The organism is Pantoea sp. B566 (assembly GCF_024793925.1).
Taxonomy (GTDB): Bacteria; Pseudomonadota; Gammaproteobacteria; order Enterobacterales; family Enterobacteriaceae; genus Pantoea; species Pantoea ananatis.
In genome coordinates, this window is the sequence record NZ_JANUQL010000003.1 from 1,496,831 (window position 1) to 1,554,501 (window position 57,671).

The window sequence follows — 57,671 nt, forward strand, 5'->3', positions numbered from 1 at the left end:
TTATGTGTTACAACAGAAAAAAGCGGCTCGGCCTGCTTCTGCAGGCTGAAAACAGCGTGATGCATGGCGCCGCGGATTTTCGTCATTACTTGGTGCCGAAGATTTTATCACCGGCATCACCCAGGCCTGGGATGATATAACCCTTGTCGTTAAGCCCCTGATCCACAGAAGCGGTGTAAAGCTCCACATCCGGATGCGCTTTTTCCAGCGCGGCAATCCCTTCAGGTGCCGCAACCAGCACCAGCACTTTGATACTGCTGCAGCCCGCTTTCTTTAACAGGTCTATCGTGGCAATCATTGAGCCGCCCGTGGCCAGCATGGGGTCAACCACCAGTGCCAGGCGCTCTTCGATATTCGAAACCAGTTTCTGGAAGTAAGGCACCGGCTCCAGCGTTTCTTCATCACGGTAGACGCCAACAACGCTGATGCGCGCGCTGGGTACGTGCTCCAGTACGCCTTCCATCATGCCCAGACCGGCACGCAGAATAGGCACGACGGTGATTTTTTTACCTTTGATTTGATCAACCTGAACCGGGCCATTCCAGCCCTCAATGGTGACCTTTTCGGTTTCCAGATCGGCGGTCGCTTCATACGTCAGCAGACTGCCGACTTCAGAGGCCAGCTCGCGGAAACGCTTTGTACTGATATCATGCTCACGCATCAGTCCCAGTTTATGTTTGACCAGCGGGTGTTTGACTTCCACGATCTTCATTGTTGTTCTCCCGGAGTGAGTTGAGCTAAAAAAAAATCGCGGGATTATACCGCCTTTTCGCCGCAGTGCCACATGTGCTTGCGCAATCAGAGGCATTTTGTCATGGCAAAGTAAGGATTGATGAAAATCGCCGGGGACGCAATCTGAGACTCGCAAACGTTTGCCTGCGCTGGTAGAATTGCCGCGCTTTATATTAAACCACCAACCGCAACTCGCGTGGGGACCTCGCAGTGACCGACAAGACCTCTCTCAGTTACAAAGACGCCGGTGTTGATATTGATGCTGGTAACGCTCTGGTTGACCGTATTAAAGGCGTAGTGAAAAAGACGCGTCGCCCGGAAGTCATGGGTGGACTAGGCGGCTTCGGTGCGCTTTGTGCGCTGCCGCAAAAATACCGTGAACCCGTGCTGGTCTCCGGCACCGACGGCGTAGGCACCAAACTGCGTCTGGCGATGGATCTTAAGCGCCACGATGCTATCGGCATTGATCTGGTCGCGATGTGTGTCAACGATCTGGTGGTACAAGGCGCTGAACCGCTCTTCTTCCTGGATTACTACGCCACCGGCAAACTGGATGTGGATACCGCGTCGGCGGTCATCACCGGTATCGCCGAGGGTTGCCTGCAGTCAGGCTGTGCACTGGTGGGCGGCGAAACGGCCGAAATGCCGGGCATGTATCATGGCGAAGACTACGACGTGGCCGGCTTCTGCGTTGGCGTCGTTGAGAAATCAGAAATCATTGACGGCAGCAAAGTGCAGGACGGCGATGTCCTGATCGCATTAGGCTCCAGCGGCCCGCACTCCAATGGTTATTCTCTGGTGCGCAAAATTCTGGAAGTCAGCGGGACCGATCCGCAGGTTGAGCAGCTCGAAGGCAAACCGCTGGCCGATCATTTGCTGGAACCTACCCGCATTTATGTCAAAAACATTCTGAGCCTGATCGAACAGGTCGATGTGCATGCTATCGCGCATCTCACCGGCGGCGGCTTCTGGGAAAACATTCCACGCGTGCTGCCCGATAACACCCAGGCCGTGATTGACGAAAAAAGCTGGGAATGGCCGGCTGTGTTTAGCTGGATGCAGCAGGCTGGTAACGTCAGCCGTCACGAAATGTACCGTACGTTCAACTGTGGCGTGGGTATGCTGATTGCTCTGAGCCCTGCCGACGCGGATAAAGCCGTTGAACTAATGCGCGCCGCCGGTGAAAATGCCTGGAAAATCGGCGTGATTAAGGCATCAGAAGCGGAAGAGCGTGTGGTCATCACGTCATGAAAAAGCTGGTTGTGCTGATCTCCGGCAACGGAAGTAATCTTCAGTCCATCCTTGACGCCTGTGCAAACGGGCGTATTCACGGCAGCGTCGCTGCCGTGTTCAGTAATAAAGCCTCCGCCTATGGCTTAGTCCGCGCAGAGCGGGCAGGCATTCCGGCTATTGCCCTGGACGCCCGTGACTTTAGCGACCGTGAAAGTTTTGATCGCCAGCTTATGCGTGAGATCGACGCCTGTGCGCCGGATGTTGTGGTGCTGGCAGGATATATGCGCATTTTAAGCCCGGGTTTTGTGGCGCATTATCACGACCGACTGCTGAATATTCACCCGTCGCTCCTGCCCAAATATCCCGGACTGCATACTCACCGCCAGGCCCTGGAAAATGGCGATGCGGAGCATGGCACGTCAGTGCATTTCGTAACGGATGAACTGGACGGTGGTCCGGTGATTCTGCAGGCCAAGGTGCCCGTTTTTGCCGAAGACAGCGAAGCGGACATTACCGAGCGCGTACAACATCAGGAACATGCCATCTATCCGCTGGTAATTAACTGGTTTGTTGAAGGCCGCCTGGCCATGCGTGAGGGAAAGGCCTGGCTGGATGGTAAGCCGTTACCGCTTCAGGGCTACGCCCACGAGTAACAGGCAGGGAGCCAGGCTCCCTGCCCTTTTCAGCCATAGCGTCCGGTGATGTAATCTTCCGTCCGGCGCACCTTCGGCGTCGTGAAAATCTTGTCTGTTGTGTCGAACTCCACCAGCGATCCCTGATGCATAAAGGCCGTGTAATCCGACACACGTGAGGCCTGCTGCATATTATGGGTGACCAGCACCAGCGTGAAGTGCTGTTTCAGGGTGCTCATCAGTTCTTCGATCACCAGCGTTGAAATCGGGTCCAGCGCCGACGTCGGCTCATCCAGTAACAGCACGTCCGGCTCAATCGCAATGGCGCGGGCGATAACCAGCCTCTGCTGCTGCCCCGTGGAGAGCGTCAGGGCATTCTGTGCCAGCTGATCTTTCACTTCTCCCCATAACGCCGCCGCACGGAGTGCGCGTTCACAGGCCTCATTCAGTACCCGCTTGTCGCGCACGCCCTGCAAGCGCAATCCGTACACCACGTTTTCGTAGACCGACTTCGGAAAAGGATTGGGCCGCTGGAAAACCATACCGACCCGGCGACGCAGCGCAGAGACATCCTGGGCAGGCCGCATGATCGACTGCTGCTCCAGAAGAATCTCGCCGTCGATGCGGCAGTTATCGATCACGTCATTCATACGATTAAAGCAGCGCAGCAACGTTGATTTGCCGCAGCCGGACGGCCCAATCAGGGCGGTAATACGGTTTTTGGGTAGCTGCAGCGAGACATCCTGAAGCACCTGGCGCTCACCATACCAGAGCGAAAGGTGATCAACGGTTAGCGCAATATCAGTTTCGGGCATTGTAGTCATCGTCAGTTATTGAGTCATCAGGCGATAGCGTTCACGCAGACGGTGACGCAGGCCCATGGCTAGCAGGTTCAGCAACAGAATAATGAGCACCAGCAGCAGCGCCGTGGCAAACACCAGCGGCCGGTCGGCTTCGGTATTGGGGCTTTGAAAGGCTAAATCATAAATCTGAAAGCCCAGATGCATAAATTTTCTGTCGAGGTGCAGATAGGGAAACACCGCATCAACCGGTAATTCCGGTACCATTTTTACCACGCCGACCAGCATCAATGGCGCGGTTTCGCCCGCGGCGCGCGCTACCGCCAGAATCAGCCCGGTTAACATCGCCGGAACCGCCATCGGCAGCACCACGTTCCATAAGGTTTCGGCCTGCGTCGCCCCGAGCGCCAGCGATCCCTGTCTCAGGCTGTTCGGTATGCGGGATAAGCCCTCTTCCGTTGCCACGATCACCACCGGCAGGGTCAGCAGGGCCAACGTGAGCGATGCCCAGAGCAAGCCCGGCGTGCCGAAGGTGGGATTCGGCAGCGCGCTGCTGTAGAACAGCCGATCGACCGAACCGCCCACCAGCCAGACAAAGAAGCCCAGTCCGAACACACCATAGACAATGGATGGCACGCCCGCCAGGTTTACCACCGCGATGCGTACCAGTCGGGTCAAGGCATTGCGTCCGGCATATTCATGCAGCCAGACGGCTGCAATCACCCCCAACGGCATGACAACCACGGACATCAGCAGAACCATCAGAACCGTGCCGAAGATGGCGGGGAAAACGCCAAAATCGCTTTCGCCCTCGGCAGGCGAATCACTGACGAAGCGCCACAGTTGGTGGAAAAAGTGCCCTGTTTTTTCTGTCAACTTCATGGCATTGGGTTGCCAGGCCGCCACGATCTGCGACAGCGGGATACTGTGCTCGATACCGTTAACGTCACGCAGAATTAAGGCGTCACGCTGACTTTCATCTTGCAGATTGTTCAGCCTGTCATTGAGTTGAATAAGCCGACGCTCAAGTGCAGCCTGATTGGCGTCATATTCTGACTGCGCCTGCAAATCAAACTGCTTTGCCTCACGCTGCTGTTCAGCCTGATCGTCTAGCTGATCCAGTTGCTGATTCAGCCGGGCCATATCAACACGACGGATTTCGTTGGCCTGACGTACCAGAATCTGCACCTGTTCAAGGCGCTGCTGTAAAAGTGCATTGATGTTTTTGGCCGTCAGCGCTTCATTGTCTTCGCGCAGGCCCACAAGCCAGCCGTAAGCATTGCCGTGACTGCGGCGCTGTAACACCATGATGGCCTCAGGCTGGCTGACTGCCGGTGTATTCTTGCTGAGCGCAATACGAAAATCCGGTGCGGCCCAGTCACGGTTGCCGGTTTTAATCAAATAGCGATGCAGCGTCGCGTGCGGGTCATCTGCATTGCCAGCCGGGGCCGGATACTGTGACTGCCGCTCAAGGGTTTCACCCAGCAGCCGGGTGTGACTGCCGTCAGGCTGCGTAAAGGTATAGAGCTCAACCTTATGAGGCCAAAAGGTACGCAGCCCCTGCCATCCCAGCAATCCTATCAATAAGGTAAACGCCAACAGGCACACCGTCACGGCCCCGGCCGTTAACCAGCGCCAGCGGTCGTTTTGTCGCATCACCGTCATGCCTGCTCCTTGTACTGACTAAAGCGATGACGCAGGCGCTGCCGGATAAGTTCTGCCAGGGTATTAATCATTAACGTAAATATCAGCAATAAAAACGCACTCAGGAACAAAATTCGGTAATGGGCGCTGCCCACGGCCGCTTCAGGCATCTCGATCGCGATGTTGGCGGAAAGCGTACGCAGGCCGCTGAACAAGCCGCCTTCACTTTGCGGCGTATTACCCGTCGCCATTAATAAAATCATGGTTTCGCCGACCGCCCTGCCAAAGCCAATCATCAAGGCGGCAAAAATCCCCGCCGACGCGCCCGGCAGCACAACTCGCGTCAGGGTTTGCCAGGGCGTGGCACCCAGCGCCAGCGATCCTTGTCCCAGCGAAGCCGGCACGCTAAACAGGGCATCCTCAGCCAGGGTAAAAATTAACGGTACCAGCGCAAACCCCATCGCCAGCGCCGCCACCAACAGGTTACGTTGCGCGTAATGCGGTAGCCAGTCGCCGGCATCGGGTACGATCAGGGTCGGCAACCCTAACGTCAGCAGAGTGACACTCAGCAGCACAGGCAGAAGCAACAACACCTCTCGTCCTGGCTGGCGCCAGCGCTCAGGCAGGCGACGGCTCACTACGCCACAGCCGAGCAGGCTGCCGGCAAGCGTCACGGGCAGCAGCAGCACGCCCACTAACGCCTGGCCTACGTGCGGCGCTAACCATAATCCGGCGATCAGTCCGATCACCACGCTGGGCAGCGCCCCCATCATCTCAATGGCGGGCTTAACCCAACGACGCAGGCCCGGTGCCATAAACCACGCGGTATACATCGCGGCGGCCAGCGCCAGCGGCGTGGCAAACAGCAGAGCCATACTGGCCGCTTTAAGCGTGCCCACGACCATTGGGATCAGGCTGAATTTCGCCTGGTAGCTGTCTCCGGCATTGGTGGATTGCCAGACCCAGTCGGCCTTGGGATAGTTTTCATACCAGATTTTTTGCCAGAAATTACGCCAGGTCACATCCGGCCAGGGATTCGTCAGCTTCAGCGTTTCCCAGCCTGACTGCCGCTCCAGCAGCAGGCTGTCACCACGGGGGGAGAATTGGGCCTGAAGAATACCAGCGGCCAGCTGCCGTTGCAGGATAGGCCCGTTCTGTTTACTGGCAAACACCTTCAGCATCCCGGTCTGATCAACCGTGGCAAATACCCGTCGCTGTGGCTCACCGATCATCGTGGCCTGTCCGGCGCTGTGCTCAAAGGTCCGGATGCGGTGTAAGCGCAGGCCGTGTTGACCCGCTATGGAGAACCACTGAGAAATGCCGCTGTCATCCTGGATCAGCAGGCTTTGCCCGCCAGCCAGTAACAGCAACTGCCGGGGCGGCTGAGCCAGCGTCTGCGTTTCGCGCAGCCAGGCTCGCCCGTCATCAATTTGCCAGACCTGCAGCAGGTTACCTTCGGTGGTATACAGCAGGTCGCCTTTGGGCGACAGTAACAGATGCTGAGGTTGCTGGGCCGGTAGCGTAATCAGCGACGCCTGCTGGTCGGTGCCCAGCGTCAGTAGGTTTACTCCGGACTCACCGGAGGCGGCGATGCGCCACTGGTCAGGGCTAATCGTGGCCAGCGCCATCTTTTTTATTCCGCCCTGTGGCAGGCGAAACACCTTATCGCCCAATGGGAAATGCCATTCGCCTTCGCCCTGGCTTATCACCGGTTGCAGCAGGGTTAAACTGCCCTGGGCATTAAGCAGCAACGTCTTGTCGTCTGCGCTGGTTACGATCTGCTCCGGCACGGGCGAAAGCCCTAATGCCGGAGCTGCCGGTTGTCCGTTCAGCGGAATAAAGCGCGCCTTTCCGTCGCGGCTGATGCGCCAGCCTACGTCGCCCAGATTGCCGATCGCCAGAGCCGGTGCCGAATCCCACAGACGTTGGCTGCTGACGCTTTGCACGCCCGGCGCGCTGAATAACGGCAGGACCACCCAAAGCAACCAAAAGAACAACAGCATCATCAGTAGCAGAATGGCCGCTCCGCAACACGTGACGAGGCGCCGCGTGAAACGGTCAATAGCACGACGTCGGCGATCGCTAAACTGCACAGGAATATGGTTTACGCTCATGCGGCCCTGGTTATGCGGCGGAAATGAGTCGCTATGTTGCCCGTAGCTGGTTGATAAGACAACTTTTGCTGTTGGACAACCCTGCCATACTCTCGCCATAATGCTGTTGGATACTGTATCGTCGTCAGTCCTGCAACCGTCATACGGAGTGAGAATGGGTCAGGTAAAGCTTTATATCGAAAAAGAAATGAGCTGGTTGTGCTTCAACGAACGTGTTTTGCAGGAAGCGGCAGATAAAGGTAATCCGCTGATTGAACGTATGCGTTTTTTAGGTATTTACTCGAACAACCTCGACGAATTTTACAAGGTACGTTTTGCCGATCTGAAACGCCGTATCCTGATTGGCGAAGAGCAAGGCTCCGCCAGCACGCCACGCCATTTGTTAAAAAAGATCCAACAGCGCGTCCTGAAGTCAGATCAGGAATTTGACGCCCTGTATAACGACCTGCTGCTGGAGATGGCGCGTAATCAAATATTCCTGATAAACGAACGTCAGCTGTCACCTAACCAGCAAAGCTGGCTGCGCCACTACTTTAAGCATGAGCTGCGTCAGCACATCACGCCGATTTTGATTACTCATGAAACCGATTTAACCGAGTTTCTGAAAGACGATTACACCTACCTGGCGGTTGAAATTATTCGCGGTCAGGATATTCAGTACGCCCTGCTGGAAATTCCATCGGATAAAGTGCCACGCTTCATCAATCTGCCAGCCGAACCTCCCCGTCGCCGTAAACCTATGATCCTGCTTGATAACATCCTGCGGTATTGTCTGGATGATATTTTTAAAGGTTTCTATGACTACGACACGCTCAACGCCTATTCGATGAAAATGACGCGTGATGCGGAGTACGACCTGGTGACAGAAATGGAATCCAGCCTGCTGGAACTGATGTCATCCAGCCTGAAACAGCGTCTGACCGCTGAACCGGTGCGTTTTGTTTATCAGCGCGACATGCCGGATTCGATGGTGGCGCTGCTGTGCGACAAGCTGTCGATTTCAAATTACGACTCCGTGTTGGCGGGGGGGCGCTACCACAACTTTAAAGATTTTATCGGCTTCCCTAATGTCGGGAAGAACAACCTGATTAACCGGCCGATGCCGCAAATCCGCCATATTGGCTTTGACGGTTTCCGCAACGGTTTCGATGCCATTCGTAATCGCGACGTGCTGCTTTACTATCCGTACCACACCTTCGAGCATGTTCTTGAACTGTTACGTCAGGCGTCATTCGACCCGAGCGTGCTGGCGATCAAAATCAATATTTACCGCGTTGCCAAGCATTCGCGCATTATGGATGCGATGATTCATGCCGCCTATAACGGGAAAAAGGTGACCGTTGTAGTCGAGCTGCAGGCCCGTTTCGACGAAGAAGCCAATATTTACTGGGCAAAACGCCTGACGGAAGCCGGTGTACACGTTATTTTCTCCGCGCCCGGGCTGAAGATTCACGCCAAGCTGTTTTTGATTTCCCGCCGGGAAGGCGAGGAGATCGTGCGCTACGCCCACATCGGTACGGGTAACTTCAATGAAAAAACGGCACGCCTTTACACGGACTATTCCCTGTTAACCGCCGATGCGCGTATCACCAATGAAGTGCGCCGGGTCTTCAACTTTATTGAAAATCCCTATCGCCCGGTGACCTTTGACCATTTAATGGTTTCTCCGCAAAACTCGCGTCGCATGTTGTATGATTTGATCGATAACGAAATCGCCAACGCGCAGCAAAAACGCCCTAGTGGGATTACGCTGAAAATTAACAACCTGGTGGACAAAGGGCTGGTAGACAGGCTTTATACCGCATCCAGCGTTGGCGTAAATGTTAATTTACTGGTGCGCGGAATGTGCTCATTGATTCCAGACTTGCCCGGGATCAGTGAAAACATTCGTGTGATCAGTATTGTTGACCGCTTCCTGGAACACGACCGCGTATACATTTTTGAAAACGGTGGTGATAAGAAAGTGTTTCTCTCGTCCGCGGACTGGATGACGCGTAACATTGATTATCGCATCGAAGTGGCCGTGGCGATCCTTGATCCACAGATAAAGCAGCGCATCCTGGACATTATTGCTATTCAGCTTAGCGACACCGTTAAAGCACGTGTTGTGGATAAAGAGCTGACTAACCAGTACGTTCAGCGCGGTAATCGTCGTAAAGTACGGTCGCAGATGGCCATTTACGATTACATTAAGAAGCTGGAACAACCTGAATAACGCCTATGCCTATCTCCCAAAAAAGTACGCCGAAACCTCAAGAGTTTGCGGCAATTGACCTTGGCTCCAACAGTTTCCACATGGTAATTGCCCGCGTGGTGGATGGCGCTTTGCAGGTTCTGGGGCGTCTGAAGCAACGGGTACACCTGGCCGATGGGCTGGATGCCAAAAATTACCTGAGCGAAGAGGCGATGGAACGCGGGCTGAACTGCCTGGCGCTGTTTGCTGAACGTCTGCAGGGCTTTAACGCCAGCAACGTGACGATCGTGGGCACACATACGTTACGGCAGGCGGTGAATGCCGAAACCTTTTTGCAGCGCGCGGCCGACGTTATTCCTTACCCGATTGAAGTGATTTCCGGTCACGAAGAAGCGCGCCTGATTTTTATGGGCGTTGAACATACGCAGCCGGAAAAAGGCCGCAAGCTGGTCATCGACATCGGTGGCGGTTCAACGGAATTAGTGATCGGTGAAGATTTTGAGCCACAGCTGGTAGAAAGCCGCCGCATGGGCTGCGTGAGTTTTGCCCAGCTTTATTTTCCCGGCGGTGAAATCAGCGTTGAGAACTTTCGTCGCGCCCGCCTGGCCGCCACGCAGAAGCTGGAAACGCTGGCCTGGCAGTACCGTCTGCACGGCTGGCAATATGCGCTGGGCGCGTCTGGCACCATCAAAGCCGCCTGTGAGGTGCTGCTGGCGATGGGTGAGAAAGAGAAGCTGATTACCCCTGAGCGCCTGACGAAACTGTATGACGAAGTCATTAAGCACAAGTCCTTTGCTGCGCTGAGCCTGCCGGGCCTGTCTGAGGAGCGTAAAAGCGTGTTCGTTCCGGGCCTGGCCATTCTCTGCGGCGTCTTTGACGCGCTGGCTATCCGTGAACTGACGCTGAGTGATGGCGCACTTCGTGAAGGTGTGCTGTACGAAATGGAAGGCCGTTTCCGCCATCGGGATATTCGCAGCCGTACGGCTCAGAGCCTGGCGAATCACTACGCCATCGACAGCGATCAGGCTCGACGCGTACTGGAGACGACGGAACAGCTCTATCTGCAGTGGCGCGATCAAAATCCCAAACTGGCGAATCCGCAGTTGGCTGCGTTACTGAAATGGGCAGCCATGTTGCATGAGGTGGGGCTGACCATCAATCACAGTGGTTTACAGCGCCATTCAGCCTATATCCTGCAGAACACCAATCTGCCAGGCTTTAATCAGGATCAGCAAATGCTACTGGCGGCGCTGGTCAGATTTCACCGTAAAGCGGTGAAGGTAGATGAACTGCCGCGCGTGACGCTGTTTAAGAAGAAGCAGTTTTTGCCCCTTATCTTTCTGCTTCGTCTGGGGACCTTGCTGAATAACCAGCGCCAGGCCACGACTCGTCCGGACGCGTTAAAACTCACCTGCGATGACGGCCACTGGACGCTCACTTTTCCGGCAGGCTATTTCAGTCAGAATAACCTGGTGCAACTCGACCTGGAGCGTGAGCAAACCTACTGGGATGAAGTAACCGGCTGGAAACTGATTCTCGCAGAAGCCTGATTGTGCGGGCACTGACTGCCCGCATCACCGAACCGATGACGATGACATTACGAACTGAACATTATTTTGCCGATACCTACGGCTTAACGCCCACCCATTCTGAAGTGGTTGACGCCTTGCCTAAGCTGACGCCCGGCAAAGCGCTTGACCTGGGATGCGGAAGCGGGCGCAACACGCTGTTTCTGAATCAACATGGATTCGAAGTGACTGCCTGGGACCATAATCCGGCAAGCCTGGCACGCCTGAATCAGATTATTACCGCCGAAGGGCTGACCGGCATTCATACGGCGCAGCAGGATTTAAACCAGGTGCGTTTCAACGGCGCGTACCAGCTGGCGATCTCTACGGTGGTGATGATGTTTTTACAGCCGGAAACTATCCCCCAGCTGATTGCCGATATGCAGGCCTGCACCGTGAAAAATGGCTTCAACCTGATTGTTGCCGCCATGAATACCGAGGATGCCCCCTGTCCGTCGGACTTCCCTTTTGCCTTTAAATCCGGCGAGTTAAGTCATTACTATCGCAACTGGCACATTGTGAAGTACAACGAAAACTGGGGTCAGTTACACCGCAAAGATGAAAATGGCAACCGGATAAACTGCCGGTTTGCGACGCTCCTGGCGCAGAAAGCCAGTTATTAACATTGTTGTATTTTTTTTAAACAGCGGTTGATTTCAGCGGGCGACTGTGACTAAATATTGCTGTCGCCCGTCTTGGGTTTTTACAGGAATTACACTGCGTGAACAGCGCCCTTTCTCCACGAAGACGTAAAAAAAGCGTCAGCATGACGCGGATTGTTTTACTCATCAGTTTTATCATTCTGTTTAGTCGCCTCGTCTTTATCCTGCCCGCGGCTTTCGAGCATCATCAGCAAAAACAAACCGACTCGCCTCCGGCGATCACCACGCTTTCTGACAGCCGTTAATCATAAGATGTCATAACCTGATTAATCGACGCGCGATCCCCTGCATCAGCGCCATTTTTTACATCCCTTTTTCGGTCAAAACGCTACACTTCGTGCAAGTGCTTTCAGACTATAGGGATGCAATGTGTCTGCCTCACACACGCAACGTTTAAGTGAAATTCGTCATCGTATTCTGACGCTGCTGCTCAATGAGCACGATCTGGTGGATGAATTGCTGGATAAAGCCAGCCATCTCACCGCTGAGCAGCAACGTGAAAATGCGATAAATCGTGAAATTCTGCAGCAAGACATCAGCCAGCTTCATGCCGCTGACCTTGCCGATATTCTTGAAGCCTTGCCTGAAGAAGCGCGTCTGGCACTCTGGAGCCTGGTACCGGGTGAGAAACGCGGTCATGTGCTGGTTGAAGCCTCTGAAACCGTCTGGGACAGCCTGACCGAAGAGATGAGCGATCGCGCCATCCTGCAGGCCATGGAACCCCTGGACATTGACGATCAGGCCTGGCTGGTACGTTACCTGCCACGCGACCTCACGGGACGCCTGCTGACCTCGCTTGAGCCTAACCTGCGCGCCCGCATCCTGAGCGTGATGCAGTTCGACCGGGATCGCGTGGGCCGGATTATGGACTTCAATATCCTCACGGTGCGCGAGGATGTGACCTTAGCCACAGTGCAGCGCTTTTTGCGGAAAGGCAAAAGCATGCCGGACGGTACAGACAAAATCTTTATCACCAATGAAAACAACCAACTGCTGGGCGAACTGCTGTTAACCGCTATTCTGCTGAATAAACCCAAGACCATGGTGAGCGACGTGATGAATTCGCATCCCACCACGTTTCAGCTTGATGATAAAGCCGAAGATGCAGCCAGTGCCTTTGAACGTTACAATCTGATCTCAGCGGCGGTAACTGACGCGCAGGGTAAACTCATCGGCCGCATCACCATTGAAGATGTTGTTGATCTGGTTAACAAAGAGAACGAAAGCAATATCCGAAAAATGGGCGGGATCAGCCAGGAAGAAGATGTTTTCGCGCCGGTGCGCAAATCCGTGCGCAACCGCTGGGCATGGCTGGCAATCAATTTGTGTACGGCATTTATTGCCTCGCGCGTCATTGGTCTGTTTGAAGGCACTATCTCGCAGATTGTCGCCCTTGCTACGCTCATGCCGATTATTGCCGGGATTGGTGGGAACACCGGTAATCAGACCATCACCATGATTGTTCGCGCCCTGGCCCTGCATCAGGTTGAGCCGGGCAACTTTTCGTTCCTGTTTATGCGTGAACTCGGCGTCGCTTTGATTAACGGCCTGTTCTGGGGCGCCATTATGGGCGGAGTGACCTGGCTCATGTACGATAACATGGCGCTGGGCGGCGTCATGATGCTGGCGATGGTGCTGAATCTCCTGCTGGCTGCGGTTATGGGTGTCATGGTGCCGCTGGTCATGACGAAAATGAAACGCGATCCCGCCGTGGGCTCAAGCGTCTTGATTACCGCCATCACCGATACTGGTGGTTTCTTTATTTTTCTGGGCCTGGCGACAATCTTTCTGATACCGCACTGATCACGAATGTTGATAACCGTAGCGCTGCAGGGATCCCATCACGTTAAGCCGACGCGTCACCTGTGCCAGCTCACAGGTGACCGCAGGCAGTTGGTAGTGATTACGCTGCGCCAGCCACTCCAGCACATCGGCTAAATGCCAGATGGCCGTTTTGCCATCGTGAACCGGTAGCGGAAACTGTTTGCTGTGCGTGATCATCAGTTTCCGCATGTTCTGACGGGATACGCCGATAAGATCGGCGACATCGGTTAAGCCGACAAAGTCAGGTGCGGCTTCAACCATGACTGCGCCCGGAATGGCAGACTGCACATCCTCTATCGCACTGCCGAGTGCGTGACTCGCCGAGTCGGCGTGGCGCGTAAACTCCAGTGCCAGCTTACCTGCCATACCGGCACCGACCAGCGCGTCGTCGCATCCTGCCTCCGCCAGTTTTTCCAGTAATGCGTCGATGGATTTGGCTGATTCAGGCAGTTCAAACCGCAGGGTGAAATGATAGTCCGTCATAATCCTTCCCTCTTTTTCCACTCACGGGTGGCGATACAGTTGTCTACCACGCGCCGCAGCGCTTTGGCATGGTTTTGCGCGCTTTTCGGGGTGCGCCAGATACAGGTCAGACAGTATTCACCACAGCGGCACGCCGACAGATTTGCCGGGCAGTACATTTTGCCCCATGCGTGATGGCCCTTAGCAACCACCAGCCACCCATGGAACTCTGCGTAACATAATGCGGCTTCAATCTCTTTGCTGGGATGTCGCTTTCTGTCCACCATGGTGCATATCATTCCTTGTTTTTGATGGGTTGTCAACTGACAACTTATTTATACTTAATGCGGTAGATGAGCAGCATGGGGGTTGTCGGGCAGCAGGTAAAACAGGTTGCGGCTAAAATGGAAAAGGTTACGCAAAAAAGTGTCAGTCTGGCGTGATGGACTAAAATCAATACTCACAACGGAGGAAATATGTTTAAAACTGATGACCTGGTACAATCGAAAACGGGCGGCCCCAAAATGGTGGTGCTACGTGCCGAAGGAGAAACGCTGTGGTGCGCTCGCGTGGACGATGCCACTCAAAAAGAAATCGAAGTTAACGCGGACAGCGTAAATCTCTACCATGAAGATGGCGATTTTGGCGTCTGTTAAAACGGGTGATGTGACTCAGGCAGACCGTAACGGTTAAGACAACCCGAAGTGGGGTTACGCGGCAACCCAACACTCGGGTAACCTGTTTCGCCTGCCGCGTCATCCACCAAACGGCTGTCAGATTTTATTTTCCTGCAGATTATTTTTTCCTAAACCGCCAATAAAAGGCAGTCTCAGCCGAAACGGCGCAAAGCCTATCCCCGCGCTCAGTCCCAAAAGATTCACTTCAACCCCTTCTTCCGCCCCCAGCGTAATGCCCGCGACGCCAAGTATTGATACCTGAACCCCACGACCTGACGGCGGCAAGCCCACGGGGCGCCATAATGGCCGGTAATCTTTTCCCAGGGCGTTGGCAGGCAGATCAAGCTTGAGATCCGGCACATTGCGACCAATGTGCGCCATAAAGGTATTACTGTTCGGCCCGGGCCAGGCGCGATAGGTGGTGGGCCAGGGGTAGGATTTTATGGCGGCTTCAATCTGCGGGATCAGCTTTTGCGCATCCGGGCCACGATGCTCGACCAACAGCCGCGGTTTTGCCCCGTACCAGTAGCCGTCAGGCAACGATGAATTACGTCTTACCTTATCGCCGCTCCCCCAGCTAATGACTTCGTAACGTGTATAGCGGCTTTCACCTGCACGTTTAAAGATAATCCACGGGTGCACCGCGATGGCGCCTTTCCAGCCGTATGTCGGTGCGGCATAGACCTGAACGATGGCCTGACTGGCGTTGGCCTGTAGATCGGGCGCGACACCGGCCGAATCCCTTCGGGCCGTTGCCCAGCCACCCTGGCCGGTAGCGTTGTTGCCATGAGTGGCTTGCGCCAGGCTGGCCGCAAGCGACAGCAAAATCACGGTGAGAAAACAGAGACTGAAGATTTTCAGAGGCAGCATCGCGGTTCCTGCAGGTAAAAGATAAGGGATGATTTTGCAATGAAATATAGGGTTTGTATTCACTAACTATGCTGCGATGTCATCGCAATATTTGCTCACGCTGGTGAGTGGCTGCTGACGCAACGCCCGCCATCACCCGACGTCAAGGGGCCGTGATGGCTGTCACCACCAGTGTGCTCAGAGGCGGGCTATACGCAGAATCAGCCAGCCTGAAACCCGCCGCGACTCAGGCTCAGGAAGCAAGCAGGGATACTCGCCGCGCGCATTTAGCAGGCGACCGGTCTGGGCTACCCTTTGCTTTGCGTTCAAAACAGAAGGCGTCAGAGCCAATCCCGAAGGCACGCGAAACCTGCACTTCACCCATGCTCGAAGCAGATAACAGATCCCAGATGCATTTCATGCCTGGCGATTTCAACAACAGCATAGGTTGTCTTGAACCCGCCGTCTGAAAACTAGCCTGTTATCGCCTTTTCCGCTACACGTTGCAACCACGCTTCATAGCGCTGCTGCGCCTCCGGCGCGACAGGTTGGCTGCGTGAGTTTATCTCACCTTCGATACCAAATATTTTCCACATCAGCGGCGCGAGTCCTGCAATCACGCTGCTTTGACTGCTCTCCATTCTCAGCAATTCCAGGCTGGATGCTTGGTAGCCCGGCAGTGCCTCCGAGTGATAATCGAAAGCTTTGCCCAACCCGGAAAGATAAATGATTTTAGCGGCAGTCAGAGATGGCCAGTGACGGAGAATATTCAGCGGCCAGTCCAACATGGCGCGCTCATTCCAGACCTCCGAATACGGAACCTGTTGGTTAGCCAGCAGCGTCAGCATTAACGATTGCCCCAGCCCGGTCAGATAGACAGGCAACGCGTCAGCCGGAGGACGTTGATAAAAGGCATCCAGTGGTTGTTCACGCTTCAGGCCGGCCTGCATCAGTAATTTTTGCTCCAACGCCTGCATCACGTTGCCTAACCCGGCATCCGTTACCTCTTCAGTTTCAGTCGACTGTTTACTGCGCGTGGTACAGTTCCACAGCGACAACGCAATCTGCCAACGACGCTGTTCGCCCTCGCCAGTGCAGCCAATTTCCCCCGTCACCACATACTTCATGTCAGGCGGCAGGATCTCATAAATATCCTCACCCACCATCGGTTGGCCAGTGAGAACAGGACCGTGGCCCTCCGCCATCAGAAAATAGGTGCACGCCGCATAATCACTCCAGTAATGTACGGCTTCAGCGAGATAGAGCGGAATCGCGCGCGACAGTCGGCCAAGCTCATCTTCGCGCTGTATGCCCTGGGCTGCGGTGCCATCCGGTATTTTTGATAACGCAAAGAAACCGATCTTCGCTGTCTCTTCAGGTTTTTGGTTAAACAGCCAGTCGGCTTTGCATAAGCCGTAATGCCAAATGGGCTGCGTAACGGATAACGTTGTGATTTTCACATCATCAGGCGCCACCTGCTGAACGGGTTCCGTTTGGCGGCGTTTCTCTTCAAACGCTTGTCTGTAATAATCAAGATGCTGCTTGATCGGGGCAAAATTGAGTGCATACAGCTGGTTAAGAAGCGTGAGCCCCTGATCCGTCTGCCCCAACTCAAGATAAGCCTGCAATAAATTTATACCGGCCATAGGATCGTGCTTTTGAACATCGTAATGGGGCGCAACCAGCGAAATCAGAAGCGGAATCTCGCCATTTTTCCCCAGGTCGCCAGAGATCATATACAGCGCCTCAGCATCGTACCGTCCACCCGACAGCACCTCTTCATAAAGTCCACGAGCCTTGTCGGTTTCGTTATGCTCCAGATAAAAACGGGCCATCCAGAGCTGTGCTCGCCAGCTTCCCGGCATCGCGGCAACGCTGCGCAATCCCTCAATGTAAGCATCCTCGCCTCCGCGCTCGCGCTGAATGCTCACCCACCAAAGTAAGCCGTTATCCAGGTTCGGATCGGTTTGAATAGCCTGCCAGAGCGTGTCATCTGCCCGTTTGTCCTCACCGCGCTCGGCAAAGACTTTCGCCAGATTGGTGAGTAAGGTTCCTGTCGCGCCTGATTTATCCATTCCCTCTCGCAGGGTTTGTTCTGCCGCATCCAGGTGGCCGGTTTCCATCAGTACAATGCCGTGGAGGGTATGACTTCGTTCAGGATTACGGTCAATGTCCACCAGGCGCTCCGCTGCCGCAACCAGATCGGAAGCAAAGGCGTCTTTCAACCCCATCAGAATCGCGGTGTACAAGGCGTCCGCATCATCCCACTTCTTTTCCAGATCCGGCAGAAAGACCTTCTCACGCCATTCATTGCGTGCAATGTGCATTTCCTGTCCATGAGCATCGTAAGCAACAATCATCTCCCGTTCTTGAGCGGGCTCGTCTGGTGCGGTATCGGCGGGTTGGTTTTTATTGCGCAGAGAAGAGAGAAGACGCTTAAACATGGTTAATTCAGTCCTTGAGTTTGAGTCATCAAAAAGCCTGATTGCCCGTCGCTATCATGCCGTGAAATGGACACACGCAGGCTGTTTTACACGCTGACAGCGTTGCGGTTCAGAGATGAGTGTAGCGCTCAAAAAAACAACTGGCACGAAATTGATTCACCCACGGGTAAATCGTAAAAAATGCCATCCAATACAGACGCCACGCCTCTTCCCGCGCCTTTTCGCCATCAGCATTGTTCTCGCGTCAGTCATGAAATTTAAATAGCGCACTATTTAGTAGTTTACAACTCAAGAAATACCTGCCATCTTAGCCAAACTAAATAGCGCACTACTTAATCGCAAACACAAGGAAATCAAAATGAACGTGAAACTCACCGCAGGTGCTTTATTGTTAGCCAGCCAGATCACATCAGCATGGGCCAGCCCTGTGGAGAATGCGCCTGAACCTACCGTTGGCGTCGCCGCCTTTCTTAAAGCACTGAACAGTGGCGGCGGTAAGCCCATTGAGACCTTAACGCCTAAAGAAGCACGCGCGGTACTCACCGGCGCGCAGCAAGGTGCCACACTGCCACCCGCACAGGTTTCTGAAAAAACCATCACAGCATTGGGTAAGCCGCTCAAACTGACGATTGTCAAACCCGAACACGCAACCGGCGTGCTCCCGGTATTCATGTTCTTCCACGGTGGCGGCTGGGTGCTGGGTGACTTCCCGACGCACGAACGTCTGGTGCGAGACCTTGTGAACGAATCCGGCGCTGCGGCGGTATTTGTGAATTACGAGCCATCACCAGAAGCCCATTATCCGGTCGCGATTACTCAGGCTTATGAAGCGACTAAATGGGTAGCCGAGCACGGTGCGGAAATTGGCGTTGACGGTAAGCGCCTGGCGCTGGTCGGTAACAGCGTGGGAGGCAACATGGTGGCCGCCGTCGCGCTGCAGGCCAAACAACACAAAACCCCGGCGATTCGTTACGATGTGATGCTGTGGCCCGTTACCGATGCCCGCTTTGATGATGCGTCTTATCAGCAATTCGCCAACGGCTATTTCCTGACCCGAAACATGATGAAGTGGTTCTGGGATAACTACACCACGTCAGATAAAGATCGGAATAACATTCTGGCTTCTCCGCTGCGTGCCACTGAGGCGCAACTGGCCGGTTTACCGCCAACGCTGATTCAGACTGCCGAACTCGACGTGCTGCGCGATGAAGGTGAAGCCTTTGGACGTAAGCTGGATGCCGCCGGTGTACCGGTGACGGTGACCCGCTATAACGGCATGATCCACGACTTTGGTTTGCTGAATGCCTTGAGTAAAGAGCCTACGGTGCGTACGGCGATTGGCCAGGCGTCAGCGGAATTGAAGGAACACCTTAAGTAAACATCGCCCGACAGCGGATTCATATTTTTTGTTCGTACAGACATGCGGTAAATAAAATCAGCCGGATAGCACCGGCTGATTTTTTTCTGGCTTAAAGGCTGACAGGCATCAGGTCGTGATCACCCTTCTCCACTCCGCGCAAGTATTTATGCCTTCACCCAAAAACGGCCTTCGACAAGTGAAAGGAAAAAACCGCCGTTAAGCAGGCTTGTAGCGAGGCAGTAATGTTATCAACGTCTGCTCATTGCTCATCCCGACCACCACCAGCCACAGAACCCTGACCTTATCAAATTCCCGGTTGCTGGCACCTTGTACTGACCCCTTCTAACTCGCTACTTCGCGTCATCAACAATTGAGATTTCGGATAGCCGCCGCAGGAACAGCGTTAAGGATTGCCAGGATCTTTTTACTGAATTATCGTAAGCCGCTTTGGGTACCGCTGGCATACAATTCTGGGCCAGGCATTCGGTATAAATGCCTGCCTAAGGGACAACTATGTCATATCGCATCCTTTGGTCAATCGCGCTTTTAGCCGTCACGGCGGTGTGGGGCTGGAGCTTCGTTGCGAAGCACGACACGCTGGGCGTCATGGCCGCATCCACCCTGAACGCGTGGATGTTTACCCTGGCGGCTTTCGCGCTTCTCCCCTTTTCGATCCGTTCTTTTCGCCACCTGAAGCCACGTGACTGGGTGAGTGCGGTATTGGCGGGCATCGTGCTCTTCGCTGCATTTTCCCTGCAGACATCCGGCACAGCTTACACAACGCCCTCCAATGCCGGGTTCATCACAGGCTTGTGCACCGTTTTCACGCCGTTGTGTATCTATCTCATCGGCAGAGGACGCCCCAGTGCTAAACAGGCAGCAGGAACCGCCATTGCCGTGTTTGGGCTTGGCTTACTCAGCCTTGACGGGTTCAGGGTGCACTATGGTGACTTACTTATTCTGGGTTGTGCGGTGTGCTTCGCCGTACACATCGTCATCGTGTCGACTTTCACAACGCCTGACATTTCCCTGGCATCAACATCGATACAACTCGGCATCGTTGGCGTGCTTTCTTTGTTATGGAGCGTCGCCCGTGACCAGTTTTCTTTACCTCACTCGCTGCCGACAGCATTAACAATCCTGTCACTGGCCCTGTTCGCAACAGCCCTGGCGTACGCCATTCAGAATCGTGCTCAGGCTGTGCTGGCCCCGGAAAAGGTCGCCCTGATACTGATTTGCGAACCTGTGTTTAGTGGGATTTTTGGTTATTTTCTCGCGGGCGATCGTCTGCCGCCGGAAAGACTTGCAGGAGCGGCGCTAATCCTGGTGGGGATTGTCGTCACCGAGCTTCGCGTCGTACGTCTCCTGCCTGCCGCCTGGCGTAGATCCTAAGTTCGCTTCAGCGCCGTGCGCTGTTCAACGCGAACTCATTTTGCAGGCGAAAGTCAGTGATATCCCTCGCCGTTCCGGCGAAGCGACTATCGGCCAGACAATGCGGGAGCTAAAATGCAAAAAGCCCGCATAACGCGGGCTTCGTTTTTATAGTGCTTACTGTCGGTCTGAGCCAGACGCTAAATCATTCCCACTCAATCGTCGCCGGTGGCTTGCCCGAAATATCATAAACCACCCGGGAAATACCGTTAACTTCGTTGATGATGCGGTTGGACACGCGGCCCAGGAAGTCGTACGGCAGGTGCGCCCAGTGGGCGGTCATGAAGTCGATGGTTTCTACCGCGCGCAGTGAAACGACCCAGTCATACTTGCGGCCATCGCCCATAACGCCAACAGAACGTACAGGCAGGAACACGGTAAAGGCCTGGCTGACTTTGTTGTAGAGATCGGCTTTATGCAGCTCTTCAATAAAGATGGCATCCGCACGGCGCAACAGGTCACAGTACTCTTTCTTCACTTCACCCAGTACGCGCACGCCAAGGCCTGGCCCCGGGAATGGATGACGATAGAGCATATCGTAAGGCAGGCCCAGCTCCAGACCTATCTTGCGCACTTCGTCTTTAAACAGCTCGCGCAGCGGCTCGACCAGGCCCATCTTCATTTCTTTCGGCAGGCCGCCGACGTTGTGGTGCGACTTGATCACGTGCGCTTTACCGGTAGCAGAGGCAGCCGATTCGATCACGTCAGGATAGATGGTACCCTGCGCCAGCCACTTCACGTCTTCCAGGCGCAGTGCCTGCTCGTCAAAAACTTCAACAAAGACGCGGCCGATGATTTTACGCTTCGCTTCCGGATCGTTTTCCCCGGCCAGGGCGTCCAGGAAACGCGCTTCGCCATCAACGTGAACAATGTTCAGACCAAAATGGTCGCCAAACATGTCCAGCACCTGCTCGGCCTCGTTCAGACGCAGCAGGCCGTTATCGACGAATACGCAGGTCAGGTTTTTACCGATGGCGCGATGCAGTAGCATGGCGGTCACTGACGAATCCACACCGCCAGATAAGCCCAGAATCACTTTGTCGTTGCCGACCTGCACGCGCAGACGCTCGACGGCATCTTCGATGATTTTTGCCGGTGTCCAGAGCGCTTCACATTCACAAATATCGATAACAAAACGTTCCAGCATGCGCAGCCCCTGACGCGTATGCGTCACTTCCGGATGGAACTGCACGCCGTAGAAGCGTTTCTCTTCGTTCGCCATGATGGCAAATGGACAGGTTTCTGTACTGGCAACGGTAACAAAGTCAGCAGGGATAGCGGTCACTTTGTCACCGTGACTCATCCAGACATCCAGCAAAGGTTTACCGGCTGCGCTGATGGCGTCTTCAATATCGCGAATCAGGGCGCTTGCCGTGTTGACTTCAACCTGCGCATAGCCAAACTCACGCTCGTTGGATCCTTCCACCTTGCCGCCCAACTGCATCGCCATGGTCTGCATGCCATAACAAACACCCAGAACCGGCACGCCAGCCGTGAACACATAGTCAGGCGCGCGCGGGCTGCCATGCTCGGTTGTGCTTTCCGGGCCGCCAGACAGAATGATGCCGCTTGGATTGAACTGGCGAATCTGCTCTTCGGTAACATCCCAGGCCCAGAGTTCACAGTACACGCCAAGCTCACGTACGCGGCGCGCAACCAGCTGCGTATATTGAGAACCAAAATCGAGAATCAGAATGCGGTGCTTATGGATATTTTCCGTCGTCATTGAGGGGTTTCCAGAACGGTGACTTAAAGTAAAGCGCCCGGCTGTTGCCGGGCGGGAAATCTTACGGGGTTATGAACCCATGCGGTAGTTCGGTGACTCTTTGGTGATAGTCACGTCGTGCACGTGGCTTTCATTGATGCCCGCGCCGCTGATGCGCACGAATTCGGCTTTGGTACGCAGATCATCAATGGTCTGGCAGCCGGTCAGGCCCATGCAGGAACGCAGGCCGCCCATTTGCTGATGCACGATCTCTTTCAGGCGGCCTTTATAAGCCACGCGGCCTTCAATACCTTCTGGCACCAGCTTGTCAGCAGCGTTATCGGTCTGGAAGTAACGATCCGATGAACCTTTAGACATGGCGCCCAGCGAGCCCATTCCACGGTAGGATTTAAAAGAGCGGCCCTGATAAAGTTCGATTTCACCCGGCGATTCTTCGGTCCCTGCCAGCATCGATCCCACCATGACGCAGGATGCGCCCGCAGCAATCGCCTTCGCGATATCACCAGAGAAACGAATACCGCCGTCCGCGATAACCGGAATGCCGGTGCCTTCCAGCGCGGACACGGCATCTGAAACGGCGGTGATCTGAGGGACACCCACACCGGTAACGATACGCGTAGTACAGATGGAGCCCGGGCCGATACCGACTTTAACTGCGCTCACGCCAGCTTCAACCAGGGCCAGCGCGCCCGCACCTGTGGCAACATTGCCGCCGACGATTTCAAGGTCAGGATACTTAGCGCGGGTTTCACGGATACGCTGCAGTACGCCTTCTGAATGGCCATGCGACGAGTCAATCAGCAGTACGTCCACACCGGCAGCAACCAGCGCATCTACGCGCTCTTCGTTGCCCGCACCGGCGCCTACAGCCGCACCGACGCGCAGACGACCCTGCGCATCTTTACAGGCGTTAGGTTTACGTTCGGCTTTCTGGAAGTCTTTAACGGTGATCATACCCAGCAGGTGGAAGCTGTCATCCACCACCAGCGCTTTTTCTACGCGCTTTTCATGCATTCTGTGCAGGACGACATCACGGGCTTCACCCTCTTTCACCGTCACCAGGCGCTCTTTTGGCGTCATCACGGCCGTCACGGGCTGGGTAAGATCGGTGACAAAGCGCACATCGCGACCGGTGATAATGCCCACCAGCTCGTTATCCGCGTTCACGACCGGGTAACCGGCAAAACCGTTGCGTTCGGTCAGTTCTTTCACTTCCGCCAGCGTAGTGGTGGGCAACACGGTCTGCGGTTCGGTGACGACGCCGCTTTCATGCTTTTTAACCTTACGCACTTCATCTGCCTGGCGATCAATCGACATATTTTTGTGAATGAAGCCCAGACCGCCCTCTTGCGCCAGCGCAATAGCCAGACCCGCTTCGGTCACGGTATCCATTGCAGCAGAAAGCATGGGAATATTCAGACGAATGTTTTTGGTCAGCTGAGTGCTGAGATCGGCCGTATTCGGCAGGATGGTGGAGTGTGCAGGAACGAGCAGGACGTCGTCAAAAGTGAGTGCTTCTTTAGCGATTCTTAACATGGCAATACTCCACCTCGGGTGCGTGAGAATAGATAAAATATTGCCGCGGCATTATACAGGCCGTAATCGATTGCCTCCACTATTATTTGAGAAAAAGTCTTGATCCGCGCAATCAGCAATGTAGTATCGACTGATTAACCTACTGATTTGGAATTTGATCTTCGTCACATGTCGCTGCCGCCAAACGCCAATATTTTTACCGTCAGCCGTCTCAATACGACAGTGCGTCAGCTGCTGGAGAATGAGATGGGCCTGGTTTGGCTCAGCGCCGAGATCTCCAATTTCACCCAGCCTGCTTCTGGTCACTGGTACTTTACCCTGAAAGATGATGGCGCCCAGGTCCGCTGCGCCATGTTCCGTAACGGTAATCGTCGTGTGACGTTCCGTCCCCAGCATGGCCAGCAGGTCCTGGTTCGCGCAAATATCACACTCTATGAACCGCGCGGCGATTATCAGCTGATTATTGAAAGTATGCATCCCGCTGGTGAAGGCCTGCTACAGCAGCAGTTTGAGCAACTGAAAGCCAGGCTGGCGCAGGAAGGCTTGTTCGAAGCCGAACACAAGAAGCCCTTACCACAGCCGGCTAAGCAGGTTGGCGTGGTCACCTCTGCGACGGGTGCAGCCCTGCACGATGTTCTGCGCGTGCTGCATCGTCGCGATCCCTCACTGCCCGTTGTGATTTATCCCACTGCCGTTCAGGGCGTAGATGCGCCTGCCGCTATCGTGCGCGCCATTGAGCTTGCGAACCAGCGTGCCGAGTGCGACGTGCTGATCGTGGGTCGCGGCGGCGGTTCGCTGGAAGATCTGTGGAGTTTTAATGACGAGCGCGTTGCGCGTGCGATTTTTGCCAGTCGCATTCCCGTGGTCAGCGCGGTTGGCCATGAAACCGACGTCACCATTGCCGATTTTGTTGCTGACCTGCGCGCGCCAACGCCTTCCGCTGCGGCAGAGATTGTCAGCCGTAATCAACTTGAACTCCTGCGCCAGCTGCAGTCACAGCAGCAGCGGCTGGAGATGGCAATGGATTATTATCTGGCGCGCCAGCAGCGGGTATTCAGTCGCCTGGATCATCGCCTGCAGCAGCAGCATCCTCAACTGCGTCTGGCCCGCCAGCAAACCGCACTGTTTCGCCTGCAGCAGCGGTTGGGCGAGGCGATGGAACAGCGGCTTCGCAATGCCACTCGCCAGCAGGACCGCCTGTCACAGCGCCTGGCGCAGCAGCAGCCACAGCAGCGCCTGTATCTGGCGCAAAAAAGCCTACAAAGCTGGCACTATCGCCTGCAACAAAGCATGGAAAAATTGCTTAACCGTGACAAAAACCGCTTCGGTCAGCTTGCGGCCCAGCTGGAAGGCGTCAGTCCGTTAGCCACGCTGGCGCGTGGATTTAGCGTCACGACCGACAACGCTGGCCAGGTGGTGAAGAAAACGCGTCAGGTGAGCACAGGCGATTTACTGCGTACCCGTCTCGATGATGGTTGGGTAGAAAGTCAGGTCACGCAGCTTATTCCCGAAAAACCGAAACGAAAGAAAAGCATTTCTTAACTATACTTCCTGGTACATCCCTCGTGCCAAGGAGTCTACAATGGCTTTCAGCGTTATCCCTCCCTATATTCTCCGTAAGATTATCGCCCACGGTTCCGGTCATCAGCAGGAGCAGGCGCGCCGTACCCTCACCCACGTTCAGCACCTGATGGCGGAGCACTGGCAAAAGACGGCTGCGCCGAAAACCACGCAGGCCGGGAAGATTGAGCGTGAAATCTATGATGCCCAAAACAAGGAAACGTTGCCGGGAACCCTGGTGCGTAAAGAAGGCCAGTCTTCAAATGGTGACGTTGCCGCCGACGAGGCCTGGAACTATCTTGGCGTCACACACGATTTCTTCTGGCAGATATATAAACGCAATTCTCTGGACAATAACGGTTTGAAATTAGCGGGAACCGTTCACTATGGTGAAAAATATCAGAACGCTTTCTGGAACGGACAGCAGATGGTGTTCGGCGATGGCGATGGTGAGATCTTTAACCGTTTTACTATCGCTATTGATGTTGTTGCGCATGAGTTATCGCACGGTGTCACAGAAACCGAAGCCGGTTTGATCTATTTTGAACAGGCTGGCGCGCTAAATGAATCCATGTCCGATGTCTTTGGCTCCCTGGTGAAGCAGTTCAGTAAAAAACAGACTGCCGATAAGGCCGACTGGATTATTGGTGAAGGCCTGCTGGCGAAAGGCATCAATGGCAAAGGCTTGCGATCGATGTCGCACCCTGGTACCGCTTATGACGACCCAATGTTGGGTAAAGATCCGCAACCGGGCCATATGGACGACTATATTAAAACGCGAGAAGACAACGGCGGCGTGCACCTGAACTCTGGCATTCCTAACCGTGCCTTTTATCTGGCAGCACAAGCACTAGGTGGTTTTGCCTGGGAACAGGCAGGGCAAGCGTGGTATGACACCTTGTGTGATGATAATTTGCATCAGGATGCTGACTTCAAAACCTTTGCACAGTTGACCGTGCAGCACGGTGAAAAGCGCTTTGATCGTTCCGTCGGCAGCAAAATTGAACAGGCGTGGAAAGAGGTAGGCGTATTATGAGTCAACTCCCCGAACTTACCGATGACGCCACCATTGTGGTGACGCGCGAAGGTGGCTTTGCTTTTATCCCCGGCTTACGCAGCGAGCGTCGTTTTCCCTTAGGTGAACTTCCTGCGCCAGAGAAACAGCGCGTCTGCAAAGTGCTGGAGCAGGCGATGCCGCTGGGCGAGTCAGAGGATAAAGCCACTAAGGTAGGATGCGGGGATCAGCGCTATTTTCGTATCCAGATCCAGTACGCCACGCGCCGTGAGGCCGGTACGGTGGTGATCCTGATACCGGAACAGTCGGCCCCGCCGGAGCTGGTGTCGCTCTTCCGCGACGGAAAATAAGCACAAAAAAAGGGCCGCGAGCGGCCCTTTTATTTTACCCGTTATCGCTTGCTGTTACTTGCTGTCTGGCAGCGCATAAGCAATCACGTAGTCACCGCGATCCGGTGACTGACGCGCGCCGCCTGCAGAGATCAGAATGTACTGCTTGCCGGTTTTCGGCGAGACGTAGCTCATCGGGCCGCCCTGACTGCCAACGGGCAGACGCGCTTTCCACACTTCTTTACCCGTTGCGCTATCAAACGCACGCAGATAGTAATCCTGCGTACCGGCGATAAACACCAGGCCGCCCTGGGTTGCCAGCGTGCCGCCCAGCGTTGGCATGCCGATTGGCATTTTCGCGCGCATTTTGATCCCGAACGGACCGGTATCCTGCACGGTACCCACCGGAACCTGCCAGACGATTTTCTGCGTTTTCATATCGATAGCAGACAAGGTACCGAACGGGGGTGCCTGGCAAGGAATGCCCAGCGGTGACATAAAGCGGTTCTTATTCACCGCATAAGGCGTACCTTTCAGTGGAACGGCGCCCATGCCGGTATTGATCGCCTCACCGCCGTTGCTGCCACGGGAAACCTTGCTGGTATCAACCGGAATCATCTGTACCCACAATCCTAAACGCATGTCGTTAACAAACAACAGGTTGTTATTCGGATCGGTGGACATACTGCCCCAGTTCATACCGCCCAGCGAACCTGGGAAACTCAGCGACTTATCCGTACCCGGCACGGTAAACAGGCCGTCATAGCGCATAGATTTAAAGGCGATACGGCAGGCAAGCTGATCGAACGGCGTGGCCCCCCACATATCGGACTCTTTCAGCGTCTGATTACCAATCATCGGCATACCGGTCGAATGCGGCTGGGTTTTGGTGTACTGCTCGTTAGGGATATGTCCCTGCGGCATTGACAGCTCTTCCACTTTGGTCAGTGGCTTGCCGGTCATCCGGTCCAGCACAAAGATCATGCCGGTTTTGCCGCCGATCACGACCGCAGGCTTGGTGCTGCCGTCTTTCATCGGGAAGTCGATCAGGCTCGGCTGCATCGGCAGATCGAAGTCCCACAGATCGTTATGCACGGTCTGATAAACCCACTTCTCTTTACCGGTTGTTGCATCGAGTGCCAGTACGGAGGCACCGTATTTATGATCGAGTGCGTTGCGGTTTGCGCCCCACAGGTCAACCGATGAGCTTCCCATCGGAATAAACACGGTGTTCATGGCCGGATCGTAGGACATCGGCGCCCATGAGTTTGGCGTACTCCGCGTATAGTCCTTGCCCGGCATCAGAATAGCATTCGGATCGGTATTGCCCGGGTCAAAGGCCCAACGCATCTGGCCGGTGATCACGTCAAAACCGCGTAACACGCCGCCAGGCATATCTGTTTTAACGTTGTCAGCCACGCGCCCGCCTACGACAACGGTGGTACCGGCAATCGTGGGTGCAGAGGTAAGCTGATAAAGCGGATCGGGCGCATCGCCCAGGCCCTTTTTGAGATCCACAATGCCGTGGTCACCAAAGTCCTCACAGAACTCGCCGTTATCAGCATTAATGGCAATCAGGCGCGCATCGATGGTATTCATCAGAATACGGCGCTGGCAGCTGTCTCCGGCCGCCAGCGTAACGCCAGGAACCGGCGTAGAACCCGGTTGGGTCGGCTGGGTAAGCGGTTTGGTCGCATCAAAATAGGCCAGACCACGGCAGCGCGGCCAGACTTCTGCCTGAGCATTAATCTCACGTTTCCAAATCTGCTTACCGCTGTCGGCTTCCACCGCGATCACGTTGTTGTGCGGGGTGCAAAGATAAACGGTATTTCCCACCTGCAGCGGCGTTTGCTGATCTTCAGCGCCATTGCCGGTTGGGCTTTCAGGGATATCGCCGGTGTGATAAGTCCAGGCGACCTGCAGATCTTTCACGTTATCGCGAGTAATCTGGTCCAGCGCAACAAAGCGGCTTCCCCCTGCGGTATTCCCGTAGTGATCCCAGTTTTGCTGTTGCTTTGACTTATCTACCGGAATCAGCGGCAGTTCCTGACCGGTTGAGGCAACGGTAGGATGGGGCTGAAACATCTGAACTAAGGTAGCGACCATGCCTACGGCAATCACGGCAGAAAAGGCATACGACACTTTTGCCAGCGAAGGCTTGTTTTCGCGCTTGCGCAGCGCAGGCCAGGTGATGAACGCCAGAATCATCAGACCTGCAGGCACCATCAGGCGGGAAACCAGAGGCCAGAATTGCAGTCCGGCGTCAATGACGGCCCAGATTAACGTTCCTACAAACACCAGCAGGAACAGGACAACCGCGGAGGATTTCGCACGGAAAAACTGAATGGCTGACAGCACCGTAACGATGCCTGCAACCAGAAAATACCAACTGCCGCCAAGCGTCGCGAGTTGTCCCCCGCCAACCGCAAAGAACAGGCCGGTTGCCAGTAGCACCAGCCCGAGCAGCACGGACCATATTCTCAACCCTTTACCGGATCGAGATGATGTTTCAGCCATAACACTTACTCTCCTGATAAACAAAACCGCTCCAGCCCTGTGCGCGACCCGGCTCATCGCCGGTCACGTTGCAGGTAAAAGAAGCAGCGTTGTTTTATTCCAATTAAAGCGGACCCGCGTTCATGAAATGAATGATGTGTTCCGGAGACAGACCGCACGGGGCGCCCCCGTCATGACGCGGCAAAATTGTACCACCTGGTACGTTATCCCGTGAAGGTTTAAACGGGTTTGTTACGAAGCAATAGCATTTTCGCTACAAATTTTTACGCCGTTACGGTTCGCAGCGTTGGGATCTTCATGTGTTGCAGGTTGAAGTGGCCAGGCCTCAGACAGGAAAAATCCTGTAAGTGAGACGACGTCTGGAAATTAAGCCGTGACTATGATGACAAAAATAGTCGGTCGCGCCGCAACTTTTGAGTTGCTCAAGGGGCTGATGGCAGTCGGGGCAGACAGGCTGGTAGCGATAACGAACACCGCACCCGGTGCAGATAAGATCGATCTCGTCAGGGGCCAGGGGTTGATAACATTTTTCACACGTTGCGCGCATATTTTCATCCGACTATGCAAATAAACGCAATCTTAGGGCAAAAAAAAGAGGGCCACCTGGCCCTCGATCAATTAACGCTTATTCTTCTTCATATGCGCCATCAGACGCTTACGTTTGCGCTGTTGCGTCGGCGTCAGCAGATTGCGTTTGCCTTCGTAAGGATTTTCACCCTCTTTAAACTGAATGCGGATGGGCGTTCCCATCACGTTAAGTGAACGGCGGAAATAGTTCATCAAATAACGTTTGTAGGAATCCGGCAGGTCTTTAACCTGATTACCGTGGATCACCACAATCGGTGGGTTGTAACCGCCCGCATGGGCATATTTCAGTTTAACGCGACGACCGCGAACCAGCGGTGGCTGATGGTCTTCCGCCGCCATATTCATGATGCGCGTCAGGAGGGAGGTATTGACACGTTTTGTAGAGCAGTCGTAGGCTTCCGTAACGGACTCAAAGAGGTTGCCTACGCCGCTGCCGTGCAACGCAGAAATAAAGTGCACGCGTGCGAAATCGATAAAGCCCAGGCGGAAATCCAGCGTCTCTTTGACTTCGTCACGCACTTCCTGCGACAGGCCATCCCATTTATTCACGACGATAACCAGGGAGCGTCCACTGTTGAGAATAAAGCCCAGCAGCGACAGATCCTGATCGGAAATGCCGGCACGGGCGTCAATCACCAGCATGACGACGTTGGCATCTTCGATCGCCTGCAACGTTTTAATGACTGAGAATTTCTCTACCGTATCCGTAATTTTACCGCGCTTACGTACGCCCGCTGTATCGATCAGCACATACTCGCGACCGTCACGTTCCATCGGAATGTAGATACTGTCACGGGTGGTGCCCGGCATGTCGTAAACGACCACGCGATCTTCACCGAGGATGCGGTTAGTCAACGTAGACTTACCTACGTTAGGACGGCCAACAATCGCCAGCTTAATCGGTAAGGTTGTGGGATCGAAATCGTCTTCTTCTTCCTCTTCCTCACCGTTTTCTTCTGCCGCTAAGGCTGCCCAGTAAGCTTCGTTTTCATCTTCTTCGGTGACCTCAACCGGATCGACCTTTTCCATCCACGGCAGCAGCGCCGTTTCCAGCAGGCTGGTTACGCCACGACCGTGCGAGGCCGCGATAGCGTGAATTTCACCCAGGCCCAGAGAATAGAAATCCACCACCGCCTGATCCGGATCCAGTCCGTCGGTTTTATTCGCCACCAGAAACGTTGCTTTTTGACGAGAGCGGAGATGCTTTGCAATTTGCTGATCGGCGGCCATCATGCCTGCGCGAGCGTCGACCATAAACAGCACAACATCGGCTTCTTCGATCGCCAGCAGCGACTGCTCCGCCATGCGCGTTTCAACACCGTCTTCGGTGCCATCAATACCGCCGGTATCGATAACAATAAATTCGCGCCCTTCCACTTCGGCGCGACCATATTTGCGATCGCGAGTCAGTCCAGGAAAATCCGCTACCAGCGCATCTCGTGTGCGGGTTAAACGGTTAAATAGCGTAGATTTTCCCACATTGGGACGCCCAACCAGCGCGACCACAGGTACCATAACAATGCCTCAATAATGTATTAAATCGCCCGAATGGCGTGATTATAACGGCTTTAGCCGCTCAGTTCAGGCTTAAGGCGCTAAGGATACCATGCCTGACTAAAAACGAAACGGCCCCTGATGAAATCAGGAGCCGTTGTGCCAGGGAACCACCCTGCCTGACAACTTACCCGTTAGCGAGTAATGGCGTAAACTTCACCGTCTTTTGACTGAATCAGCAGCTTGTCGCTGGCGACGACTGGCTCAGTCTGGAAGCCTGAGCTGTCCAGCTTTTGCTGGGCAACAAAACGACCATCGGTGGTGTTCATCCAGTGCAGGTAACCTTCGCTGTCGCCGACCACAAGGTAGCCGTTATAGAGAACCGGTGAAGTCAGATTACGATGCAGCAGCTCGCTTTGACGCCAGATAGCGACACCGCCATCCGCATTCAGCGCAATCACACGATCGTCCTGATCGACCAGGTAGATGCGACCCGCATCGACAATCAGATCTTTAACGCCGCCGATTTCACGTTTCCATAAAATCTGACCTGAGCGTAAATCCAGTGCGGTCAGGTTGCCATTGTAAGCCAGCGCATAGACCACGCCGTTGACAATGACCGGCGTGGTATCCACATCGCTCAGGCGATCAATTTCCGTTGCGCCGCTGGGCTGTGAAATACGCTGCTGCCAAATCAACTGGCCCTGGTTCAGGATAACGGCACTGACACGGCCGTTATCGCCGCCCACAATGGCGCCACCAAAGGCCACAGACGGCGCAGATTCTCCGCGCAGTGACAGCGCAGGCATATCCAGGTTGACGGTCCACTTCACCGCTCCCGTGGCCTGATCCAGGCCCTGCAACATGCCGTTACTGGTATGAATCAATACCAGACCATCGCTGACCACAGGACGCGACAGGGCTTCACCCGCCGCTTTCGCCTGCCAGGCAATGGCACCATCGCTGGTGTTCAGTGCATAGACCTGCCCGCGTTCGCTGCCAATATAGAGGCGATCGCCGCTCACGGTGATGCCGCCGGACAGCATGGCAGAACGGTTTTTCGAGAAGAAGCCGGTTTTCTCAGAGAGATCGACTTTCCATTTTTCTTTACCATCGGCCGCGTCGAGCGCTTTTACGATACCAAAGCGGTCAGCAGCATAAACGGTGCCGTCTTGCCAGGTGGGGTGCAGGTTGGAGTAAAAATCACCGATACCATCACCCACGCCGGTACTCCATACCGTCTGAGGCGTAAACTGGTTTTCCACCTTCGGCAATGGGGCCATTTTCACTACATCTTCTTCGCCGCTGAACAGCGAGCAACCGCTGAGCAAGGTGACTGAGATCAGCCCCGGCAGCAGGTATTTACGTAATTCCATGCGCTCTCTCTTGACTGGCTTAGCTTAAGTTATTCATCTTCATCTGCATCATTTGCTTCAGTGCAGGAGACGCGTCAGATTCTACGCCTTTGCTCCATGCATCGCGCGCGCCCTGCTTATCGCCCTTGCTGAGCAGCGCTTCGCCGCGGATATCAGCGACAATGGCTGTCCAGCCATCACCCTTCACACTGTCAAGGGTTTTAAGTGCCGCATCAGCCTGATTCTGTTGCAGTTGAATGCGTGCCAGGCGCAGGTTGATAACCGCCTGCAGGTTGGCATCTTTAGTATCTTTCAATCCGTTTTGCAGCAAGGTAGCGGCTTTGTCCAGCTGATTGCTGTCGACATACTGCTTAGCCAGATCCAGGGCCGCCAGGGCACCGTAAGTATTGCTGTTTTCGCTGGCGAACGTGTTGACGGCTTCCAGGGTTTCTGGCTTACCGGCCTGCATCGCACGGGTGACTTTTTGGTATTCTGCCGATACGGTTTTCGCGGAATCCTGCTGATGGCTGGACCAGTAGCGCCAGCCGCCCAGTGCAGCAATCCCGATAACCACGCCTACGGCTAAGGCTTTACCGTTGTTGGCGAAAAAGCGACGCAGCGCATCAACCTGTTCGTTCTCATTGCTATAAACTTCCACGCAATCCTTCTCCTTTCAATGGTTGTGCTTTGACACGCTTACTGCAACAGCGTGCGCAGTGCAGCAGCCGCGTCCGCCTGCGCCAGCGTTTGCTGTTCGCCATTGCGCAGGTCTTTAATCACGACCTGACCGGCCTTCTGTTCATCTTCGCCCAGCACCAGGGCAACGCGGGCTCCCCATTTATCCGCACGGGCGAACTGCTTCTTGAAGTTACCGCCGCCAAAGTTGGTCATCAGTTTCATTTCAGGCAGGTGATCGCGCAGTTTTTCTGCCAGCTGCATCGCCGCTGACTGAACGCCCTGACCTGAAGCGATAACATAGACATCGACATTGCGCGCGGGTTCAAATTCCGGATTAACCGCCTGCACTAACAACACCAGGCGTTCCATTCCCATTGCGAAACCGACACCCGGTGTGGCACGGCCACCCAACTGTTCTACCAGCCCATCATAACGACCGCCACCGCAAACGGTCCCCTGGGAGCCCAGGCTGTCGGTAACCCATTCAATCACCGTGCGGTTGTAATAATCCAGCCCACGCACCAGCCGCTGATTCACCGTGTAAGCAATACCCGCGTCGTCTAACAGCGCGCGCAGCCCGTCAAAATGCTCGCGTGACTCCACATCCAGATAATCGCCCAACTGAGGCGCATCGTTCAGCAGCGTCTGAATATCAGGATTTTTACTGTCGAGCACGCGCATCGGGTTACTGTACATACGGCGCTTACAGTCTTCATCCAGCGCCTCTTTATGCTGTTCCAGAAACGCCACCAGCGCATCGCGATAGTTGGCACGGGCTTCAGGCGAACCAATGGAGTTCAGTTCCAGACGAACATGGTCGGCGATGCCCAACGCTTTCCACCAGCGTGCGTTCAGCATGATCAGTTCGGCATCAATGTCCGGCCCCTGCAGACCAAAGACTTCAACGCCTATCTGATGAAACTGGCGGTAACGCCCTTTCTGAGGACGCTCGTAGCGGAACATCGGCCCCATGTACCACAAGCGCTGTTCCTGGTTATAAAGCAGACCGTGTTCGATACCTGCGCGCACGCAGCCCGCCGTGCCTTCCGGACGAAGCGTCAGGCTTTCGCCATTGCGATCGTCAAAGGTATACATCTCTTTTTCAACCACATCGGTGACTTCACCAATTGCGCGTTTGAAAAGAGGAGTCTGCTCTACGATGGGTAAGCGAATTTCGCTGTAACCATAACTCGCCAGCACTGACTTCAGTACATCTTCAACCCGTTGCCAGATGGCCGTATCCGCAGGCAGGAAATCGTTCATCCCGCGAATCGCTTGAATATTCTTCGCCACGTTAAAATCTCTTAATGCAAAAAAACCTGTCCGGCATCATACCTCATGAGGATGAAACCGCACAGGTTCAGCTAAAAAAGTCATGCACGCCGTACACGCAACGGATTATTTTTCCAGTTGCTGCACGTCAATACGACGAGTTTCATCCAGCATGGCCGCTTTGGCACGAATGCGCGCTTCCAGTTGATCGATCATATCGTCATTGTCCAGACGTTCGCGCTGGCGCACGCCATCTTCATAGAAGCCGCTTTTCTTATTACTGCCGGTCACGCCCAGCGTAGAAACGGTGGCTTCGCCAGGCCCATTCACCACGCAACCGATGATGGAGACATCCATCGGCGTGATAATGTCTTCCAGTCGCTGCTCCAGCGCGTTTACCGTGCCAATGACGTCAAACTCCTGACGTGAACAGGTCGGACAGGCGATGAAGTTGATCCCGCGAGAGCGGATGCGCAGCGACTTCAGGATATCAAAGCCAACCTTTACCTCTTCAACCGGATCGGCTGCCAGAGAAATACGCAGCGTGTCGCCAATGCCTTCGGCCAGTAACAGCCCCAGACCAATCGCCGATTTCACCGCACCGGCACGTGCACCGCCCGCTTCGGTAATACCAAGATGCAGCGGCTGCTCGATCTGTTTTGCCAGCAGACGATAGGATTCAACCGCCAGAAACACATCAGAGGCTTTCACGCTGACTTTAAACTGATCGAAGTTAAGACGATCCAGATGATCGACATGGCGCATCGCCGATTCCAGCAGGGCCTGCGGTGTAGGCTCACCGTATTTTTCCTGCAGATCTTTTTCCAGCGATCCGGCGTTAACACCGATACGAATGGGGATATTGTTATCGCGGGCGCAGTCTACCACCGCACGAATACGCTCGTTATTACCGATATTACCCGGATTGATACGCAGGCAGTCCACTCCATACTCCGCGACTTTAAGCGCAATACGGTAGTCAAAGTGGATATCAGCCACCAGGGGGACGTTCACCTGCTGCTTAATCAGCTTAAACGCTTCGGCGGCATCCATGGTGGGCACCGAGACGCGGACGATATCGACGCCTACGCGCTCAAGGGCTTTGATCTGATTGACCGTCGCGGCTACGTCAGTCGTGCGGGTGTTGGTCATCGACTGAACGGCGATTGGCGCACCGTCGCCAATGGGCACCTGGCCGACGTAAATACGTTTAGACTTACGACGGATAATGGGTGCTTGGTTATGCATATTTCTTCTCCACAATTGCCCGGTACACGCGATACGCTGTTATTGCGCACCCAACGTCAGGCGAGCAACCTGGTTATTACGGATAAAGCGACTTAAATCAACGGGTTTATTCTGATATTGCACCTGAACCACGGATGGCGCGCCAATTTTCAGACGATAGGGAGCCGTGCCTGACAGGCTCAGCTTGCCACCGCTGCGCTGGATACCGCTAAACAGTTTCTTACCTGTTGCATCGCTGACTTCCAGCCAGCAGTCGCCGGTAAAGGTCATCACCACGGCATTCGGATCCGCCGCCGGTTCGCTAACCGCCGCCGCGCCCACTGGCATCTGCTGCGCCGTATTGGTGCTGGCCGGTGCGGGGCTGGTCGAAGTCGGTGCCTGAGAAGGCGAAACAACGGCGTTATTCTCTTCCTGCTGGGCAGCCGCGGCAGTGCTGTTACTGCTGTTACTGTTTTCAGCAGGCGCCGTGCCGGTGGATTCATCGGCGTTCGCCGGTGTGCTGGCGGCATTATTGCTCAACGGCACGCTGGTGCTGTTATCGGTTGATGCGCCGTTCGTCTGTCCCAGGGGGATAGACTGGCTGCTGTCGCTGTTACTGCCGTTTTGATCGGCCATCGACACCAGCTCATCCTGTGAGGCTTTATGGTTCTGCCACCACCAGGCGCCTGTCAGGCCGATCACGACAAAGACCACCAGCCAGGTAAAAATCATCAGCCAGCCGTCGCGTTTCTTACGCCGTTTGCCCAGGGAGAAGCTTTGCATCGGCTCAATTTTTGCGGCACGAACCGGCGTCTGCTTTTCCATCATCGGCAGCAGTTCCTCTTCAGGAATGTGCACCAGACGCGCATAAGAACGGATGTAACCGCGCAGGAAGGTAGAGGCTAAATCCGCAGGTGATTTGTCTTCTTCAATATCACGTACGGTAGTAAGTTTCAGGCACAGGCGTTCAGCAACATGTTGCTGCGTGAGTCCCATTTGTTCACGGGCCAGACGCAGGCGTGTACCTGTGGAATGAACTGCAGAATTTTCTTGAGTGGCTTCAGTATTCATTAGCTAAATAACGCTGGTACTGTATCGATTGCGGAAAACGTCGCGCTAACTGGTCGCCATAACGTGAAACGTCTGCGGCATTTCCCTGTTGCGCGGCGAAACGTATGTGTAACGCCAGGCTGCGTGCCGTCTCCGGCAGCGGCTGGTAAAGCTCTAATAATAGCGCTACGTTAGCCCACTGGTCATTTTCGACCGCGCTTTCAGCTTCGGCTAGTAGCGACGCTCCTTTACTCTGGTCCGCATCGAGCGCATACGACAAAGCAGCACGCGCTGCTTCTCTGTTTCCTGCCCGCAGATAACAATACCCCGACAGTTCATACGCATCGATACGGGCGTCTCCTTCCTGCGCACCCTTCGCCCGGATAAACTGTTGATGCGCTTCATCATACTGCCCTAAAGCGCAAAGAAACGCACCGTAATTGTTAGGGATGTAACCATTATGTGGCGCAATTCGCTGCGCGTGCTGAAAATGATAATGCGCTGCGGCAGTGTGCCCCTGCCGCTGAGCCAGCCGGGCCAATGCCAGGGGTACGCGGTAATCCTGGGGAGCGGCCGCCTGCGCCCGTAAGAGATTACGGCGCGCAGCAGGATAATCCTCTACCGCGAGGTAGTGCATACCCAGTTGCAAACGAAGCTCCGCTGCCCCCGGTTGGGTCGGCGAACGGACACAACCGCTTACAACAAAAACGGCCAGTAATGCCGTGCATATCCCTTTGCCCATCGCCTTTCCATCCTGTTATCGCTGTGGCTGGCAGCAGCCTGCCACGCAGAGACGGAATGGAAAACCCTGTTAGTCAGCCTTTCAGAGCGCCTTCACAGATATGGCTTCGCCCGCCATTTTCTTACGCAGGGTGCGTTTCGTACGGTCAATCACTTCCCCGGCCAACTGGCCGCAGGCGGCATCAATATCATCACCACGGGTTTTACGCACGATAGTGGTAAAGCCGTAATCCATTAACACCTTGGAGAAGCGGTCAATGCGGCTGTTCGAGCTGCGACCATAAGGTGCCCCGGGGAAGGGGTTCCATGGAATCAGGTTGATCTTACACGGCGTTTCTTTCAGCAATGCCGCCAGTTCATGCGCGTCATCGGTGCTGTCGTTGACATGATCCAGCAACACGTATTCGATCGTGACGCGTCCCTGGTTCGCATTGGACTTACCAATATAGCGTTTAACCGCCGCCAGGAAGGTTTCAATATTGTATTTCTTGTTAATGGGTACGATGTCGTCACGCAGTTTATCGTTTGGCGCATGCAGCGAAATCGCCAACGCAACGTCGATCATGTCGCCCAGCTTGTCCAGGGCAGGCACAACGCCCGAGGTCGACAGGGTGACACGGCGTTTCGACAAACCAAAACCGAAGTCATCCAGCATGATTTCCATGGCCGGAACCACATTATTCAGGTTGAGCAACGGCTCACCCATGCCCATCATCACCACGTTGGTGATAGGACGCTGACCGGTCACTTTGGCCGCACCAACGATTTTTGCGGCACGCCAGACCTGACCAATAATTTCTGACACGCGCAGATTGCGGTTAAAGCCCTGCTGCGCCGTCGAGCAGAATTTACATTCCAGCGCGCAACCCACCTGAGAGGAGACACATAAGGTGGCGCGATCCCCTTCCGGGATATACACCGTTTCAACCAGCTGATCGCCGACGCGAATAGCCCATTTAATGGTGCCATCCGTTGAGCGCATCTCTTCAGCCACTTCCGGGGCGCGAATTTCGGTGAGTTCCATTAACCGGTTACGCAGCTTCTTGTTAATGTCGGTCATCTGCTCGAAATCATCGCAGCAGTAGTGGTAAATCCACTTCATCACCTGATCGGCACGGAAGGGTTTTTCACCGAGCGAGACAAAAAACTCACGCATTTGCTGACGGTTGAGATCCAGCAGGTTGATTTTTTGGCTTTTGGGTGAGACGGAAATAGGCGAGGTGGACGCGGACGTCACAATCTGTTCGGACATAATGTTCTCTGGCCTCGTTGTTACACGTTATGGCGCTGTTGGGAAAAGAAAAAAATTGCGCCTTCACTAAGCTGGCTCAATGAAGGCGCAATATTGTACAACATCTGCTACCTGATAACAGGCTAGAGTTGCCCGTGTTCAGCAGATTTTTGTAAAGCCCTGTACGCGTCAGTCGTTAAGCAATTAACGGGTGCGCGGGCAGATTTCGTTTTCGCCGAAGAAATAGGCAATTTCACGGGCGGCTGATTCGGCAGAATCTGAACCGTGGGTTGCGTTCTCGGTGAAGCTGTCAGCGTAGTCTGCACGCAGTGTGCCAGCCAGCGCGTTAGCAGGGTTAGTTGCACCCATCAGGTCACGGTGACGCTGAACGGCATTTTCACCTTCCAGTACAGAAACCACAACCGGACCAGACGTCATGAATTCAACCAGACCGTCGAAGAACGGCTTGCCCTGGTGCTCTGCGTAAAAACCTTCAGCCTGCTCTTTGCTCAGCTGCAGCATTTTTGCGCCAACGATTTTGAAGCCTGCGCTTTCAAAACGGTTGTAGATGGCACCGATCACGTTTTTAGCGACGGCGTTTGGCTTGATGATAGAAAAAGTACGTTCGATTGCCATGATGACCTCTGTCTTGACGTTCTGAAGAAACCGAGGGCGCGCGCCCCGGCTAAGAAACGGCGCCGATTATAGGGGTTGAGTGTGACGTTGCCTATCACCGAACCCATAATTTATTGAAAAATCTTGATCTGAGTCGGGGCTAATACTTTTCAACTCTGATTTAGCGCAAAAAACACTCACCCACGGGTAAAAGCGACAGAGGCCAGCTGACCGGCCTCATCCATGACCACCAGCTGATAGTCCCCTGCCCGATCAAGAGGTAGCGACAGGGTGCCGTTCTGACTTTGCGTTTCGAGCGGCTCGCCGTTTAAAAACCACCAGCGCTGAACGCCCTGACCGCCCTGCACCGCAACCGGTATCACCAGCGTAGTATTGCCCGGCAGCGGCTGAACGCGCTGCCCGTCAATAACGCCAGTCACAATCAGCGGCGCGCTACTGCCCTGCTGCAAGGGCGGACACCGGGGATCAACCGCCGGTAAGCGCTGCGCCCGACGCTCCTGCGGCGGCAGCCAGGCTTCCAGCGGCAAAGGCCACACCAGACGTTCATGGCTGATGGCTCGCGGGCAATCCGCCGCAACCCGTAAGCCCTGTTCGTTCTGCCAGTAATGCAGGTGCAATCCGCTCAGGCTTTCCTGTCCCGGTGCCAGCAAGGTCGGCGGCAGCGTGTCGTTCAGCACCCAACTCTGCCGCCGTTGTCGGCAGTTTTCGTCTCCCTCGGGCAGCGGCTGCCCGCCAGGCCAGCAGATGCCTGCCACGCTGACCGACGCCGGTCGCGGATCGGTGGGGACTGCCCGCCCGGCCAGGCGGTTCATCAGTACGTTGTTAACCTGATTCATGACGGGAACCGCAGACGCGAAACCAAACTGCCCCGCAACCGGCGTTGCATCGGGTCGTCCGACCCAAACGCCAATCAGATAACGCGGATTGATTCCCACGGCCCAGGCGTCACGGTAGCCGTAGCTGGTGCCGGTCTTCCATGCCAGCGGTACCACCGCAGGCGCGCTGCCATTACCCGCAGGCTGAGCCTCACCGCCCAGAATACGGCGGATAATCCAGGCCGCACCGGGCGAAAGCAGTGGGCGTTCCTGTAAGGGCTGGTCTGCCATCCAGCGCAGCTGACCGGCGTTGCCATGTCGGGCAAAGGCGCTATAGGCCGCCACGATATCATCCATGCGCGCTCCGGTGCCGCCGAGAATCAACGACAGGTTAGGCTCTGCACCCGGTGGGAAACGTAGATTTAGCCCCACATTGCGCAGGCGTGCGGCCACATTTTTTGGGCCCAGCGCCTCCAGCAGCTGCACGGCGGGCAGATTGAGTGATCGCACCAGCGCTTCGCTGGCGCTGACCGGGCCATGAAAACCGGTATCGAAGTTACCCGGACGGTAATCGCCAAAACGACGTGGAACATCCTGCAGTAAAGACTCGGCATGGATGAGCCCCTCGTCCAGCGCCATACCATAGACAAAGGGTTTCAGGACCGATCCCGGCGAGCGAACGCTGGCAATCATATCCACATGACCAAAACGGCTGTCGTCGCCGAAATCGGCGGAACCGACGTAGCCCCGCACCGCCATAGTGGTGTGATCCACCACCAGTATCGCCAGTGAGGTGCGCGGAGGAAGCTGGTTTTTCACATTCAGCGCCATGCTTTCCAGCTCGCGCTGCAGCGACGGATCCAGCGTAGAGACGATTTTATCGTGCGTAGTCATCGATAACAGTCGCCGCGCCAGTAACGGCGCCATCTGCGGCATCTGGCGCGGCGGGAGCCAGACCGGTTCCTGGCGGATTTCAGCGACCCGTCGGGGCGACCAGACATGATACTGCGCCAGCCGATCCAGCACCTTATTACGTGCCGCTTCAGCCCGCTCTGGCCAGCGATCGGGCCGCAAACGACTGGGTGCCTGTGGCAATACGGCCATTAGCGCCGCCTCGCCCCTTGTCATCTGTGACGGCGCTTTACCCAGCCAGCTCCAGCTTGCCGCTCCAATCCCTTCCAGCGTGCCGCCAAAGGGCGCACGATTAAGATAAAGCGTTAAGATATCGTATTTAGAGAGATGCCACTCCAGTTGCAGAGCGCGCCATGCCTGAATCAGCTTGCCCCGCAGCGTTCGCGGCTGTGGGTCGATGATTCTGGCCACCTGCATGGTTAAAGTGCTGCCACCCGAAATGACGCTGCCATGACGCAGGTCCTGCCAGGCCGCGCGAAGCAGGGCGAGCGGATTAATACCGGGATGATACCAAAACCAGCGATCTTCATAGGTCAGCAACGCCTGTATGTACGTCGGCGACACGTCAGCGGGATTGACCGGATAGCGCCAGATGCCCTGGTCGTCAGCGAAGCGCCAAAGGGGGGTGCCGTCCTCGGCGACCACCACACGTGCGGGCTGAACCTCTTTAAGGGGCAAGGGGAATAACCGATCCAGAATCAGCGGGATAAGCAGTAAGGCCAGAATAAAAAGCGGCAGGGCTACCCACCGCTTTTTGATGTGCCTGTTTTTGATCACAACCCGGCCCGGCTACTGTTGTACATGCAGCTGTTGCGGCGTCGAACCAATCGCCCGCCACTCAGGTACGTACATCGATTCCACCTGCGGTGGCGGCATATGGTAGCTGCCCGGCGTCACTGCGCGCGCCAGATACATCAGGGTTGCAGGACGATACGTATCCACTGCCAGCGCGGCAACGAAGCGATCGTCACGGAACTCAATATGCCGGATGTTGGCCTGCTGCATATCCATCATGCTCTCTTTTAACGCATCCGCACTGTCACCCAGGCTGGCACTGCTGTCTGCCAGATTCTGGTTTTCCAGCTCCAGTCCGGCCGGTAACAGATCCACGACCAGCGCATCGCTGATGCGGCGTTTCGCGGCCACGGTAAGACGGACCACCAGCAATTCACCGCTGCGAAGATTATTGAGATCCGCCGGTTTACCGTCCAGGGTGAAGTACTCTCGCTTAACAGACAGCATATGGCTGACCGGATTCGGCGGCGTCAGCGGATAACCCACCACGTTCAGGCTGCCATACAGCGGTGCCGTGCCGGGATTGCTCACGTCAACGCCTTGCGCCAGCTGTTGACTATCCAGCCCTTTATTCACAGGCCCACTGCTGCTTACGGGCGGTTGATCACCCTGTAATATCGCCTGCCAATCCTTACCCTGTGCGGTTTGCAGCGTGCGCGCCGCCAGGTAAAGCGCATTGTTCTCCTGAGTAGAGAGCCAGCGCTTGCCGTTCAGCTCTTTCGACAAAGAGAGCAGCAGGCTGTTTTGCAGTTCCGGCTGCAGCTGATATTCCGCTAACAGGGCGATCATCATCCCCTCATCGCGCACCGTACTGCCGTAGTCGCCAAACCAGCTGCTTTCAGGTCGTGACAGCGTGGCGCCCTGCATCACAGCCAGCGGCGAACGCTGTCCATCCCCCATCAGCTTCAGCGCGACACCCAACTGCATCAGCGCCAGCCCCGATTTGGCCTTGTCACGCTTTTCATAAAGCGCACGCAACGCGCCCAGTGGCGCACGCTGCTGACGCGCCAGCACCAGGCCGGCATAAGCCTGAACGCTGAAACGCAATGCATCGGTGTCGGCACTGCCACTAGCGGTAATTTGTGAAGGGTCCTGTAAATAACGCAGCAGCCGTGCGTTAGCCCGATCAATCACGTCAGGGGGCAAGGCATAGCCCGCTTCGCTGGCGCGCAGTAAAAAGTCAGTAACGTAAGGTGTGAGCCAGAACTCCTCTTCACTCTGCTTACTCCACAACCCAAAGCTGCCGTCAGCACGCTGCATCCCGGCCAGACGGGCGATGCCGGTGTCAACGGCGGCCCGACGAACGTCATCACTGCTGGTTTTTATCCCCATAGCGCTGAGCTGCGCCTGACTGGTATAGAGCGACGGCCAGAGACCGCTGGTGGTCTGCTCCAGACAGCCATAGGGATAGGCATAAAGCGCACTGATGTAGCTGGCGATATTTAAAGGCGGACGATTACTCAGGGTCAGTTGTCCACTCAGGGTTTCTGCATCCAGACCCGCAAACGCCGCCGCCGTGACCTGCCAGGGGCGATCGTGGTCAATCACAGCGGCAAAATTGAGGGTTTGCGCAGGATAAGGCGGCCTGACGCCAATCTTCCACGTCTGCTGGCTGGGCCGCACCGTCTCACCGGGCAGGTTCAGCCCTGAAATCTGCACCTGCACTTCGCCGTCACCAAACCCGGTTTTCGCCGTCACGGGCACCTGCAGGGTGGTCCTTTCGCCTTGTGCCAGCGTCACATTTTGTGTGGCCGCGCCCGACAGTCCTATCAGACCTTTGGCAGTCAAATCGACCTTCAGCGTTTGCGGCAGGTCCGTCAGATTGGTGATATCCAGCGCCAGTGACGCGCTGTCGCCGCTGGCCAGAAAACGCGGCGTGGCCAGTTCGCTGACCAGCGGGGCAGCCACCACCAGCTTACGTTCGGCAGCGCCAAAGCTGTCATCGCTCCAGACCTGCGTCATTAAGCGCAACTCGCCGTTAAAGGCCGGAATGGGCAGCGTAATGGCACCCTTGCCGTTTTTATCCAGCGTAACGGCCTGCAACTGCTGCGCCACGATATTGACGTGGGTGACCGGTTTTTTACCGCCGCGCGTCATGGATTCGTCTTCACCGTCTCCGCCAAAGCGCAGAGCAGCCAGCCGTCCACCGCTTTCAATCAGTTGACCAAACACATCGTACTGATCGACGTTATAACGCTTGCGACCGAAAAAAGCCGTCCAGGGATCGGGCGTTTTATAATCCGTCACGCTTAACACACCGCTGTCTACCGCTGACAGCAGGACGTGCACCTTGTCAGGCAGCGGGCCGCCTTCACGGCTGGCCTGAACGTTCACCGTCAGGTTCTGCTCAGGACGAACCTTATCGGGTGCGTCCAGCGTCAGCGTTAAACGTCGCGCCTCGGTCGCCATCGGCAGATGTAACAGTCCGACCGCCCGTTTCGGCGTGGCACCACTGGTTTTGTCCCCTTCCCGCACCACGATGGCACTGAAATAGAGATCGTGGCGCTGCCAGTTGGCCGCGATCGGCACGTCCACCTGGGTTCCACCCTGCGGCACCGTTAAGGGTTGCCACCAGAGCGTCCCGCTGCTGGATTCCACCATCAGATAGCCTTTTCCGGCCGTGGGCGATTCGACCTGCAAATGGACGGTTTCACCCGGTTGGTATGCCGCTTTATCCAGCTTCAGTTTGACCTGGTCCGGACGCAGCGCGCCTGTACCATTGGTATTATCCTGCCAGTCATAGCCCGCCTGAAAACGCACGCTGCTGATGATTTTTTCACCCGACTGGACCTCAAGCCGGTAGCTGCCCCACTCAACCGGGAAGCTGACCTTGGTGCTGCCGTCAGCGGGAATGCTGACAGATTGCTCATCTTCCTGCAGGTCTTTGGCATCGTAACGTGACTGCCAGCCTTCACTGTCAGAGAAGCTCCAGTAGTAGTCACGCCGTTCACGAATTAAGCGTACGTCAAGCTTATCTGCCGCCAGCTTAGCGCCCTGACTGTTGGCATAAACAATATCGAATTCTGCCAGGCTGTTTTCCGGCACGGTCGGCTCATCGTGATAGCTGTCACTGCGGTAATCGTAGATCGCCTTATTGCCAAACAGCGGACGGATACCGGGCAACGCGTCCGCCGGCCAGATGGCCTGAGTAGCACGTCGGGTGACCGGACGACCGCCGGTTTCCAGCAGGCTGGCCTGCAGTATCAGGTTCAGCGGTGAGTGAAGTTGATCCCACTGATTATCCACGGTCAGTTGCGCCTTGCCGTTGGCGTCAAGCTTAAGATCGACATCGTCCAGACTGCGCTTCAGGCCCTGTTCGGTGATGTCACCAAACTGGTAGCCCGGCAGCGCAGCAACCGCCTCACGGGCCGGACGCAGATAGAGCTGTCCCTGCAGCTGATTCCCTGCCGCAGGCGCGCCATACAGATAGCGCCCCTCAATGTCGAACGTAATATCGGCATCCGCAGGCTGGGGTTGTTGATCGTTTTTCAGCGTTAATGCCATGCGCTCAGGCAGAAAATCCTCAACGCGGAAATGCCACTGCCGCAGCTGGTTATCACCGGTATTCAGCCGCAGCATCCAGCCGCCGGTCATCGCCGAAGCCGGTAAAGCAAACCGCTGCTGATAGAAACCGTCCTGCGGCTGCCAGACCACCGTGCGCACTACCTCGCCGTCGGGCTGTACCAGCTCAGCCTTAACCGGTTGGGCAGGTAAAGGCTTGCCGTCCGCATCGCGCAGCAGCGCATTGACGATCACCGTTTCGCCAGGCCGATAAATATCTCGTGGGCCGAAGACGAAGAGCTGTTTGTCATAGCCTTCGGGCCCCGCTACGGGGAATTCGGCTAAATCCAGAGCAGGGCGCGCCAGGTCGATCAGCGAAGTTTGTTCGCCCTTCATGGCCAGCAGGAACTTGCCTTTTTCGTCTGCATTAAGGCGCAAATGACCGCTGCTGTCGCTGGTGCCCTTTTGCAGCACCTGGCCTTTATCATTCAACAGCCTGATACTGACGCCGGAAAGCGGTGCGCCGTTTTCCAGACTCTGTGCGAAGAGTTCAAACTGGGTGGGAAAGCGGTGCAGCGACAGGCCGATATCGCTCAGGGTAAACAGCGTCGCAGGCATGCTGTAGTGATAAGTGCCCGCCTGCTTCATAACCGCCAGATAAACCCCTGGCTGCTGAAGCGGCTTAATGTCTTTCAGCGGCAACTGCAGTTTTTCCCGCGTGTTACGGGCCGGGTTGAGTTCAAAGCGGCCGGTATACACCAGTTGGCTGGTTTTCAGCAGCTCCTGAGATTGCCAGGTAGAGAGGTTGTTACCGTAATTCCACTGGGAAAGGAATTCCGCCAGGCCCGCATTTTTGATTCGGAAAAAATCCACATCCACCTGGTCTACGTTCAACGCCAGTACCGGCAGCCCCTGCGCGATACGCAACGGCAACAGGGAGCCTCGGCTGGCAAAGCCCACCATCGGCTCAATGTCGCGGGTAGTGATTTTTTTGCTGTAGGCCATTGTAAGCGTCTCACCGCTGGCGGCGCGCAAGCCCGAATCGACGGTCACGGTGAACTGACGAGAGGGTTCAGGATGGCGAAAACGCAGGGCTTTACGATTGCTGGAAAGCTCCCAACCACCATCGACTTTGCCGTGTTTATCGTCGATCAACCTGACCTTTTGCGCCAGATTCTGCTTGTCATCCAGCGGCTGATTAAAGGTTAAAACCAGCGCCGCCGCGCCATCAAGCTGTAATTCAGAGAGATCGATAATGGTGAGTGGTTTGCTGGCCTGCGCGCTGGCTGCAGGGGTTTCTGCACTGACAGGAATAACAGGTAAGGTGGCGACAGACAGCAGCGAACCACCGATCAGCATGCTGAACAGCAGCCGGTTAATGCGTTTTTTCATGGTAAATCCTTCACCGGGCCCCAGGGGAATTGTTATATAACGCTGGGCAATTTCACATCAACGCTCGCATTTAATCAACGCTTCTCTTGAGATGGTGTGCATATTACCCGACACTGGCATGACAGATTGCTGAGATGAGGTTGTTATGACGACGCCACTGTTTGTGTCCGCCGACTGGTTACAAGAACACTACAACGATGAAACGCTGCAGGTACTGGACGCACGTATGCTGCCGTCAGGCATGGATGCGGTTCGCAATATCCAGGCTGAATACCTGGCGGGTCATTTGCCCCAGGCACCTTTCTTTAATATTGAAGCACTTTCCGATCACACCAGCCCCTATCCGCATATGCTCCCGCGCGCTGAAAGCTTTGCCGTGGCCATGCGCGAGCTTGGCGTCAACAGTGATAAACATCTGATTGTTTATGATGAGGGCAACCTGTTTTCTGCCCCGCGCGCCTGGTGGATGCTGCGCGCTTTCGGCGTCGCCCGGGTTTCCATTCTGGCTGGCGGTTTGCAGGGCTGGAAAGCCGCAGGCTTTGCGCTGGCGGAGGGGGAAGTGAGCCTGCCTGAGGGCGAATTCGAGGCTGAGTTCGATGACGGGTTGGTGAAACGCCTGACTGACGTGCTGTTGATTAGCCATGAAGGTGGCGCACAGATTGTGGATGCCCGTGCGGCTAACCGCTTCAATGCCGAGGTAGATGAACCGCGTCCTGGTTTACATCGCGGGCACATTCCCAACAGTCTGAATCTGCCGTGGAACCTGTTGGTTGAACAGGGACAACTGAAGCCAGAGTCCGAACTGCGCGCCCTGTTTGCCCAGGCGGGCGTGGACCTGACGCAACCCGTTGTCGCCACCTGTGGCTCAGGCGTTACGGCGGTCGTGTTGATTCTGGCGCTGACGTCGCTGGGCGTTCGGGAGGCTACGCTCTATGACGGTTCCTGGGGCGAATGGGGAAGCCGGGACGATTTGCCGATTGCGAAATAAGAAGACGCGCGGCCGGTGAGGCCGCGCGCGTTGTCAGATAATACGCTGACCGCCTTTGAACTCGCGCAGGAAACTCCCCCAGCGACGTTCATAAAAGGGCGTGATGTGGGCGGTAAAGAAGTGGCTGATGCCGCGATCGTCTGCCGTGACCTCGCAGATATCAATGGGTGCGTCATCCAGTAACGTGTCGCTGGCGACGCTGCCAGCGGCCTGAATAATGGCCTCAATATCGCAGTCCGCTTCAATCCCAATCAGCAGGTTAGGTTCCTCATCCGCGCGTTCACGAATGCTGGCAACAAAGGCGCGTTTCACCTGCTTATATTTGCTGAGCAGCTGGGTCAGAGAGTCAATCATCTGGGCAGGCGGTTCTGCCACTTCCGACAGCAGCAGTGACTGCCCGCCTTCCAGCACGCTTTGCTGAGTGAGTGCACTGCCCTCTTCGCCCAGCAGATGGCTGATTTCCGCCGCGGAGAACTCTTTTCCCGTCGGCAGTTTTGGGTTCAAAAACAGGGTTTCGCCACGCGTCATGTCAAACAGGGTGCGCACGGGTAAACGTAAATACGCCTGTTCGCTCTCAACGGCTTCGCTCATCGCCTGTTCGGAGGTAAAAAACGGTATGACGCTGCTGCCATCCTCTTTTTCCCAGTGCTGGAGATCCACCGGCGTACTGGCATCCAGTTGCTGGCTGGTGCTTTCGCCGGGCACCCAGACGTCAGCTTCCAGCAACAGCTGGAAAAATTCAGGCCGGTGCGCAGGCTCGGTCGCGGCCAGCTTCAGCACCTCTTCAAGACGGTTCATAGTTTACTTCTACCTTGAGAAAGCGGTGACCAGGTCACCGCTGGATTGCGCTTATTTCAGTAACAGGTTGGCGAGGGTACGGACACCCAGACCGGTTGCACCGGCAGCCCACTGATCGACCGCGCTTTTGCGATAGGTCGCTGAGCAGTCAATATGTAACCAGCCCTGCTGATAGTGGCTGACGAAGTACGACAGGAACGCGGCAGCGCTGCTGGCACCTGCCGAATGCGCCGGACTGGCGATGTTGTTCAGGTCGGCGAAGTTCGATGGCAGATGGTTGCGATGGAATTCCGCCAGCGGCAAACGCCAGAAAGGTTCGTTTTCGCTGACTGCGCTGCCCATCACCGACTGCGCCAGGCCATCGTCAAAGGTAAACAGCGCGTGATAATCATTGCCGACCGCCGTCTTCGCGGCACCGGTCAGGGTTGCCGCATCGATCAGAAGCGTCGGGTTCTGCTCGCTGGCATCAATCAGGCCATCAGCCAGTACCAGGCGGCCTTCAGCGTCGGTGTTCATGACCTCTACCGACTTGCCGTTGCGGTAGCGAATGATGTCGCCCAGTTTGAAGGCATTGCTGCTGACCATGTTATCCGCGCAGCAGAGGTAAAGTTTAACCCGCTTATTCAGCCCGCGCGCGATCGCCAGCGCCAGCGCACCGGTGACGGTGGCCGCGCCGCCCATGTCCGACTTCATTGAGTCCATGCCAGCGCTCGGTTTCAGGCTGTAGCCGCCGGTATCAAAGGTAATGCCTTTGCCCACCAGACAGGCGTAAACAGGTGCCTCGCTGTCTCCGGTTGGGTTGAAATCCAGCGCCAGAAAGACCGGCGGGCGGTTAGAGCCGCGACCCACGGTGTGCAGGCCCATGTAGCCTTGTTCGCGTAAGTCGTCGCCTTTGGTGATGCGATAGCTGACGGCCTCACCACCCAGCTCACTGAGTAAGTCAATGGCGCTGTGCGCCAGCGTTTCCGGGCCCAGATCGTCGGCTGGTAAATTAATGGTGTCGCGCACCCAGCCAACAATTTTGCGGCGGCGATCGAACTCCGCCTGCTCGTGTTCACCCAGTTGCGGCCAGTCCACCTGGTTTTTGCCCTTAGGCCCGCGATAACCCTGCCAGAATGCCCAGCACTGCTCAAGGTGCCAGCCTTCGCCAGCCAGTGAAACATGACGAATGCCCTGGCCATCCAGTTTACGGGCGGCCCGTTGAATGGTCATCAAGGCATCCGCTTCACGCAGGTGCAGGGTCATGCCGTTATCATTGCTGCTTAACAGCGCTTTTTCGCCCCAGCGCGCATCGGCGGGCTGGCTGCTGAGCGTAATATTCATCGGTTGTGTATTCATTGTAGGGCTCCGTATTCGTTATTCGTTTCATCCAGCCTGTTTTAAGACGGCTTTTTCATTCAGATGTTACGCTGCACGCCGCAGATGTTGTCGGCGCACAGTTTGTCAGCCTCGGCTGGCAAATGCATCATGACTTCATGAGTTCACGCAGGCGCGTAACGGACTTCTGCACCAGCGCGATGGCATAATCGATCTCGTCTTCCGTGGTAAAACGGCCCAGCGAGAAGCGAAGCGAGCTGTGTGCCAGCTCTTCGTTCAGGCCAAGCGCACGCAGGACATAGGAGGGTTCAAGACTGGCAGAAGTACAGGCCGATCCAGACGACAGCGCAAGATCTTTTAACGCCATGATCAATGACTCACCTTCAACGTCAGTGAAACTTACGTTGAGAATGTTGGGACAGCTGTGCTGCAAATCGCCATTTACGCTGACGCCGCCGGTCTGGCGCAGCCCCTGCCACAGCCGATCCCGAAGGGCAGACAAGCGGGCCATCTCTTCTTCGCGGACTTCACGGGCAATGCGATAGGCTTCACCCATCCCCACGATCTGGTGCACAGGTAAGGTGCCCGAGCGCATATTGCGTTCATGGCCGCCACCATGGATTTGTGCATCGATCTGAACGCGCGGCTTACGGCGCACATACAGCGCGCCGATCCCTTTGGGGCCATACACTTTATGGGCGGAAAAGGACATCAGATCGACAGGGAGTTCACTCAGATCGACAGCGAGCTTACCTACGCTCTGTGTGGCATCAACATGGAACAGGATGCCACGTTCGCGGCAGAGCGCGCCCATCGCGGCGATATCCTGAATCACGCCAATTTCATTGTTCACGTGCATGATCGACACCAGAACGGTGTCATCGCGCAGTGCAGCACGCAAATCCTCAATCGCGATCAGACCATTGGCGGCGGGCGTCAGCCAGGTAATGTCGAAGCCTTCACGTTCAAGTTGCAGGCAGGTATCAATCACCGCTTTATGTTCGGTTACGCTGGTAACGATGTGCTTGCCGCGCGCCTGATTAAACTGGGCTGCGCCTTTAATGGCGAGGTTGTCGGATTCGGTGGCACCGGAGGTAAACACGATTTCACGCGGGTCAGCATTCACCAGCTCTGCCACCTGATTACGCGCAACGTCTACCGCTTCTTCGGCCTGCCAGCCAAAACGGTGTGAACGAGAGGCCGGGTTACCAAACGTGCCATCCAGCGTCAGGAATTGCATCATTTTGCTGGCCACACGCGGATCGGCCGGCGTGGTAGCGGCGTAATCCAGGTAAATCGGTAATTTCATTGCGCTACAGCTCCGTATAGAAAATCATACGTATTTATAGCAGATTCAGCCCCTACCGCGTTAGCAGTAAGGGCCGGAGAAGAGGAGGATTACGAGGCGCGAAGGTTCACGTTGATTTCCTGAGAACGGGAGTTCTGGAAACGGCGGTTGTCATTGGCGTTCTGACGGTCGGCCACATCCAGGATTTCCTGATTATTCACCAGCTCAGCCAGCGTAATGTTGTTCAGGAACTCACTAATGCGCACACTCAGATCGCGCCACAGGACGTGAGTCAGGCAGCGTTCGCCGCCCTGGCAGCCTTCTTTGCCCTGACACTTGGTGGCGTCTACGGACTCATCTACCGCCGTGATCACTTCTCCCACCGCAATCGCATTGGCTTCTTTACCTAGCAGATAACCGCCGCCCGGCCCGCGGACGCTTGCTACCAGGCCATGCTTGCGTAAACGCGAGAATAACTGCTCCAGATAGGAGAGCGAAATGCCCTGGCGTTCAGAGATATCTGCCAGTGGAACCGGGCCCTGGTGAGAGTGAAGGGCAACGTCCAGCATGGCGGTAACAGCATAACGTCCTTTGGATGTCAGTCTCATAGCATACAACCTCAATAGCGTCCGGTTATCGGAGGATTAGCGAAGATGGCAGCAAGTCTGACATTCCTGAGTAATTTGGTCAACTATTTAACCAAGTAAATTACTCAAGTATTTAACCTGGTAATTTACTCAACTATTATTCGCCGTCCGTTCTGGTTCCTTTTCGCTTCTCGAAAGACGAGAGCATACCGCGCAAAATATTGAGCTCATCGCGTTCAGGACGGGCGCGCGTATACAGACGACGCAGTTTGCTCATGACCTGGCCCGGGTTGGCTTCACGGATAAACCCGCTTTCCAGCATCATGTTTTCCATGTGCTGATAGAAGCGTTCCAGATCGTCCACCAGCGGATAAGGGGAAGCGTCGTACTGCGGTTTTGGGGTTTGGTTCTCTTGCGCCTGAAGCCAGGCCATACGCACTTCATAAGCAATGATCTGCACGGCCATCGCGAGATTCAGCGAGCTGTATTCCGGATTCGCCTGAATGGCCACGTGGTAGTGACACTTTTGCAATTCGTCGTTTGTCAGTCCGACGCGTTCACGGCCAAACACCAGCGCGACAGGCGCCTGCTGCCCTTCTTCAATACTTTTCACGCCGCATTCCCGGGCGTCCAGCATCGGCCACGGCAGAGATCGCGAGCGGGCGCTGGTGCCGACCACCAGGCTGCACCCGGCAATGGCTTCATCCAGGGAGTCTACAATCTTTGCCTCACCGATAACATCACTGGCACCCGCTGCCAGAGAGATAGCCTGAGAGTCTGGCTTCACCAGCGGATTCACCAGATAGAGGTTAGTTAACCCCATGGTTTTCATGGCGCGCGCTACGGAGCCCATGTTGCCGGTATGAGAAGTTTCCACCAGCACGATACGAATATTTTGCAGCATAAGAGTTGGGATCGGTCAGAAAATGATGACGCGTACTCTAACATAAAGCAGGACATTTACCGAACACCCTGCTATACTCCGCGCCGTTTTCCCCGTTCTTTAACATCCAGCGAGAGATACCGATGCATCCAATGCTCAACATTGCCGTGCGCGCAGCGCGCAAGGCCGGAAATTTAATTGCCAAGAATTATGAAACCCCGGACGCTGTCGAGGCCAGCCAGAAAGGCAGCAACGACTTCGTAACGAATGTTGACCGCGACGCAGAACGCCTGATTATCGAAGTCATTCGTAAATCTTACCCAAAACATACCATCATCACTGAAGAAAGCGGTGAGCTTGAGGGCGAAGATCAGGATATTCAATGGGTAATCGATCCGCTGGATGGCACCACCAACTTTATTAAACGCCTGCCCCACTTCTCTGTTTCTATTGCCGTTCGTATTAAAGGCCGTACAGAAGTGGCTGTCGTTTACGATCCTATGCGTAATGAACTGTTCAGCGCCGTACGCGGACAGGGCACGCAGCTGAATGGTTACCGCCTGCGCGGCAGTATCGCTCGCGATCTGGATGGCACCATTCTTGCCACCGGTTTCCCCTTCAAGCTCAAACAGCACGCCCCAGCTTATATGAACATCATGACCAAGCTGTTTACGCAGTGTGCCGATTTCCGTCGCACCGGCTCCGCTGCGCTGGATCTGGCGTACGTCGCCGCAGGCCGCGTTGATGGCTACTTTGAAATTGGTTTGAAACCGTGGGATTTCGCGGCGGGTGAACTGCTGGTGCGCGAAGCGGGCGGACTGGTCACTGACTTCACCGGCAACCACGGCTACCTGCATTCAGGCAACATCGTTGCCGGTAACCCTCGCGTGGTGAAATCGCTGTTATCGGCGATGCGCGAAGAGCTGAGCGAAGCGCTGAAGCGCTAAAAGAAAAGGCGGCACGATAACGTGCCGCCTTTCTTATTGCCTTGGGATTAACGACGTTCGTGCGTTAACACCTGACGTGGCTGAGTACGACGTCCTACCATTCCCATCACGCCTGCCAGTACCGCTTCAATAATCAGGATAAAGAAAGCATACCAGCTGGCTTTCGCGGTTGCTTTCGCCGCCTGCTCGCCGGCTTCACGCGCTTTCTGCTCTGCCTGTTTTTTCAGTTCCTGATATTTCTGCATAGCCTGTTGATAGCTTTGTTCTGCCTGATTGACGATCTGTTCAGCTTCCTGATCGCTTTTTCCGGTCCGCGCTTTAATAATATTTTTTAAAGCATCACGATCGGCGGCCTGTAAAGTATCTGAATGACGAGCAATAACGCCTTTAAACCAGTTTGCTAAATCTGTGTCTGCCGTTTGTGGATGATTAGCCGTGTTATTTGCCTGATTTTCGGCATTCTGCGCTTCATTATTCGCATCCTGCTTCAGATTTTCCGGTTGTAATTCAGGCTTACCCGTTTGACGCAGCGTCGTTTCCAGTTCTTGCTGCATATTGTCTAAATTAATATTATTTTGCTGCAGTTTTTCTTTAGCCATTTGGGTAACCGATGGCGCAGCGGCTGAAATACCACTTCCTACTGCCTGGAAACCCGTACCAAGAATATTCATGGCGCCGCCTAATACGCTACTGGCAAGGCTCACGGCCAGGTAAATAGTTAAGACGGTACTAATACCAAACATCAGCAAGCCGTGCAGTGCGCCTTCACGCTGCGCCAGGCGACCGGCGACGTAGCTACCGGCGGCAATAGCGATCAGCATTTCAATGGCCGTCCAGACTAGGGCACCCGTTCCAAGATGTTTAAATGGATTATCTTCCTGCAAAGGGTCAATGGTGGTAGCACCAATTGCCGTACCCAGCAAGGTTAATAATATGTGAATAATCAAAGCACAAATTACACCGGCAAAAACGGCACTCCAGGAAATGCGTTTAAGGGGTAAGCCTGCCGCTCCGGTGACGAGCGGATCGTTGTAGCCATTATTAATACGGGTATCAGCCATGAGATATTTCCCTCGCAACACATAGCAGGTGAGTGTCGTTTTTTTCATTCCCAGACAGGGGTTCGCAATAACTATAAACAGCGTAGTCAGTGAAAACTATTTTCACCACTCAACGTGCAAGAGAAAATAAAAATAGTTGCGAAGCGAAAATGCGAGGATCCCGGCAGCGGGGAATATCTTCCGCCGCCGCAGAAATTAAAAGGGTCGGATACCGCCGGTAAAACCAGGCTGAGCAGACTGCCAGAGCGCACAGCCCACAACAATCAACGTCAGGCTGCCCACTAACGCCAGCACAGGCAACAGGCTGCGCGCACCTTTACCCACCTGGCTGTCCGCGCCAAGACGTTGCGCCAGCGCGCGGGAACGCTGCACCAGTAAGCCAATGGCAGAAATGGTCAGGGCGGTCCCCACCGCCATAACGGCGGCAGAAAGGACGCCCCACAGATACACGCCAATCACTTTAGAAAACAGCAGCATCATGATCGCGCCTGAACAGGGACGCAGCCCCATGGAGATCACCACCAACAGCTGCGTTTTGCCATTAACGGCGCCCGCCATTTGCTGTGCGCTGGGCAAATGCGCATGGCCACAGCCACAGTGTTCATCATGCTGATGATGAGGGCGCAGCGCATGAATCCTCATTGTCGGCTGAGGACGCAACAGCAGCCAAAGCGCCTTTATCGCCCGGTAGCCTATCCAGATACCCAGGGCAATAACCAACACATAACTGCTCTTCTCCAGCCAGAAACTGCTGAGGTGCAGCTGCCGCGATGAGGTTTTCAGCACCACCAGCATCAGCGTGACCAGGATGATAGCCACTGAGCCCTGTAGCAACGAGGCCAGTAGCGTGAGTTTCATGCTGGTTTTTAGTTTTGCCGGATGCGTTGCCAGAAAGGTCGTGATCACGACTTTACCGTGACCTGGCCCTAAGGCATGCAGGACACCATAGATCAGGCTGAATGCCAGTAACGACAGTCCGGCATGATGAGGCTGCTCGGCAACCTGCTGCAGGAGCTGAGTCATCTGGCGATGCAGCACTTTTTGCCAGAGCACGCTTTGCAGAAGTATCTGGGGCCAGTGCAGCCAGATGGCCGCGCCCAGAGTAACCAACCCTGCCGTAAACAGTGCCAGCGGCCACAGCCGTTTTTTGGCTTGGGTCGTGAGCGTCAGTGACATGTCAGTATTACCGTTTGTGCAAACTGCCTTCCCAGATCCATATCCTCAGGCGGCGCATCTGCCTTGTCGAGCGAGAGCGCATACTGTTTCAAAGAGTCATCCGGTTTGGGCGTATGTAAGGTGAATGCACAGCGTGACTGTAAAGCTTGCGGTACAGTTAACGCCTCAGGTTTGTCGTAGAACATATCCACGAAGTAGGTCGGATCGAAGGTTAAAATCTCAAAGCGTTCATTTTTGAGTAAAGGCGGCTCGGCCAGTGGCAGAACAAATTCCAGTACCGCCTTATTGCCGCTGCGCGACAGATTGTATTCCGTTGGTAAATTCAAGAACTTCACCCGCTGCTTGTTATGCCAGATTTCGGAAAAGTAATGTTGCCCGAGCACGTTCGCCATCACACCCGCCGCCAGTTTCTTCCATACCACCGTTCCCGGTTTGGCATCGCTCGCGTCATACAGCAGGTCGGCGGAGGTAATCTCATCCATGGTCCACGTCATTTTCAGGCCGGTAAAACGATCGTCCTTCGTGACCAGCTCGGTTTTCATATCAATAAAGCTGTGTGGATGTGCCAGCGCTGACGAACTGACCAGGGTAAATAGTGCAAAAAACATGCGTCTCATAATGTTATAAAGTAACGTTCCTGATGAAAAGGTTTCTTAAGTAACAAAATTTTGTGACCCGCCTTAAACCTCTGAACAAAAAAACGGGTAAACCGTTCAAGGGTTCAGGAGGTTGACTATTCTTAGCTAAAAATAGCCTGCTGGAATAATGATTGATGAGTTCTGCTACATCTTCAGCACCACTCTTCACCGGTTCACAGCGTCGCTGTCATCTGTTGTTACTGCTGTTTCTGCCCGCTCCTGCACTGACGCTTAAAAGATTAAGCCTGCTAAACGGAGTGGACATCGCCACCGCGAGACAGGACATCGCAGAAGTGGGTGATGAGATACAGCGCTATCATCGACTGGAACTTCATCAGATGGTGGATGGCAGCCTGCGCATTCATGGTACAGAGCTGGATCGACGCATTTGCTTAATCCATAATTTGCGACGGAGCCTGCGACTGTCGCAGGCCTTTGTCTGCGAGCATTTTGCCGCGCCCTTACGCCTGCGTCTGAAGCAGATGAAAATTGAAAAAGCGCTGTACGATGAAACCAATTTACAGGCGCTGATCCAGCACTGCAGCCTGTGCCTTAATCGCCCGTTCAGCACGCGCGATCAACTCTTTTTACAAATATTTATGAAATACGGCCTGTGCCAGCGCCAGCCTGCGATCTTTACGGCGCAGCAGCAGGCATGGCTGTCAGCGAAAGCAGAACGTCAGGCCGCAAAAGATGTTATTCATCACTGGCAAAAGCGCTGTCATCTGACGCCGGACGCCAGCGAAACGGATTTCTGGACGCTGTTATTTAGTCTGATCCATTTTCCGGACGCCAGCCTTGTCGACCATCCCAGCGAGCAGCGATTGATGCGCGCCACACAGCGGCTCATTGATGATTTTGAGCACGTCGCCGGCACCACTTTTCATGACCGCACCGAACTCCAGCAGCAGTTATATACTCACCTGGCACAGGCGCTGGATCGCACCTACTTTACAATGGCTATTGATGACAGTGTGGCACAAGACGTAACC

General features: G+C 55.2%; 47 protein-coding genes (1 of these 47 cut by a window edge). 16 read left to right on the forward strand and 31 right to left on the reverse strand.

Annotated elements, in window-relative coordinates; all coding sequences use genetic code 11:
* Positions 1 to 85 precede the first annotated feature (85 nt).
* Positions 86 to 712: a uracil phosphoribosyltransferase gene (gene upp / locus NYE92_RS08590; protein WP_013026702.1), complete on the reverse strand. Its 627-nt coding sequence runs from the start codon at positions 710 to 712 to the stop codon at positions 86 to 88.
* A 230-nt stretch (positions 713 to 942) separates the two neighbouring features.
* Here upp and purM point away from each other — a divergent pair, with 230 nt between their 5' ends.
* The gene (purM, locus tag NYE92_RS08595) at positions 943 to 1,983 is read left to right on the forward strand and encodes a phosphoribosylformylglycinamidine cyclo-ligase (protein WP_013026703.1); all 1,041 of its coding nucleotides are present in this window, start codon (positions 943 to 945) and stop codon (positions 1,981 to 1,983) included.
* Positions 1,980 to 2,618 carry a phosphoribosylglycinamide formyltransferase gene (gene purN, locus NYE92_RS08600; protein WP_013026704.1) on the forward strand — a complete coding sequence of 213 codons (639 nt, stop codon included), beginning with the start codon at positions 1,980 to 1,982 and terminating at the stop codon, positions 2,616 to 2,618. The genes purM and purN overlap by 4 nt, the downstream gene beginning before the upstream one ends.
* 29 nt (positions 2,619 to 2,647) lie before the next feature.
* On the opposite strand, the gene pstB is transcribed toward purN, so the two are convergent.
* Genes pstB through NYE92_RS08615 form a run of 3 tightly spaced genes read right to left on the reverse strand, consistent with a single transcriptional unit; the run spans position 2,648 to position 7,155 of the window.
* Entirely contained in the window at positions 2,648 to 3,421 is a 774-nt protein-coding gene (pstB, locus tag NYE92_RS08605) for a phosphate ABC transporter ATP-binding protein PstB (protein ID WP_013026705.1), read from the reverse strand.
* Positions 3,422 to 3,427: 6 nt separating this feature from the next.
* On the reverse strand, positions 3,428 to 5,062 hold the full coding sequence (pstA, locus tag NYE92_RS08610; RefSeq protein ID WP_078829244.1) for a phosphate ABC transporter permease PstA: 1,635 nt from the start codon (positions 5,060 to 5,062) through the stop codon (positions 3,428 to 3,430).
* Entirely contained in the window at positions 5,059 to 7,155 is a 2,097-nt protein-coding gene (locus tag NYE92_RS08615) for an ABC transporter permease subunit (protein ID WP_019106069.1), read from the reverse strand. Before NYE92_RS08615 ends, pstA begins: the two co-directional genes overlap by 4 nt.
* Before the next feature lie 154 nt (positions 7,156 to 7,309).
* Here NYE92_RS08615 and ppk1 point away from each other — a divergent pair, with 154 nt between their 5' ends.
* The 5 genes from ppk1 to mgtE all read left to right on the forward strand — a co-directional run bounded on the left by ppk1 (position 7,310) and on the right by mgtE (position 13,382).
* The gene (gene ppk1, locus NYE92_RS08620) at positions 7,310 to 9,370 is read left to right on the forward strand and encodes a polyphosphate kinase 1 (RefSeq protein WP_014605285.1); all 2,061 of its coding nucleotides are present in this window, start codon (positions 7,310 to 7,312) and stop codon (positions 9,368 to 9,370) included.
* A 5-nt stretch (positions 9,371 to 9,375) separates the two neighbouring features.
* Entirely contained in the window at positions 9,376 to 10,899 is a 1,524-nt protein-coding gene (gene ppx, locus NYE92_RS08625; RefSeq protein WP_014594297.1) for an exopolyphosphatase, read from the forward strand.
* 2 nt (positions 10,900 to 10,901) lie between these two features.
* Entirely contained in the window at positions 10,902 to 11,540 is a 639-nt protein-coding gene (gene tehB / locus NYE92_RS08630; RefSeq protein ID WP_013026710.1) for a tellurite resistance methyltransferase TehB, read from the forward strand.
* 98 nt (positions 11,541 to 11,638) lie between these two features.
* The gene (locus tag NYE92_RS08635; RefSeq protein WP_013026711.1) at positions 11,639 to 11,824 is read left to right on the forward strand and encodes a YfgG family protein; all 186 of its coding nucleotides are present in this window, start codon (positions 11,639 to 11,641) and stop codon (positions 11,822 to 11,824) included.
* A 124-nt stretch (positions 11,825 to 11,948) separates the two neighbouring features.
* Entirely contained in the window at positions 11,949 to 13,382 is a 1,434-nt protein-coding gene (gene mgtE, locus NYE92_RS08640) for a magnesium transporter (RefSeq protein ID WP_013026712.1), read from the forward strand.
* On the opposite strand, the gene NYE92_RS08645 is transcribed toward mgtE, so the two are convergent.
* Positions 13,383 to 13,886, reverse strand: a complete 504-nt coding sequence (locus NYE92_RS08645; protein ID WP_072404098.1) for an AlpA family transcriptional regulator — start codon at positions 13,884 to 13,886, stop codon at positions 13,383 to 13,385. It lies immediately after the preceding gene.
* Entirely contained in the window at positions 13,883 to 14,152 is a 270-nt protein-coding gene (locus NYE92_RS08650) for a hypothetical protein (protein ID WP_015699752.1), read from the reverse strand. The genes NYE92_RS08645 and NYE92_RS08650 overlap by 4 nt, the downstream gene beginning before the upstream one ends.
* 189 nt (positions 14,153 to 14,341) lie before the next feature.
* Here NYE92_RS08650 and NYE92_RS08655 point away from each other — a divergent pair, with 189 nt between their 5' ends.
* Positions 14,342 to 14,521 carry a DUF2158 domain-containing protein gene (locus tag NYE92_RS08655; protein ID WP_013026715.1) on the forward strand — a complete coding sequence of 60 codons (180 nt, stop codon included), beginning with the start codon at positions 14,342 to 14,344 and terminating at the stop codon, positions 14,519 to 14,521.
* A 117-nt stretch (positions 14,522 to 14,638) separates the two neighbouring features.
* Here NYE92_RS08655 and NYE92_RS08660 read toward each other — a convergent pair whose 3' ends face one another.
* Complete coding sequence (locus tag NYE92_RS08660; protein ID WP_259018864.1) at positions 14,639 to 15,412, reverse strand: DUF3750 domain-containing protein; 774 nt, start codon at positions 15,410 to 15,412, stop codon at positions 14,639 to 14,641.
* Between the two features lie 452 nt (positions 15,413 to 15,864).
* Positions 15,865 to 17,835 (reverse strand): lipopolysaccharide assembly protein LapB, encoded by a 1,971-nt coding sequence (locus NYE92_RS08665; protein ID WP_259018865.1) that lies wholly within the window; start codon positions 17,833 to 17,835, stop codon positions 15,865 to 15,867.
* A gap of 358 nt (positions 17,836 to 18,193) precedes the next feature.
* Between NYE92_RS08665 and NYE92_RS08670 the strand changes: the two genes are divergently transcribed.
* Both NYE92_RS08670 and NYE92_RS08675 read left to right on the forward strand, forming a co-directional pair.
* Positions 18,194 to 19,213, forward strand: coding sequence for an alpha/beta hydrolase (locus tag NYE92_RS08670; protein ID WP_210511634.1), 1,020 nt, complete (start codon positions 18,194 to 18,196; stop codon positions 19,211 to 19,213).
* 495 nt (positions 19,214 to 19,708) lie between these two features.
* Positions 19,709 to 20,587, forward strand: coding sequence for a DMT family transporter (locus tag NYE92_RS08675; RefSeq protein WP_089517131.1), 879 nt, complete (start codon positions 19,709 to 19,711; stop codon positions 20,585 to 20,587).
* Between the two features lie 184 nt (positions 20,588 to 20,771).
* On the opposite strand, the gene guaA is transcribed toward NYE92_RS08675, so the two are convergent.
* On the reverse strand, positions 20,772 to 22,352 hold the full coding sequence (gene guaA, locus NYE92_RS08680; RefSeq protein WP_013026724.1) for a glutamine-hydrolyzing GMP synthase: 1,581 nt from the start codon (positions 22,350 to 22,352) through the stop codon (positions 20,772 to 20,774).
* Between the two features lie 69 nt (positions 22,353 to 22,421).
* On the reverse strand, positions 22,422 to 23,888 hold the full coding sequence (gene guaB, locus NYE92_RS08685; protein WP_210449690.1) for an IMP dehydrogenase: 1,467 nt from the start codon (positions 23,886 to 23,888) through the stop codon (positions 22,422 to 22,424).
* Between the two features lie 168 nt (positions 23,889 to 24,056).
* Here guaB and xseA point away from each other — a divergent pair, with 168 nt between their 5' ends.
* Genes xseA through NYE92_RS08700 form a run of 3 tightly spaced genes read left to right on the forward strand, consistent with a single transcriptional unit; the run spans position 24,057 to position 26,813 of the window.
* Positions 24,057 to 25,430, forward strand: a complete 1,374-nt coding sequence (gene xseA / locus NYE92_RS08690) for an exodeoxyribonuclease VII large subunit (RefSeq protein ID WP_072138214.1) — start codon at positions 24,057 to 24,059, stop codon at positions 25,428 to 25,430.
* 40 nt (positions 25,431 to 25,470) lie between these two features.
* On the forward strand, positions 25,471 to 26,484 hold the full coding sequence (locus tag NYE92_RS08695) for a M4 family metallopeptidase (protein WP_072138950.1): 1,014 nt from the start codon (positions 25,471 to 25,473) through the stop codon (positions 26,482 to 26,484).
* The gene (locus tag NYE92_RS08700; RefSeq protein ID WP_015699744.1) at positions 26,481 to 26,813 is read left to right on the forward strand and encodes a protealysin inhibitor emfourin; all 333 of its coding nucleotides are present in this window, start codon (positions 26,481 to 26,483) and stop codon (positions 26,811 to 26,813) included. Before NYE92_RS08695 ends, NYE92_RS08700 begins: the two co-directional genes overlap by 4 nt.
* Before the next feature lie 54 nt (positions 26,814 to 26,867).
* Here the strand turns inward: NYE92_RS08700 and NYE92_RS08705 are convergent, their stop codons facing one another.
* From NYE92_RS08705 to NYE92_RS08765, 13 genes are all read right to left on the reverse strand, one after another.
* Positions 26,868 to 29,309, reverse strand: coding sequence for a glucose/quinate/shikimate family membrane-bound PQQ-dependent dehydrogenase (locus NYE92_RS08705; protein ID WP_210449692.1), 2,442 nt, complete (start codon positions 29,307 to 29,309; stop codon positions 26,868 to 26,870).
* A 325-nt stretch (positions 29,310 to 29,634) separates the two neighbouring features.
* Positions 29,635 to 29,856, reverse strand: coding sequence for a zinc ribbon domain-containing protein (locus tag NYE92_RS08710; RefSeq protein WP_014605275.1), 222 nt, complete (start codon positions 29,854 to 29,856; stop codon positions 29,635 to 29,637).
* A gap of 71 nt (positions 29,857 to 29,927) precedes the next feature.
* Positions 29,928 to 31,412 (reverse strand): ribosome biogenesis GTPase Der, encoded by a 1,485-nt coding sequence (gene der / locus NYE92_RS08715; RefSeq protein ID WP_013026730.1) that lies wholly within the window; start codon positions 31,410 to 31,412, stop codon positions 29,928 to 29,930.
* A 173-nt stretch (positions 31,413 to 31,585) separates the two neighbouring features.
* Positions 31,586 to 32,767 carry an outer membrane protein assembly factor BamB gene (gene bamB / locus NYE92_RS08720; protein ID WP_013026731.1) on the reverse strand — a complete coding sequence of 394 codons (1,182 nt, stop codon included), beginning with the start codon at positions 32,765 to 32,767 and terminating at the stop codon, positions 31,586 to 31,588.
* A 19-nt stretch (positions 32,768 to 32,786) separates the two neighbouring features.
* The gene (locus NYE92_RS08725) at positions 32,787 to 33,404 is read right to left on the reverse strand and encodes a YfgM family protein (protein WP_014594313.1); all 618 of its coding nucleotides are present in this window, start codon (positions 33,402 to 33,404) and stop codon (positions 32,787 to 32,789) included.
* 38 nt (positions 33,405 to 33,442) lie between these two features.
* Positions 33,443 to 34,717, reverse strand: a complete 1,275-nt coding sequence (hisS, locus tag NYE92_RS08730) for a histidine--tRNA ligase (protein ID WP_013026733.1) — start codon at positions 34,715 to 34,717, stop codon at positions 33,443 to 33,445.
* A gap of 105 nt (positions 34,718 to 34,822) precedes the next feature.
* On the reverse strand, positions 34,823 to 35,944 hold the full coding sequence (gene ispG, locus NYE92_RS08735) for a flavodoxin-dependent (E)-4-hydroxy-3-methylbut-2-enyl-diphosphate synthase (protein WP_014594315.1): 1,122 nt from the start codon (positions 35,942 to 35,944) through the stop codon (positions 34,823 to 34,825).
* 39 nt (positions 35,945 to 35,983) lie between these two features.
* Positions 35,984 to 36,994, reverse strand: coding sequence for a cytoskeleton protein RodZ (gene rodZ, locus NYE92_RS08740; RefSeq protein WP_014605274.1), 1,011 nt, complete (start codon positions 36,992 to 36,994; stop codon positions 35,984 to 35,986).
* Positions 36,984 to 37,715 (reverse strand): type IV pilus biogenesis/stability protein PilW, encoded by a 732-nt coding sequence (gene pilW / locus NYE92_RS08745; protein ID WP_014605273.1) that lies wholly within the window; start codon positions 37,713 to 37,715, stop codon positions 36,984 to 36,986. Before pilW ends, rodZ begins: the two co-directional genes overlap by 11 nt.
* Before the next feature lie 81 nt (positions 37,716 to 37,796).
* The gene (locus tag NYE92_RS08750; protein ID WP_013026737.1) at positions 37,797 to 38,966 is read right to left on the reverse strand and encodes a bifunctional tRNA (adenosine(37)-C2)-methyltransferase TrmG/ribosomal RNA large subunit methyltransferase RlmN; all 1,170 of its coding nucleotides are present in this window, start codon (positions 38,964 to 38,966) and stop codon (positions 37,797 to 37,799) included.
* Between the two features lie 183 nt (positions 38,967 to 39,149).
* The gene (gene ndk / locus NYE92_RS08755; protein ID WP_003848684.1) at positions 39,150 to 39,581 is read right to left on the reverse strand and encodes a nucleoside-diphosphate kinase; all 432 of its coding nucleotides are present in this window, start codon (positions 39,579 to 39,581) and stop codon (positions 39,150 to 39,152) included.
* 176 nt (positions 39,582 to 39,757) lie between these two features.
* Complete coding sequence (gene pbpC, locus NYE92_RS08760; RefSeq protein ID WP_259018868.1) at positions 39,758 to 42,085, reverse strand: peptidoglycan glycosyltransferase PbpC; 2,328 nt, start codon at positions 42,083 to 42,085, stop codon at positions 39,758 to 39,760.
* A gap of 12 nt (positions 42,086 to 42,097) precedes the next feature.
* Complete coding sequence (locus tag NYE92_RS08765; RefSeq protein WP_259018869.1) at positions 42,098 to 46,996, reverse strand: alpha-2-macroglobulin; 4,899 nt, start codon at positions 46,994 to 46,996, stop codon at positions 42,098 to 42,100.
* Between the two features lie 145 nt (positions 46,997 to 47,141).
* Between NYE92_RS08765 and sseA the strand changes: the two genes are divergently transcribed.
* On the forward strand, positions 47,142 to 47,984 hold the full coding sequence (gene sseA, locus NYE92_RS08770; protein ID WP_105078831.1) for a 3-mercaptopyruvate sulfurtransferase: 843 nt from the start codon (positions 47,142 to 47,144) through the stop codon (positions 47,982 to 47,984).
* Positions 47,985 to 48,017: 33 nt separating this feature from the next.
* Here sseA and sseB read toward each other — a convergent pair whose 3' ends face one another.
* From sseB to trmJ, 5 genes are all read right to left on the reverse strand, one after another.
* Positions 48,018 to 48,782, reverse strand: coding sequence for an enhanced serine sensitivity protein SseB (gene sseB, locus NYE92_RS08775; RefSeq protein WP_259018870.1), 765 nt, complete (start codon positions 48,780 to 48,782; stop codon positions 48,018 to 48,020).
* Between the two features lie 51 nt (positions 48,783 to 48,833).
* On the reverse strand, positions 48,834 to 50,120 hold the full coding sequence (pepB, locus tag NYE92_RS08780; RefSeq protein ID WP_013026742.1) for an aminopeptidase PepB: 1,287 nt from the start codon (positions 50,118 to 50,120) through the stop codon (positions 48,834 to 48,836).
* A 127-nt stretch (positions 50,121 to 50,247) separates the two neighbouring features.
* Positions 50,248 to 51,408: an IscS subfamily cysteine desulfurase gene (locus NYE92_RS08785; RefSeq protein WP_015699735.1), complete on the reverse strand. Its 1,161-nt coding sequence runs from the start codon at positions 51,406 to 51,408 to the stop codon at positions 50,248 to 50,250.
* A gap of 89 nt (positions 51,409 to 51,497) precedes the next feature.
* The gene (gene iscR, locus NYE92_RS08790) at positions 51,498 to 51,995 is read right to left on the reverse strand and encodes a Fe-S cluster assembly transcriptional regulator IscR (protein ID WP_014594322.1); all 498 of its coding nucleotides are present in this window, start codon (positions 51,993 to 51,995) and stop codon (positions 51,498 to 51,500) included.
* 136 nt (positions 51,996 to 52,131) lie between these two features.
* On the reverse strand, positions 52,132 to 52,878 hold the full coding sequence (trmJ, locus tag NYE92_RS08795; protein ID WP_013026745.1) for a tRNA (cytosine(32)/uridine(32)-2'-O)-methyltransferase TrmJ: 747 nt from the start codon (positions 52,876 to 52,878) through the stop codon (positions 52,132 to 52,134).
* A gap of 122 nt (positions 52,879 to 53,000) precedes the next feature.
* On the opposite strand from trmJ, the gene suhB reads away from it, so the two are divergent.
* Positions 53,001 to 53,804 carry an inositol-1-monophosphatase gene (suhB, locus tag NYE92_RS08800; protein WP_013026746.1) on the forward strand — a complete coding sequence of 268 codons (804 nt, stop codon included), beginning with the start codon at positions 53,001 to 53,003 and terminating at the stop codon, positions 53,802 to 53,804.
* Between the two features lie 47 nt (positions 53,805 to 53,851).
* On the opposite strand, the gene NYE92_RS08805 is transcribed toward suhB, so the two are convergent.
* The 3 genes from NYE92_RS08805 to NYE92_RS08815 all read right to left on the reverse strand — a co-directional run bounded on the left by NYE92_RS08805 (position 53,852) and on the right by NYE92_RS08815 (position 56,658).
* Positions 53,852 to 54,865 (reverse strand): YrzE family protein, encoded by a 1,014-nt coding sequence (locus NYE92_RS08805; RefSeq protein WP_014605268.1) that lies wholly within the window; start codon positions 54,863 to 54,865, stop codon positions 53,852 to 53,854.
* Positions 54,866 to 55,060: 195 nt separating this feature from the next.
* Positions 55,061 to 56,041 (reverse strand): nickel/cobalt transporter, encoded by a 981-nt coding sequence (locus NYE92_RS08810; RefSeq protein WP_013026748.1) that lies wholly within the window; start codon positions 56,039 to 56,041, stop codon positions 55,061 to 55,063.
* On the reverse strand, positions 56,032 to 56,658 hold the full coding sequence (locus NYE92_RS08815; RefSeq protein WP_013026749.1) for a DUF1007 family protein: 627 nt from the start codon (positions 56,656 to 56,658) through the stop codon (positions 56,032 to 56,034). The genes NYE92_RS08810 and NYE92_RS08815 overlap by 10 nt, the downstream gene beginning before the upstream one ends.
* Before the next feature lie 155 nt (positions 56,659 to 56,813).
* Here NYE92_RS08815 and csiE point away from each other — a divergent pair, with 155 nt between their 5' ends.
* Positions 56,814 to 57,671, forward strand: the 5' portion of a protein-coding gene (csiE, locus tag NYE92_RS08820; protein ID WP_029568392.1) for a stationary phase inducible protein CsiE. The gene runs 411 nt beyond the window's last position; only the first 858 of its 1,269 coding nucleotides appear in the window; it begins with the start codon at positions 56,814 to 56,816; the stop codon falls past the right edge of the window.

What these genes read in the sequence shown, in the direction of transcription:
- NYE92_RS08815 (WP_013026749.1), bottom strand. Translation starts at nt 56,658, where the DNA reads ATGAGACGCATGTTTTTTGCACTATTTACCCTGGTCAGTTCGTCAGCG.
- trmJ (WP_013026745.1), bottom strand. Translation starts at nt 52,878, where the DNA reads ATGCTGCAAAATATTCGTATCGTGCTGGTGGAAACTTCTCATACCGGC.
- NYE92_RS08695 (WP_072138950.1), top strand. Translation starts at nt 25,471, where the DNA reads ATGGCTTTCAGCGTTATCCCTCCCTATATTCTCCGTAAGATTATCGCC.
- NYE92_RS08615 (WP_019106069.1), bottom strand. Translation starts at nt 7,155, where the DNA reads ATGAGCGTAAACCATATTCCTGTGCAGTTTAGCGATCGCCGACGTCGT.
- ndk (WP_003848684.1), bottom strand. Translation starts at nt 39,581, where the DNA reads ATGGCAATCGAACGTACTTTTTCTATCATCAAGCCAAACGCCGTCGCT.
- pilW (WP_014605273.1), bottom strand. Translation starts at nt 37,715, where the DNA reads ATGGGCAAAGGGATATGCACGGCATTACTGGCCGTTTTTGTTGTAAGC.
- rodZ (WP_014605274.1), bottom strand. Translation starts at nt 36,994, where the DNA reads ATGAATACTGAAGCCACTCAAGAAAATTCTGCAGTTCATTCCACAGGT.
- purN (WP_013026704.1), top strand. Translation starts at nt 1,980, where the DNA reads ATGAAAAAGCTGGTTGTGCTGATCTCCGGCAACGGAAGTAATCTTCAG.
- NYE92_RS08805 (WP_014605268.1), bottom strand. Translation starts at nt 54,865, where the DNA reads ATGGCTGATACCCGTATTAATAATGGCTACAACGATCCGCTCGTCACC.
- upp (WP_013026702.1), bottom strand. Translation starts at nt 712, where the DNA reads ATGAAGATCGTGGAAGTCAAACACCCGCTGGTCAAACATAAACTGGGA.
- NYE92_RS08700 (WP_015699744.1), top strand. Translation starts at nt 26,481, where the DNA reads ATGAGTCAACTCCCCGAACTTACCGATGACGCCACCATTGTGGTGACG.
- ppk1 (WP_014605285.1), top strand. Translation starts at nt 7,310, where the DNA reads ATGGGTCAGGTAAAGCTTTATATCGAAAAAGAAATGAGCTGGTTGTGC.
- guaA (WP_013026724.1), bottom strand. Translation starts at nt 22,352, where the DNA reads ATGACGACGGAAAATATCCATAAGCACCGCATTCTGATTCTCGATTTT.
- NYE92_RS08705 (WP_210449692.1), bottom strand. Translation starts at nt 29,309, where the DNA reads ATGGCTGAAACATCATCTCGATCCGGTAAAGGGTTGAGAATATGGTCC.
- der (WP_013026730.1), bottom strand. Translation starts at nt 31,412, where the DNA reads ATGGTACCTGTGGTCGCGCTGGTTGGGCGTCCCAATGTGGGAAAATCT.
- ispG (WP_014594315.1), bottom strand. Translation starts at nt 35,944, where the DNA reads ATGCATAACCAAGCACCCATTATCCGTCGTAAGTCTAAACGTATTTAC.
- bamB (WP_013026731.1), bottom strand. Translation starts at nt 32,767, where the DNA reads ATGGAATTACGTAAATACCTGCTGCCGGGGCTGATCTCAGTCACCTTG.
- NYE92_RS08650 (WP_015699752.1), bottom strand. Translation starts at nt 14,152, where the DNA reads ATGGTGGACAGAAAGCGACATCCCAGCAAAGAGATTGAAGCCGCATTA.
- suhB (WP_013026746.1), top strand. Translation starts at nt 53,001, where the DNA reads ATGCATCCAATGCTCAACATTGCCGTGCGCGCAGCGCGCAAGGCCGGA.
- NYE92_RS08645 (WP_072404098.1), bottom strand. Translation starts at nt 13,886, where the DNA reads ATGACGGACTATCATTTCACCCTGCGGTTTGAACTGCCTGAATCAGCC.
- pstA (WP_078829244.1), bottom strand. Translation starts at nt 5,062, where the DNA reads ATGACGGTGATGCGACAAAACGACCGCTGGCGCTGGTTAACGGCCGGG.
- ppx (WP_014594297.1), top strand. Translation starts at nt 9,376, where the DNA reads ATGCCTATCTCCCAAAAAAGTACGCCGAAACCTCAAGAGTTTGCGGCA.
- NYE92_RS08665 (WP_259018865.1), bottom strand. Translation starts at nt 17,835, where the DNA reads ATGTTTAAGCGTCTTCTCTCTTCTCTGCGCAATAAAAACCAACCCGCC.
- pepB (WP_013026742.1), bottom strand. Translation starts at nt 50,120, where the DNA reads ATGAATACACAACCGATGAATATTACGCTCAGCAGCCAGCCCGCCGAT.
- guaB (WP_210449690.1), bottom strand. Translation starts at nt 23,888, where the DNA reads ATGTTAAGAATCGCTAAAGAAGCACTCACTTTTGACGACGTCCTGCTC.
- pstB (WP_013026705.1), bottom strand. Translation starts at nt 3,421, where the DNA reads ATGACTACAATGCCCGAAACTGATATTGCGCTAACCGTTGATCACCTT.
- NYE92_RS08660 (WP_259018864.1), bottom strand. Translation starts at nt 15,412, where the DNA reads ATGCTGCCTCTGAAAATCTTCAGTCTCTGTTTTCTCACCGTGATTTTG.
- NYE92_RS08810 (WP_013026748.1), bottom strand. Translation starts at nt 56,041, where the DNA reads ATGTCACTGACGCTCACGACCCAAGCCAAAAAACGGCTGTGGCCGCTG.
- sseB (WP_259018870.1), bottom strand. Translation starts at nt 48,782, where the DNA reads ATGAACCGTCTTGAAGAGGTGCTGAAGCTGGCCGCGACCGAGCCTGCG.
- sseA (WP_105078831.1), top strand. Translation starts at nt 47,142, where the DNA reads ATGACGACGCCACTGTTTGTGTCCGCCGACTGGTTACAAGAACACTAC.
- NYE92_RS08750 (WP_013026737.1), bottom strand. Translation starts at nt 38,966, where the DNA reads ATGTCCGAACAGATTGTGACGTCCGCGTCCACCTCGCCTATTTCCGTC.
- NYE92_RS08785 (WP_015699735.1), bottom strand. Translation starts at nt 51,408, where the DNA reads ATGAAATTACCGATTTACCTGGATTACGCCGCTACCACGCCGGCCGAT.
- NYE92_RS08655 (WP_013026715.1), top strand. Translation starts at nt 14,342, where the DNA reads ATGTTTAAAACTGATGACCTGGTACAATCGAAAACGGGCGGCCCCAAA.
- NYE92_RS08670 (WP_210511634.1), top strand. Translation starts at nt 18,194, where the DNA reads ATGAACGTGAAACTCACCGCAGGTGCTTTATTGTTAGCCAGCCAGATC.
- NYE92_RS08765 (WP_259018869.1), bottom strand. Translation starts at nt 46,996, where the DNA reads ATGAAAAAACGCATTAACCGGCTGCTGTTCAGCATGCTGATCGGTGGT.
- NYE92_RS08710 (WP_014605275.1), bottom strand. Translation starts at nt 29,856, where the DNA reads ATGCGCGCAACGTGTGAAAAATGTTATCAACCCCTGGCCCCTGACGAG.
- NYE92_RS08675 (WP_089517131.1), top strand. Translation starts at nt 19,709, where the DNA reads ATGTCATATCGCATCCTTTGGTCAATCGCGCTTTTAGCCGTCACGGCG.
- iscR (WP_014594322.1), bottom strand. Translation starts at nt 51,995, where the DNA reads ATGAGACTGACATCCAAAGGACGTTATGCTGTTACCGCCATGCTGGAC.
- xseA (WP_072138214.1), top strand. Translation starts at nt 24,057, where the DNA reads ATGTCGCTGCCGCCAAACGCCAATATTTTTACCGTCAGCCGTCTCAAT.